The following is a 45838-nucleotide window of genomic DNA, read 5'->3' on the forward strand; positions in this document are numbered from 1 at the left end:
CCCCGGGGGGGCCCCCCGGGGGGGGGGGGGGGGGGGGGGGGGGGGGGGGGGGGGGGCCCCCCCCCCCGGGGGGGGGGGGGGGCCCCGGGGCCCCGGGGCACCCCGCCACTTCACGCACGAACCTTTCACCCGGAAGTGGTGGGTTGCGTGGACAACCTTTCCCTCAGGCCCCCGCCAGCGCCCGCCGGCTCTCCCGCCAGCGCCTCAGGCGCCCTCGGCGCACGCCAGCTCGGCCTTCCAGGTGCGGAAGCCCTCCTCGGTGCGGCCACGCCGCCAGTAGCCCGAGACCGACAGGTCGCGCTTCCCCACGCCGCGGCGGCGCAGCACCGGGCGGACGTGGTGCATGACCGCCTCGGCCTCGCCGTGCACGAACGCCTGCACGCGCCCCGTGGGCCAGGCGCCCGCGTCGAGCTCGGCGACCGCGACGGCGAGCGGGGACCCGGCGCCGGTGAGGTGCGGGGGGGCCTCGTGGGCCGTCGTACCGCGGTGGAGCCAGCGCAGCTCGACGCCCGCGGGGACGGCCAGCGGCAGCTCGTCGCCGGGGCCCGCCACCTCGACGAGCGCGAGGCCGCGCGCGTCGGCGGGCAGCGCCTCGACCGCGGCCGCCAGGGCCGGCAGCGCCGACTCGTCGGCGACGAGGAGGTGGAAGTCGGCCATCGGGTCGGGCGCGTACGCCCCGCCCGGGCCGTTCACCCACAGCGGCGTGCCCACCGCGACGCTCGCCGCCCACGGGCCCGCGACGCCCTCGTCGCCGTGCACCACGAAGTCGATGGCCAGCGTGCCGGCGGCGACGTCGAGCTCGCGCACCGTGTAGGTCCGCACGACCGGCTGGTCCTCCGGCGCGACCGCGGCCCGCACCTCCCGCAGGTCGAACGGCTCCGGGTAGGTCACCCCCGGCCGCGGGAAGACCAGCTTCACGTAGCGGTCGGTCGCGGTGCTGTCGGCGAACGCCGCCAGGTCCCCGGAGAAGCGGACACGGACGAGGTGCTCGGTCAGTGGCGCGGAGCCGGTGACGGTGAGCAGGGTGGCGCTGGGCAGGACGACTCCTCGGGTGGGGTACGGCGGCACGCACCGTCCGGCACGCACTTAGGCAAGCCTAACCCCGGGCTGTACGAGTGATCCCCGTGGTCTGCGACCCAGGCATCGCGCGTGGGTCACGGGTCTCCCCGCCTCAGCGGGGAGACCCGTGACCCGTCAGGCCTTGGCCAGCGCGATCGTCACGACGGCGCCGTCGCCGACGGTCGCCTCGGCGGTGGACGCGCCGGCCGGGGCGTCGCCGCCCACGGCGTACGACGTCGCGAGGGTCTCCCCCGCCACCAGGGCCTCCCACGTGCGCAGCGCCGCGGCCGCCTCGTCGGGGCCCGTGAGCACGAGCGCGATGCGGTCGGAGACGTCGAGCCCGGCGTCCTTGCGCGCCTGCTGCACCGCGCGCACGACGTCGCGGGCCAGGCCCTCGGCCGCCAGCTCGGGCGTCACCGTGGTGTCGAGCACGACGAACCCGCCGCCCGGCAGCACGCCGATGGCCTCGCCCTCGCCGGCCTGCGCGACCGTCTCGAGCGTGAACTCGCCGTCGACGAGCGCGAGCCCGCCGGCGGTGACGGTGCCGTCCTCGGCCACCGACCAGTCGCCCGACTTCGCGCCCTTGATCGCGCGCTGCACGTCCTTGCCCAGCCGCGGGCCAGCGGCGCGGGCGTTGACGGTCAGGCGCTGCGCGACGCCGTACGACGACGCCTCCTCCGCGTCGGCGGGCACGAGCCGCACCGCCTTGAGGTTCAGCTCGTCCGCGACGAGGGCGGCGAACCCGGGCAGCACGGCCTCGAGACCGGCGGGGTCCTCGACCACGACGGTCAGCGACGCCAGCGGCAGCCGGGTGCGCAGCTTCGCGCCCTTGCGCAGCGCGGAGCCGGCCGAGCAGACCTCGCGCACGAGGTCCATCGCGGCCACCAGCGCGTCGTCGCCGGGCAGCTCCTCGACGTCCGGCCAGTCGGCGAGGTGCACGGAGCGCCCGCCGGTCAGGCCGCGCCACACCTCCTCCGTCGTCAGCGGCAGCAGCGGCGCCGTCACCCGGCAGACCGTCTCGAGGACGGTGAACAGGGTGTCGAACGCCGCCGTCGACGCGTCGCCGTCGGTGGCCCAGAAGCGCTCACGGCTGCGCCGGATGTACCAGTTCGTCAGCACGTCGAGGAACCCGCGCGTCGTCTCGCACGCGTCGGCGATCGCGAGGTCGTCCAGCTGGGTCGTCATCGCCGCGACGTACTGGCGCAGCTTGGCGAGCACGTAACGGTCGAGCGGGTCGGTCGAGTCGGTGCGCCGCTGCGCCGTGTAGCCCTCGGCGTTGGCGTACAGGCTGAAGAAGTACCAGCTGTTCCACAGCGGGATCATCACCTGGCGCACCGAGTCGCGGATGCCCTGCTCGGTCACCACGAGGTTGCCGCCACGCAGGATCGGGCTGGCCATGAGGAACCAGCGCATCGCGTCGGCGCCGTCGCGGTCGAAGACCTCGGAGACGTCGGGGTAGTTGCGCAGCGACTTGCTCATCTTGTTGCCGTCGCTGCCCAGCACGATGCCGTGGCTGATGCAGGTCGAGAACGCGGGCTTGTCGAACAGCGCCGTGGCCAGGACGTGCAGCGTGTAGAACCAGCCGCGGGTCTGCCCGATGTACTCCACGATGAAGTCGGCCGGGAAGTGGCCCTGCAGGCCCGCCGCCCCGTCGAACCAGTCGGCGTTCTCGAACGGGTAGTGCACCTGCGCGAAGCTCATCGAGCCCGAGTCGAACCACACGTCGAGCACGTCGGTGACGCGCCGCATCGTGGAGCGCTCGCCCTCGGGGCGCGGGTCGTCGGGGTTCGGCCGGGTCAGGTCGTCGACGAACGGGCGGTGCAGGTCGGGCTCGCCGGCGGCGTTGCGCGGCAGGCGGCCGAAGTCCCGCTCGATCTCGGCGAAGGAGCCGTAGACGTCGAGGCGCGGGTAGGCCGGGTCGTCGCTCTTCCACACCGGCACCGGGGAGCCCCAGAAGCGGTTGCGGGTGATCGACCAGTCGCGGGCGTTCTCCAGCCACTTGCCGAACTGGCCGTCCTGGATGTGCTCGGGCACCCAGCGGATCTGCTGGTTGAGCTCGAGCATCCGGTCCTTGATCGCGGTGACCTCGACGAACCACGACGAGACGCCCTTGTAGATGAGCGGCTTCCGGCAGCGCCAGCAGTGCGGGTAGGAGTGGTCGTAGGTCTCGCGGCGCAGCAGCACCGTGCCGAACGTGACCGCCCCCAGGTCGGCGGCGTCGCGGCCCGCGACGTGGTCGAGGGCGTACGTCGCGTTCTTGAGGTGCTCGATGACGAGCGGGTTGGCGTCGAAGACCTGGACGCCGGCGTACTCGGTCACCGGCGCGGTGAAGCGGCCGTCCTTGCCGACCGGCATGACCGCCTCGATGCCCTCGCGGTCGGTGACGACCTTGTCGTCCTCGCCGAAGGCGCCGGCGGTGTGCACGAGGCCCGTGCCGTCGGTGGTGGTGACGAACTCCGCGGTGACGATGCGGAACGCGTTCTCGTGGCCCAGGTAGTAGGAGAACGGCGGCGTGTAGTGCCGCCCCGCGACCTCGGCGCCCGTGTACCGCGCGACCACCTGGTCCTCGATGGCGTCGCTCGCCTCGTCCTTCAGCTCCCGGGCGTACGACGCGAGCCGCGCCTCCGCGAGCAGGTAGCGCTCCGGCGTACCGGTCGAGGAGGACTCGACGACGACGTAGTCGATGTCCTCGCCCACCATCACCGCGAGGTTCGACGGCAGGGTCCACGGCGTCGTCGTCCACACCAGCGCGAGCACACCGGCCAGGGGGTCGTCGCCCCCGTCGGGGCCGTCGCCGTGGATGCGGACGCCGACCGTCACGGCCGGGTCCTGCCGCACCTGGTAGACGTCGTCGTCCATCCGCAGCTCGTGGTTGGAGAGCGGCGTCTCGTCGTTCCAGCAGTAGGGCAGGACGCGGAAGCCCTCGTAGACCAGGCCCTTGTCGTGGAGCGTCTTGAACGCCCAGATGACCGACTCCATGTAGTCGGGGTTGAGCGTGCGGTAGTCGTTCTCGAAGTCGACCCAGCGCGCTTGGCGCGTGACGTAGTCCTGCCACTCGCCGGTGTACTTCAGCACCGAGGCGCGGCAGGCGTCGTTGAACTGCTCGATGCCCAGCTCGAGGATCTCGTCGGTGGTCTTGATGCCGTTGAGCCGCATCGCCTCGAGCTCCGCGGGCAGGCCGTGGGTGTCCCAGCCGAAGCGGCGCTCGACGCGCTTGCCGCGCATCGTCTGGTAGCGCGGCACGATGTCCTTGACGTAGCCCGTCAGCAGGTGGCCGTAGTGCGGAAGCCCGTTGGCGAACGGCGGACCGTCGTAGAACACGTACTCGTTGCTGCCGTCGGCGCCCGCGTCGCGCGCCGCGATGCTGGCCGCGAACGTGCCGTCGCCCTCCCAGTAGGCGAGCACCTGCTTCTCGATGTCGGGGAAGCGGGGGGAGGTCGGGATGCGGTCGAGACCGCTCGTGGAGACCCGGGGGTAGGCCATCGCGCTGCTCTCCTGGTACGTCGCTCGGGCGCCGGCAGGGCTGCCGGAACTGTCTGGCCACGAGGACGACGGATGCCGCGGTACCACCTCGCTTGCCGCCCCACCCCGGTGTCCCGGGACGGCGCGACCGCTTCGTCGGGGGCTGTGACGGGCCCACCCGTCCGGTTCTACTGAGCGACCCAGGTCGCTGTTCTTCCGGAGGCTCGCCGCTGATGACGGCTCGGACGCCTCTGCGCGGGATGGTACGCCGCGGCGCGGGGCCCCGCGAATCCGATCCGGGGTCGGCCGGGGCCGGCCGGGGTCAGCCGGTCGGGGCCGGGGGCAGGACGCCCGCGGCGTCGAGCGCCGCCGCGGTCAGCCGGCGGCCGAGCTCGACCATCTCGGTCGCCCGGTGGAAGTCGAGGGTGCGGCAGGCGTCGACGGGCACGTCGACCGTCACGTCGGCGGGGAACGCCGCCTGGCGGTAGCGGTGCACGAGGCCCTGCATCGCCTCGAACGACTGCGCGGTGACGTCGGTGAGGCGCAGGTCCTTCGGCAGCGGGTCGGTGCCGCCCGTGACCGGTTCGGCGGCCGTGGCGGGCTGCAGGCCCCCGCCGCCGTCGCCCGCCAGCACGGGGGCCCGCTCGGCGGGCGTCGGGGCGTCGTGGTGCCGCCCGTGGCGCCCCTCGTGCAGCTCGTCGGCGTCCGGCTCGCGGCCGGTGACGCTGGCGATCGTGCGGCGCAGGCGGTCGCGCCACTCCTCCAACCGCTGCGGGGCCGCCGACTCCTGGGCGGGCGCCTGCCGGTCCGCGCGGGCGCGCCGGCCCAGCAGCGAGACCGCGACCGTGAGGTCGGCCGGCACCGCCGTCGTCGGGTCGACGGGCACGGGGTTGAGCAGGCCGCCGTCGACCAGGAGCCGCCCGTTGATCATCACCGGCGTGAACAGGCCCGGGATGGCGATCGACGCCCGGACCGCCGGCAGGAGCGGGCCGCGCTGGAACCAGACCTCGCGCCGCGAGCCGAGGTCGGTCGCCACCGCGGTGAAGGGCACCGGGAGGTCCTCGATGTCGGTGCCGTCGAAGAGCTCGCCGATCGCCCCCAGCAGCCGGTCGGCGGCCACCGCGCCGGGCGCGGACAGCTTGAAGTCCATGAGCCGCAGCACGTCGCGCTGGCGCAGCCCCGCGGCCCAGGCGAGGAAGTCGTCGTCGCGGCCGGCGGCGGCCAGGCCGCCCACGAGCGCCCCCATGGAGGTGCCGGCGATGGTGACGATCTCCCCGCCCCGGGCGCGGATCTCGTGGATGGCGCCGAGGTGGGCGTACCCCCGGGCGCCCCCGCTGCCGAGCGCGAGGGCGACGCGGACGGGCGACGGGGCGGACATGGCGCCGAGGCTACCGACGGCCGGCGCGGGTCGCGCGGGGGCGGCCGGCGCCTCAGCAGGTCGGGTCGGTCGCCGGCTCCCCGGCGAGGCGGGCACGCGTCCACGCCACCAGCTCGGCGGTCAGCGGGGAGGAGTCGGCGACGAGCGAGCCGTGGTCGAGCCCGTCGTACTCGACGTAGCGGGGCGTCTCCCCCGCCGCGCACCGCTCGGCGATCCACCGGCGCTGCAGGTCGGCGCGCACGACGACGTCCGCGGCGCCCTGGGCGACGAGGACCGGCACGTCGGGCACGGTCGGGGTGTTGGCCACGAGCCGGTCCGCGACGTCGGCGCGGTCCAGGTCGTCCTCGCCCAGGACGGGACCGCGCAGCTGGCTCGCCGCGGCCCACGCGGCGACGGCGTCGCGGCCCACGAGGCAGCGCGAGGCCACCCGGTCGGCGAGGTGGGCGGCGAGCCAGCCCTCGTCGTCGCGCAGCCCCAGGTCGTAGGTCTCGTCCCAGGTCACCGCGAGGTAGGCGTTGAGCACGCGGTCCCCGCCCGGGCCGGAGAGGTCCCGCACGAGCGCGGTCAGGTCGGTGGCCGGCGCGAGCGCCGCGACGCCGGCGACCCCGACCTCGGGGGCGTACGACGGGGCGAGCCGCCCCGCCCACAGCGCGGCGTGCCCGCCCTGGGAGTGCCCCCACACGACGGTGGTGGGCGCGAGCGCCCGCAGCTCGCCGGCGGCGCGCACGGAGTCGAGCACGTTCGCCCCGGCCGCCGGGCCGTCGAGGTAGGCGTGGCGGCCCGGCGCCCCCAGGCCCACGTAGTCGGTGGTGACGGCGACGGCACCCGCCGCGACCACCTCGGCCAGCGCGGCCTTCGCGCCGGCGAACGGGTCGCTCGACGCCGACGGCGCGCACGGCCGGGCCACGCCGGTCGTGCCGTGCCCGACCGCCACCGCCGGCAGGGCCTCGGGGCGCCCGGTCGGGGCGACCACGGTGGCGCTGGCCAGCGCCGGCTCCCCCGCCGCGTCGCGCGTCGTGTAGAGGATCCGCCACCCCTCGGCGCCGTCGGGCACGTCGGTGGTGAAGGGCTCCTGGCGCACCAGGCGGCCGGCCTCCGCGGGCACCTCGTCGTCGTCCGGGGCGGCGTAGAAGGCGTCGAGGGTGGGCCGGGAGCCGACGTGCACCACCACCGTGGCGACGAGGAGCAGCACCGGCACCGCGGCCGCCCCGACGAGCAACCAGGTGGGCACGCGGGGCCGGTCGCGCCCGGACCGGCGCGTGGGGCCGCGGCCGGTGTCCGCCTGGTCGCCGCGGACGCGTCGTACGACGTCGTGCACCCCGGTCCGCAGGGCGACGAACCCGCCGCCCACGACGAGCGCCACGGCGAGCAGCCACGGGAGCACGCGCAGGGTCGTGGTGGGCCACGCCAGGGCGAGGAGGACGAGGGCGGCGAGGCCGACGACGACGGCGGTCCGACGGATCACGGGGCCATCCTGCTCCCCGCGACGACCGGCTCGGCGCCCGGGCGTACCGTGACGCGTCGTGCAGCTCCGCGGTCTCCTCGCCGACACCCGCCCGCTGGCGGTGCCGGCCTTCCGGCGCCTGTGGCTGGCCAACATCGTCACCGTCGTCGGGGCCCAGCTCACCGTGGTGGCCGTGCCGGCGCAGATCTACGCGATGACGGGCTCCTCGGCGTACGTCGGGCTGACCGGCGTCTTCGGGCTCGTGCCGCTCGTCGCGTTCGGCCTGTGGGGCGGCGCCCTCGCCGACCACGTCGACCGCCGCCTCCTGCTCGTGGTCACCACCCTCGGGCTCGTCGCGACGAGCGTGCTCTTCTGGGTGCAGGCCGCGCTGGGGTCGCAGGACGTGTGGGTGCTGCTGGGGTTGTTCTCGGTGCAGCAGGCCTTCTTCGCGGTCAACCAGCCCACGCGGACCGCGATCCTGCCCGCGCTCGTCGACACCCCGCTGCTGGCCGCGGCGTCGGCGCTCAACACGACCGTGATGCAGGCCGGGGCGATCGCCGGGCCGCTGGTGGCCGGCGTGCTCATCCCGTTCACGGGCTTCGCGTGGCTCTACCTGGCCGACGCCGTGTGCCTGCTCGCGACGCTGTACGCCGTGCTGGCGCTGCCGCCGCTGCCCGTCGTCGGCGCCGTCGGCACGCCGGGCCTGCGCTCGGTGGTCGACGGCCTCGTCTACCTGCGGACGCAGCCGGTGCTGCTCATGAGCTTCGTCGTGGACGTCGTCGCGATGCTCTTCGGGATGCCCCGAGCGCTCTTCCCCGAGATCGCGCACCTCGACTTCGGCGGCCCGGACGGCGGCGGCATCGCGTTCGCGCTGCTCTTCGCCGCCATCCCGGCCGGCGCGGTGGTCGGCGGCGTGTTCTCGGGGTGGGTCTCGCGGGTGGAGCGCCAGGGCCTGGGCGTCGTCGTCTGCATCGTCGTCTGGGGCCTGGCCGTGACCGCGTTCGGCCTCGCCGCGGGGCTGGCGGACGGGTCGGCCGGGACCTGGCTGGTCGTGGCCGTGCTGGCGCTGTCGATCGGCGGCGGCGCCGACATGGCGAGCTCGGCACTGCGCCAGTCGATGCTGCTCACGGCCGGGACCGACGAGGTGCGCGGCCGCCTGCAGGGCGTCTTCCTCGTGATCGTCGCCGGCGGCCCCCGCCTGGCCGACGTCGCGCACGGCGGGGCGGCGGCGGTCGTCGGGGCCTCGGTCGCCGCGGCCGGCGGCGGGATCCTCACCGTGGTGGGCGTCGTCGTCGCCGCCCTCGCGGTGCCCGCGTTCGTGCGCTACCGCGTCGCGGTCAGTCCCCGCTGAGGCCGGCGCGCACCACGGGCTGGGGGCCGCGCATCGTGTCGATCCAGAACGTCACCTCGTCCGGCGAGGGCCAGCGCGGCAGCACCGGGCCGGCGAACGGGTCACCGGGCTCGACGGTGCGCACGCGGATGTAGGCCAGCCGGCCCTCGTCGACGCGCAGCCCCACCACCAGAGGCTCACCGTCGTCGCCCACGAAGCGGGCGTGGACGGGGAACTCGGCGTCGGCGGGCACGGCCAGCGGCACGTCCCCGGCCACCTCGAACGTCGCGAAGTCGACGGCCTCGTGCTCGCCGCGCTCCGCGTCGGTCGTGACGGCGCGCAGCAGCTGGGCCCGCAGCGCGAGCGCGCCGTAGTCCTCGGTCTGCGACAGCAGCGCGTCGGTCAGGGCGCGCACGTCGGCGTCGAGCGGGCGCTCCACCCACTCCAGCTCGCCGGGCTCGGGGGTCTCGTCCGCGGCGCCGCGGCCGAGGCGGTCGCGCACCCAGGCGCGCGGGTCGCCCACGAGGTCGACGGGCACCGCCGCCCGGGCGGCCTCCCACCCGGCCCAGGCGAGCCCTCCGACGAGGGACGCGGCCGCACCGCGTCGTACCAGCCGCAGCGCCTCGCGGCGCGCTCGGGATTCGGGGTGCATGCCCCCGACGGTAGCCGGACGGTCGGCGCGGTTCCGTAGCATGGGTCCACGTGACCGCAGCCAACGCCGCCGACGTGCCGACCTCGACCTCCGGGCCGACCCCGCCGACCTCCGCCTGGGGCGTGGGGCTCGCGACCACCGCCCCCGACGGCACGGTGCTCGACGTCTGGTTCCCGGCCCCCGCGCTGGGCGAGGCGCCCGCGGCCGACGCCCCCGACGCCGTGGCCGGCGCGGACCTCGACGCCCTGGCCGGCGTCGACGAGCTGCGGGGCGTGGTGCGGGAGGTGCGCCGCGTCGAGATCGCCGACCTGCAGGCGCCGCCGACCTCGACGGAGGACGTGTGGCTGCGGCTCCACCTGCTGTCGGCCCGCCTCGTCGTGCCGCACTCGATCTCGCTCGAGGGCCAGTTCGGCCTGCTGGCCAACGTGGTGTGGACCTCGGCCGGCCCCTGCGCCGTCGAGGGCTTCGAGCTCACCCGCGCGCGGCTGCGGGCCGCGGGCACCCACGTGAGCGTCTACGGGATCGACAAGTTCCCCCGCATGACGGACTACGTCGTGCCCTCCGGTGTGCGCATCGCCGACGCCGACCGCGTCCGCCTCGGCGCGCACCTCGCGTCCGGCACCACGGTGATGCACGAGGGCTTCGTCAACTTCAACGCCGGCACGCTCGGCGCCTCGATGGTCGAGGGCCGCATCTCGGCCGGGGTCGTCGTGGACGACGGGTCCGACGTGGGTGGCGGCGCCTCGATCATGGGCACGCTCTCGGGCGGCGGGAAGCAGGTCATCTCGATCGGCCGCCGCTGCCTGCTGGGGGCGAACTCCGGGCTCGGCATCTCGCTGGGCGACGACTGCGTCGTCGAGGCGGGCTGCTACGTCACCGCCGGCTCCAAGGTCGCCGTCATCGAGCCGGGCGCGGAGCCCCGCGTCGTCAAGGCCGCCGAGCTCTCGGGCGCCTCCAACGTGCTGTTCCGCCGCAACTCCGTCTCCGGCGCGCTCGAGGCCGTGCCGTGGCGCAGCGAGGGCGTGTCCCTCAACGCCGCGCTGCACGCCAACGACTGAGGGTGCGGGCATCGACGGCGCGGACGGGGCCGCTGGTGGCGCCGGCGGGACCGGGCGGGTGAGCCGCCGGCTGCTCGTCGGCGCCGTCGTCGTGGCCCTCGTCGTCGGCGTCGTCGCCCTCACCGGGCGCTGGGTCTACCGCAGCGTCGAGGGATTCCTGCCCGGCGCGCAGGGGTGCGTCGCGACCCTCGACGTCGACGGCACGACCGCCGAGGTCGAGCTCGACGTCGAGCAGGCGGAGCACGCGGCGCTCATCGTGGCCACCGCCGTGCGTCGCGGCCTGCCCGCGCGGGCCGCGACGATCGCGCTCGCCACGGCGTACCAGGAGTCGAAGATCCGCAACATCGACTACGGCGACCGCGACTCCGTCGGCCTGTTCCAGCAGCGGCCCTCCCAGGGCTGGGGCACCGAGGAGCAGCTGACGGACCCCTCCTACGCCACGAACGCGTTCTACGACGCACTCGTCGAGGTGCCGGGGTACGCCGACCTGCCCGTCACCGAGGCCGCCCAGGCCGTGCAGCGCTCGGGCTTCCCCGAGGCGTACGCCGACCACGAGGCCGACGCGCGGGTGCTCGCCTCCGCGCTCACCGGGTGGACCGGGGCGGCGCTGACCTGCCGCGTCGACACCGACGTGCGCACCGAGGCCGGCGAGGAGCTCGACGCGTCCGGCCTGACGGAGCGGGCGGCGACGGTGCGCACCGAGCTGGCGGCGGCGTACGGCGAGCTCTCCCTCGGCGGGTTCGCGCCCGGCGGGGTGAGCACCGGGCACTCGGAGGGCTCGGCGCACTACGACGGCCGGGCCATCGACGTCTTCACCCGGCCCGTGACCGAGGAGACGCAGCGGCTGGGCTGGTCGGTGGCGCAGTACCTCGTGGCGCACGCCGAGCGGCTCGACGTCGCCACCGTCATCTACGACGACATGATCTGGACGGCGCGGCGCTCCGGGCAGGGCTGGCGCCCCTACGACGTGGACACGTCCGGCGTCGACGAGGACACGGCGGCGATCCTGGAGCACCGCGACCACGTGCACGTGGACGTGTTCGCCAGCTGACCGCTCCCCCGGGCCGGCGGGGCGCAGGCAGGGACCGGCGGGGCGCTCAGGCCAGGCGCGCGGCGGCGGCGGCGATGCGCTCGTCGGTGGCGGTGAAGCCCACCCGCACGTGCTGGGCGCCCGCGGCGCCGTAGAACGAGCCGGGGGCCACGAGGATCCCGCGCTCGGCGAGCCACCCGACGGTGGCCCAGCAGTCCTCGCCGCGGGTCGCCCACAGGTAGAGCGACGCCTCGGAGTGGTCGATGCGGAACCCGGCGCGCTCCAGCGCCCCCCGCAGCTCGGCGCGGCGCGCGGCGTACCGGCTGTGCTGCTCCGCCACGTGCTGGTCGTCGTCGAGGGCGGCGGCCGTCGCGGCCTGCACGGGCGCGGGCACGATGAGGCCGAGGTTCTTGCGCACGGCGAGCAGCTCGGCCACGACGGCCGGGTCGCCGGCGACGAACGCGGAGCGGTAGCCGGCGAGGTTGGAGCGCTTCGACAGCGAGTGCACGCTCAGCAGACCCTCGTGGCTGCCGCCGCAGACGTCGGGGTGCAGCACCGAGGTGGGCGGGCGCTCGGCGTCCCAGGCGCACTCGAGGTAGCACTCGTCGGAGACCAGCAGCGTGCCGCGCTCGCGGCACCACTCCACGACCTTGCGCAGGTGCTCGGGCGGCAGCACGCGACCCGTGGGGTTCGACGGCGAGTTCAGCCACAGCAGCGCGGGTCGCTCGGGGCCGATGGCCGTGAGCGAGTCCGCCGCGAGCACCCGGGCGCCGGCGAGCGCCGCCCCCACCTCGTACGTCGGGTAGGCGAGCTCGGGGATGACGACGAGGTCGTCGGGGCCGAGCCCGAGGTGCACGGGCAGCGCACCGATGAGCTCCTTGGAGCCCACGCTGGGCAGGACGCCGTCGAGACCGAGGCCGGTCACGCCGAAGCGGCGGGCCAGCCAGTCGACGACCGCCTGGCGCAGCCGCGGCGTGCCGATGGTCGTCGGGTAGCCCGGCGCGTCGGAGGCGGCGGCCAGGGCGTCCCGCACCACGGCGGGCGTCGGGTCGACCGGCGTGCCGATCGAGAGGTCCACGACCCCGTCGGGGTGCGCGCGCGCCGTGGCGGCGTACGACGCCAGCCCGTCCCAGGGGAAGTCGGGCAGCCGGCTCGAGACCGGCCGCCGGCCCGTCGGGGTCACTCCTGGTTCTGGGGCGGCAGGGCGGCGACGAAGGGGTGGTCGGCGTCGATGGCGCCCATCTTCGCGGCACCGCCGGGCGAGCCGAGGTCGTCGAAGAAGTTGACGTTCGCCGCGTAGTAGTCCTTCCACTCCTCCGGCGTGTCGTCCTCGTAGTAGATCGCCTCGACGGGGCAGACCGGCTCGCACGCACCGCAGTCGACGCACTCGTCGGGGTGGATGTAGAGCATCCGCTTGCCCTCGTAGATGCAGTCGACCGGGCATTCGTCGACGCACGCGCGGTCCATGACGTCCACACACGGCTGGGCGACGACGTAGGTCATCTTGAGGTCCTCCTGAGACGGGCAGGGCGGGTCGTTCGCGATCGGGGGGTGCGCTCGCGCGCACCGGCCCACCCTAGTATCCGCACGGTGACGCCTCCCGACGAACCCCAGCATGCGGGCACCCCCGCGGCGCACGACCTCGGGGCGCACGGTCTGGGTCCGCACGTGGTCGGCACCCGCGTGGTCGTGCGACGCGTCGTCCCAGGTCAGGTGGGTCCCACCGGCGGCCCGAGCTTCACCGACGTGCTCGGCGTGGCCGAGCAGTGGTCTCCGTCACTCGTGGTGCGCCGCGCGGACGGCACGCGCGTCGAGGTGCCGCACGACCTCATCGTCTCCGGCAAGCCGGTGCCGCCCCGCCCGAGCCCGCGCCTGCGGGTGGACGCCGGGGCCGCCGAGGCGCGGATGCGGCTGCTGTGGCCCGGCACCGAGCGCGAGCGGCTCGAGGAATGGGTCCTCCAGGCCTCGTCGCCCACCGGCGGCCGGCTGCGGCGGCGCACCAACTCGGTGCTCGCGGCCGGGACGGTCGACCTCTCCCCCGCCGACGCACGGGCGCACGTCGCGGACTGGTACGCCGCGCGGGAGCGCCGACCGCTCGCCATGGTCGTCGTGGGCTCGGCGGAGGAGGAGCTGTTCCGCGACGGCGGCTGGCACGAGCCGGTCGACGTGGACGGGTGGCAGGTCGCGCTGCAGCTCGCCTCCCTCGCGCAGGTACGGCGCGCGCTCGCCCGCCGCGGGGCGTCGCCGTACGCGGACCTGACCGTCGTCGAGACCCACCGCGACGAGCACCTCGTCGTGCTGCACGCGGAGGCGGAGGTCGACGAGCCCGGCGCGGAGCGGGTCGTGGTCGCGCGGGGCGGCGCCGCGGTGCGCGGCGACTGGGCCGGCCTGCACGACCTCGCGGTGGAGCCGGCGTACCGGCGGGCGGGGCACGGCACCGCCGTGCTGGCGGCCCTCGTCGACGAGCTCGCCGCGCGGGGAGCGACGACGCTGGCCCTGCACGTGCTGACCACGAACGCGCCCGCCCTCGCGCTCTACGAGGGCCTGGGGTTCGTCACCCACCACACGGTGACGTACCTCGCCCCGCCGGGCTGAGGGCGGCCGGGGCCTGGGACCTCCGGCGCTCAGCCCGTCGGGGCCGCCGGGTCGGCGATGGTCTCCTCCGGCGCGGCCGGCGGCGTCGGCGCGGGGGCCGGGTCGGGCTGCGGGGCGCGGCACACGACCGTGTCCGACGGCGTGTAGGTCGTGCTGAAGACCTCCTCGCGCACGACCTCGCCGGAGCCCGGGCGCTTGAAGATGCGGGTCACGTCGACGTCGAAGCCGCGGTAGCCGGTGTGCGGCTCGCAGTCCGGGGTGGTCAGCGTGCGCGTGCTCGGCTGCGTGAAGTTGTGGCGCTCCGAGGTGGTCTCCTCGATGTCCCACACCTTGGTGGAGTACATCCGCACCGTGATCGAGCCCGGCGACCCCGGCGAGCTCGCGTCGAGCTGGGTGTCGATGAGCACGCCGTGCTCCGTGTCGTTCTTGAAGCGCAGGTCGAGCGCCCCCCAGACCACCGTGGCCTCGCGGCCCACCGGGTAGCGGTCGATGTAGAACGAGTGCGGCTTGTGCTCCACGTCCTCCAGCCCGGCGAAGAACATGGCGTTGAACAGGGTGGTCGCCATCTGCGAGACGCCGCCGCCCAGGTCCTGGCGCAGGATGCCGTCGCTGATGACGTAGCCCTCGGTGAAGCCGTTCTCGCGAGTGCGCTCGCCGACGGTGTCGTTCATCGAGAACGTCTCCCCCGGCAGCAGCAGGGTGCCGTCGATGAGCTCGGCGGCCCGCCCGATGTTGGTGTTGCGGTAGGACGCGTGGGGGTACGACGTCGTGAACTCGCTGACCAGCTCGGTGACGCCGAGCGCCTCGGCCTCCTCGGTGGTGAGCTCCGGCTCGGCGGCCGTCGCCTCGACGACGCCTTCGCGGCTGCCCGCCGGCGCGGTGACGAGGCCCTGGAAGACCGTCGCGAGCGTCTCGGGGAGGTAGTCGACGCCCGGCTGCGCGGGCACGACGGTGGGTCGGCCGTCCTGCAGCACGATCGAGGCGTCGACCGGGCGACCCGGGTCGCCGACGCGGTCGTCGACCACGTCCTTGAGCACGGCGCCGTCGACGACGCCGACGAGCCCGCCGTCGCGGGCCTCCATGCGCAGCGCGGGCGAGAACTCGGCCGGGGCGAGCTCGACGGGGGTGTCGCCGAAGGTGAGCGTGACGGGGGCGGAGACGGCCGGGTCGGCGAACGCGGCGCGCGCGGCCTCGACGTCGGCCGCGTCGACGGTCGGGGTGATGTCGGCCAGCTCGAGCTCCGTGGCGCCGCCCTCGGCGACGAACGCGTCCTCGATGCGCTGCGCGGCGGCCTCGCGGTCGAAGCCGCGGCCCGGGGTGGGCTCGGTGACGACGACCGCGCCGTCCTCGAACCCGACGGCGCCCTCCACCGCCGGCTGTCCCGCGGCCTGCTCCAGCTCGGCGAGCGCCTGCTCGACGGCGGCCGGGTCGGAGTCGACGACGGCGGGGAGGTCCTCGCCGCCGGTGAAGTAGGTCCAGAGCCGCTCGGGGCTCCAGCTGCGGCGCCCGCCTGCGTCGGCGACGGACGCCTCGTGGTCCACGGCGAGACCGAGGGCCGCCGGGTCGAGCTGCCGGGTCACGTCCGTGCCCGCCACGCTCACGTCGAGGGGCTGGGCGACGCGGTCCGAGAGGCCCGCCTCGAGCGTCGCTGCGGCCTCGTCCTGCGGCTGGCCGCCGATGTCGACGCCCGCGACCGTGGTGCCCCGGGCGACCTTGTCGCCCGCCACGACGTACGCCGCGACGTAGAGGCCGCCGAGCACGAGGAGGAGCCCGAGCAGCGCGTACGCCGCCACCCGCCGCCCGCGGCGCCGGCGCGGCGGCACCGGGTCGGTGTGACCGGTGTCGTGGCCGGTGTCGTCGGCCTCGTCGTGGGTGTCGGGGAAGCCGGGGACGAACGGTCGCTCGGCGGTGTCCGCGCGCTCCCGCTCCGGGTCGGGGCGGGTCGCGGCGTCGCGGCCGGTCCGGGGGCCGGCCGCACCACCCGGCGCGGACTCGTCAGCACTGCTCACCGCGCCATAGTAGGGAAGGCGGCTCGAAGTCGGTCGTCGCGGCGCCCGGCTCACCCGTGCGGGTGAGACCCCGGCGCATCGGCGGGCGGGGTGCGCCGTACCCGACCGCCCGCGGCGAGCACCACCACGCCGACGAGGGCGACGGCGAAGGTGAGGCCCAGCAGCGTGTAGCCGCGCCCGTTCCCCTGGATGAGGTAGTCCCCCTCCGGGCGCGTCCGCAGCGCGAGGAGGACGGGTGCGACCCAGCCGACGACGAACGGCACGACCGTGCCGCGCCGCGTGGGCACGGCCCAGAGCACGGCCGCGGTGGCGGCGGCCACGAGCGGGAGGCCCCAGTCGTGGCCGGTGACGACCACGGCCGCCGCCCCGGTCAGGGCGCCCACGAGCAGCAGGCCGGCGCCGAGCAGTCCGGCGCCGAGCACGTACGCGGGGCCGGTGCGGCTCACAGCCCCGCGAAGAGGTCGTCCTCGAGCCCGTCGGCGCCGACCGGCCCGCGGGGACCCTTGGCGAGGCGGTAGAACTCGATGCCCCACACGGCGTTGCCGAGGTTGTTCGAGAGCGCGAAGAAGGGGCCGTCGACGGTGATCTGGGTGGCGTGGGCGCGCATGGCGTCCATCTTGGCGTCGGCGTGGTCCCCGCCGTCGACGCGGCAGTCGAGGTCCTCGTCCGGCGAGCCCATCGGCATGGGGCCCTCGGGGTCGACGCCCTCGAAGGTGATGGTGTCGCCGGCCGCGCGCAGCTTGCGCAGGCCCTCGCGCAGCTGGGTCGCCGACATGGCGCCCCAGTAGACCTTCGCGACGTCGTGGGCCTCGCCCAGGTCGCGGCGGTAGGAGGGCACGGCGGCCAGCGCGACGGCGTACGTCGCCACGCGGTGCGCCTGGATGTGGTCGGGGTGGCCGTAGCCGCCGAACTGGTCGTAGGTGACGAGCACCTGCGGGCGGACCTCGCGGATGATCGCGACGAGGTGGTCGGCGGCCTCGGTGAGGTCGGCGTTGGCGAAGGCGCGCTCGTCGGTGTCGTCGGCGGCGATCGCGTGGCCGTCGGCGTGCCACTTCATGCCGGAGTCGCGGTAGCGGCCGAACCCGCCGAGGAACCGGTGGTCGGTGACGCCCAGCACGCGCATCGCGTCGGCCAGCTCGCCGCGGCGGTGCTCGCCCAGCGCGTCGTCGCGGTCGGCGGCGAGGTGCTCCAGCTCGGGGACGAGCACCTCGCCCATCTCGCCGGCCGTGCAGGTGACGAGGGTGACGCCGCGACCCTCCGCGACGTACCTGGCCATCGTGGCCCCCTGCCCGATCGTCTCGTCGTCGGGGTGGGCGTGCACCAGCATCAGGCGCTGCGCGGGTGCGGTGGTGTGCTCGGGCATGGGGACGAGCGTACGGCGAGCCGCCCACCCCCGGTCGCGGTAGGAGCGGTAGTCGTCGACTATCGCTCCCGCCGCGACCCGGAGTCGGCTGACGCCCCGGACCCGGTTGCGGTACGAGCGGTAGTGGATCGCTACCGCTCCTACCGCGACCCGGGCTGGGCGAGCGCTGCGGCTCGAGGCGCCGCGCGATGCAGCTCGGCCGGGGTGGGTCAGGTGGTGGTGGGGTCGGCCGGTGGGCGCTTGATCCGCTTCGGGGCGGCGGGGAGGTCGAGCGGCGGGAGCGCCGGGGCCGGGGCGTCCGGGCGCGCCTCGTCGAGCCAGCCGTCGAGGTCGTCGACCACCACCTCGAGCACGAACGCCGGCGCGTCGGTCAGCACCGCCCAGGGGTGGTCCTCGTCGTCGTCCTCGCCGGCGAGGCGCTCGCGGACGACCTCCGCGTCGTACCCGTCCCGGCGCAGCCGCGCCGCAGCCGCCTCGGCGTCGTCGTCGCTGAAGAAGATGGCCCGCACGGTGTCCATCATGCCGCAACCCTGTCCCGCCGGAGGTCGCGGTAGGAGCGGTAGTGGATCACTACCGCTGGCACCGCGACCCGTCCGTCAGGCCGCTGCCGCACCACCGCGGCGGGGTACGCCGAGCGCCACCAGGTCGGCGACCACCTCGCCGGGCTCGGTGCGCAGCTCGACGGCCGCGCAGCCGATGACCACGCGCCCCGGACCGCTCAGCCGACGGTGCCGGCGCTTGTCGGCCACCCAGTGGGCGACCTCGAGGTGGAAGGCACCGTCGACCTCGAGCACCACGACGGTGCCGTCGGCCAGGTCCCACTCCGCATCCGTGTAGCGGCGACGGCCCCCGGCGTCGAGGCGCACCCGCTGCCGGTGCGGCGCCACGAGCCCGGCGGCGGCGCACACGACACCCAGGTCCATCTCGGCGACCGAACCGGCGCCGCCCACCACCTCGACCAGCGCCTCGGCGAGCAGCCGGGCCCGGGGCAGGGGCGCGAGCCGGGGCAGCCAGTCGAGCAGCTGCTCGCCCGTCGTGACCCGTTGCTGGACGCAGGCGGCGATCAGCCCCGCGGCGGAGCGGGGGTGCCGCAGGCGCGAGGCGGCGAGGAGGGCCGCCGGCTCGGCGCGGAGCACCGGAAGACCACGGCGGTGCGTCGTCCAGCGCTCGAACGGGCGTCGCGTGCGGTGCACCTCGATCCCGTCGGCGGGCAGGTGCTGCCCCGTGCGCACCACGACCGACACCTCACGCGTCGACCAGCCGCTGAGCCCGTGCAGGGCGAGGGCGGTCCGACCGGCCAGCGCCGACGGCCCGGACGGGTGGAGGACGGCGATCCACAGGCGCTGCTCCTCGACCGGCGGACCGCTGGTGGTGCTCACGACGGTGGGCGTGCGGACGACCCACGTGCCGGCGGCGACGCGTCGGCGTACCTCCTCGCGGTGGAAGCCCAGCTCGCGCAGCTGGTCCCGCGAGACCACGCCGGCCTGCTGGTCGGCGACGGCCCGCAGGGCGGCGAGCTGCTCCGTCCTGCGGCGCCGCAGCGCGGCGGCGTGGCGGTCGGCGATCTCGTCGGGCACGCGTCGAGTCTCGACGCGCCGGGCCGTCCCCGCGACCGGCCGTCCACAGGGGAGAGGGGTCAGCGGTGGCGACGCCTGACCGGGCCGGGTCGCGGTACCAGCGGTAGTCGGCGACTATCGCTGCTACCGCGACCCCGAGGCCGCAACCGGCGCGGTCCGCGACCCAGGCGACCCCGGACCAGGCGTCAGGAGATGACGCGCAGGCGCACGGTGCCGCCGATGTCCCCCAGCTCGGACAGCGCGGCGTCGGGGATCGGCGAGTCGGTGTCGGTCACCGCGTAGCCGAGGTCCCCGCGCGTGGCGAGCGACTGGTAGCCGATGTTGATCGCGTGGCGGCCCAGCACGTCGTTGAGCGCGGCGAGCACGCCCGGCACGTTCTGGTGCAGGTGCGTGATGCGCTGCGTGTGCGGGGTGCGCTCGGGCATGAGCGTCGGCAGGTTGACCGACAGCGAGGTCGCGCCGCGGCGCACGTAGTCGCGCAGCTTGCCGCCGACGAAGCGCCCGATGTCCTCCTGCGCCTCCTCGGTGGAGCCGCCGACGTGCGGCGTCAGGATCACGTTCGGCAGGTTGCGCAGCGGCGAGTCGAACGCGTCGCCGCGCTTCTTCGGCTCCTTCGGGAACACGTCGACCGCGGCACCGGCGAGGTGGCCCGACACCAGGGCCGCCCGCAGCGCGTCGTAGTCCACGACGAAGCCGCGCGAGAGGTTGAGGAACAGCGAGCGCGGCCGCATCATCGCGAACTCGGCCGCCCCGAACACCCCGGCGTTGGCCTCGCGGCCGTCGACGTGCAGCGTCACGGTCTCGGCCACCTCGAGCAGCTCGGCCAGCGAGCTGCAGCGCGTCGCGTTGCCGAGCGACAGGCGGTCGTCGACGTCGTAGAAGTAGACGCGCATGCCCAGCGCCTCGGCCACGACGGAGAGCTGCGAGCCGATGTTGCCGTAGCCCACGATGCCCAGCGAGCGCCCGCGGATCTCGTGGCTGCCGTCGGCCGACTTGTCCCACACGCCCGCGTGCAGCGCCTTGTCGCGCTCGGTGAGGCGGCGCGCCATCGCGATGATGTTCGCGATCGCGAGCTCCACGACGGAGCGGGTGTTGGAGTACGGCGCGTTGAACGTCGCCACGCCGAGCGTCGCGGCGCGGGCGAGGTCGATCTGGTTGGTGCCGATGCAGAAGGCACCGATGGCCGTCAGGTCCGGGCGCGCGTCGAGGACGCGCTGCGTCACCTCGGTCTTGGAGCGGATGCCGAGCAGGTCGACGCCCTCGAGGGCCGCGATCAGCTCGTCCTCGTCGAGCGCACCGGAGTGCTCCTCGACGTCGAAGCCGGCCTCCGTGAGGATCTTGCCGGCGGTCGGGTGCAGGTTCTCCAGCAGCAGGGCTCTCACGTCCCCTACTTTCCCACTCCCCACCGGCCTGGGGCACATCCGCGCGGATGGTGGGACGCCGTCCTGGTCCGGGCCGGTTCGCCCGGGGTTCGTACCGTGGCGAGATGAGCACCCCCCTCCTCGTGCGCCGCAGCGCCTCCCGCCGTGCCCTCGTCGACGAGCTCGCGCAGCGGTACGGCGGACGCCCCGGCCTCGGCGCCCTCCTCTCCGACCTGCCCGGCCGCGCCCACCGGGCCCCCTGGGCGCGCCTGCTCGGCCACCGGGTGGAGCAGGCGTGGGGCTGGGAGGCCGCGGACCGCCGTACCGCCCAGTGGTGGCCCCAGGGCGTCACGACCTCCGGCGACGCCACCGCGCTGGGGAGCACCCCGGCCGGCCTGGAGGGACGCCGCGTGGCGGTGGTGAGCTGGTACGCCAAGCCCGTCCCCGGCCCGGCCGGGAAGGACGAGAAGCACGGGGTGCGCCTGACGTTCCTCGACCTCGACAGCCTGCGCTACCGGCACGTGCTGCTCGTGAGGCCGGTACGGCGCGAGGACGGGCAGGTGGGCCTCGAGCCGGTGACCGCCCACGCGGGCGGCATCGTCTGGGCCGGGTCGTGGATCCACGTCGCGGCCACCGGGAAGGGCTGCGTCTCGGCCCACCTCGACGACCTGCTGTGGCTGCCCGAGGGCGAGGAGGACACCGCGCACGGCTACCGCTGGGTGCTGCCGACCCGCGTCGACCACCGCGGCGGCGTGGAGGAGCCAGCACCCACGAGCGCGCAGCCCGGCGCGGAGGTCGAGAAGCTGCGCTGGTCGTTCCTCTCGCTGGCCGAGGGGACGCAGGGGCCGTCGCTGCTGGTGGGCGAGTACGGGCGGGGCGAGAAGTCGACGCGGGTGGCGCGCTTCCCGCTGGGCCCCGACGGGGTCCCGGCGGGCTCGCCGGGCGACCGCCGCACGACGTACGCGAGCGAGGTCGTCGAGACCGGCGTGAAGGGCATGCAGGGCGTCGCCGACGTCGCGGGCCGCCTCCACGTCACCACCTCCCACGGCCCGTGGGGCGCGGGGAGCCTCGTGACGGCGCAGCACGGGGCGGGCCTCGCCGGGGCGACCTGGCGGCGCACCGCGGCCGCGACGCCCATGGGTCCGGAGGACCTGTCGTGGTCGCTGGGCCGGCTGTGGGTGCCGACCGAGCACCCGCGGCGCCGGTGGCTGGTCGCGGTGCGACCGGTGGGCTGAGGGCACTGCGACCCGTGGGCTGAGGCCTTCAGCCGCGCGGCACGCGGGCCAGCTGGCGCGCCTGGGCGACGAGGCGGCCGGCGGAGTCCCAGACCTCGCAGTCCTCCTCGAAGAACCCGCCGGCGACGTTGCGGGTGGCCTGGCGCACGCGCAGCCACCCGGGGGCCGGTACGGCGCGCACGTGCGCCGTCAGCTGCACGGTCGGGGCCCAGCCCGGCCGGCCGAGGTCGAAGGTGACGGGCGGCATCGCGTCGAGCGTCATGAGCAGCGACAGCGGGTCGGGCTCGCGGTCGGCGAGGCGGAACCACGCCTGCAGCGCGCCCCGGCCCGACGGACGTCCGGCGATCCACCCGGCGCAGGCGGGGTCGAAGCGCATCTCGAACCGCTCGACGAGCGGGGCGAGGCGGCGGAACTCCTCGGGCGCCGACGACGAGGCCGGGCACTTCTCGACCGGGGGCAGGGCGGGCGGGGCGCCCGTCGTACCCACCTCGTCGGTCAGCGCCCCCAGGTCGCCGAAGGTGGCGAGGGCGGTGATGCGCGTCGTACCGCCCTGGGCCACCTCTGCCGCCACCGTGGTGAGCGTGCCGCGGCGCACGACCCGGGTCACCAGCTCGGCGGGGCCCTCGACGCAGGCGCCGACGTATGTCGCGGCCACCGCGACCGGGTCGGGCCGCTCGGGCACCGTCGCGCGGACCGCGGAGCCGATCAGGGCCAGCAGGAAGCCCCCGTTGATGCCGCCGCCGACGGACCAGCCGCCCGGCAGGTGCGCGGTGAAACGGCGCTCGTCGTCGCCCTCCTCCCCGGCGCCCGGGGTCAGGGTCAGGTCGCGGTCGAAGGCGGACTGCTCGCTCACGGCGCGGAGCCTACGTGCGCACGAATCGGCGCGGACGGCCCCCCGCCCCTAGACTCCTGGAGGCCCCTCGGGCCTTCCCACCCTTCGACGGAAGCGACGCATCCTCACCATGACCACCCTCCGTTCCGACCTGCGCAACGTCGCGATCGTCGCGCACGTCGACCACGGCAAGACGACCCTCGTCGACGCGATGCTCCGCCAGGCCGGCGCCTTCACCGCCCACCAGGCCGAGAGCGTCGCCGAGCGCGTCATGGACTCCGGGGACCTGGAGCGCGAGAAGGGCATCACGATCCTCGCGAAGAACACCGCAGTGCACTACGCGGGTCCCGCGGCCGACGGCAAGCCGATGACGATCAACATCATCGACACCCCGGGCCACGCGGACTTCGGCGGCGAGGTCGAGCGCGGCCTGTCGATGGTCGACGGCATCGTGCTGCTGGTCGACGCCTCCGAGGGCCCGCTCCCCCAGACCCGCTTCGTGCTGCGCAAGGCGCTCAACGCCGACATGCCGGTGATCCTGGTCGTCAACAAGACCGACCGCGGCGACGCCCGCATCGCCGAGGTCGTGGACGAGACCTACGAGCTGTTCATGGACCTGCTCGACGAGAGCCACAGCCAGGACGCGCTCGACTTCCCCGTCGTCTACGCCTCGGGCCGCGCCGGTGTCGCCGGTCTCGACCAGCCGGAGAACGGCGAGCTGCCCGACTCCCCCGACCTCGAGCCGCTGTTCAAGACGATCCTCGAGACCATCCCGGCCCCGACCTACACCGAGGGCGCGCCGCTGCAGGCGCACGTCACCAACCTCGACTCCTCGCCGTTCCTCGGTCGCCTCGCGCTGCTGCGCATCCACGAGGGCAACCTGAAGAAGGGCCAGACCGTCGCGTGGATGAAGCGCGACGGGGACGTCAAGAACGTCCGCATCACCGAGCTGCTCGTCACCGAGGGCCTCGAGCGCAAGCCCGGCGAGTCGGCCGGTCCCGGCGACATCGTCGCCGTCGCGGGCATCCCCGACATCACCATCGGCGAGACGCTGGCCGACCCGGAGAACCCGGTCGCGCTGCCGCTCATCCACGTCGACGAGCCGGCCATCTCGATGGTCATCGGCACCAACACCTCGCCCCTGGTCGGCCGGGTGAAGGGCTCGAAGGTCACCGCGCGCCTCGTGAAGGACCGCCTCGACTCCGAGCTCATCGGCAACGTGAGCCTGCGGGTGCTCCCGACCGAGCGTCCCGACGCCTGGGAGGTGCAGGGCCGCGGCGAGCTGGCGCTGGCCATCCTGGTGGAGCAGATGCGCCGCGAGGGCTTCGAGCTCACCGTCGGCAAGCCGCAGGTGGTCACGAAGGAGATCGACGGCAAGCTGCACGAGCCCGTCGAGCGCCTGACCATCGACGCGCCGGAGGAGTACCTCGGCACGATCACCGAGCTGCTCGCCACCCGCAAGGGCCGCATGGAGCAGATGACGAACCACGGCACCGGCTGGGTCCGGATGGAGTTCCTCGTCCCCGCGCGCGGCCTCATCGGCTTCCGCACCGAGTTCCTCACCGACACCCGCGGCACGGGCATCGCCCACCACATCTCCGAGGGCTACGAGCCGTGGGCCGGCGAGATCCGCTCGCGCAACAACGGCTCGCTCGTCGCCGACCGCAAGGGCGCCGCGACGGCGTACGCCATGACCTCGCTGCAGGAGCGCGGCGTCATGTTCGTCGAGCCCGCGACGGAGGTCTACGAGGGCATGATCGTCGGCGAGAACTCCCGCGCCGACGACATGGACGTCAACATCACCAAGGAGAAGCAGCAGACCAACATCCGGTCCGCCACCTCCGACAACTTCGAGAAGCTGATCCCGCCGAAGAAGCTGTCGCTGGAGCAGTGCCTGGAGTTCTGCCGCGACGACGAGTGCGTCGAGGTCACGCCGGAGATGGTCCGCATCCGCAAGGTCGTCCTCGACCAGAACGAGCGCGCCAAGATGGCGTCGCGGGCCCGCAAGTCGAAGTGACCCCGGGCGCCCCGCGCGCCTGAGCCACCCCAGCTCCACCACCGCCCCGTCCGGGTCTCCCGGGCGGGGCGGTGTCGTTCGTGGGTCCGTCAGGCGGGGCTCAGGCGGCGCGGAGCCGCACGACCCAGTACTGCACGCCGTACGGCGCGTCGTCGTGCAGCACCTGCGCGGTCCAGGTGAGCCCCGTCGCGGCGACGGCGGCCAGGTGGCGCCCGAGCGCCGCGAGCGGCGCGACGTCGGCCCACAGGGCGGCGGCCAGGGCGAGGTCGAGGCCCGCGAGGGCCTGCGCGTCGGCGGACGCGAGCGCGGCCCCGACAGCGGCGTCGAAACCCTCGGCGCGCTCGTCGAGGTGGCCCGGCGCCTTCTCGGTGCGGGTCGCGGACCCGTTGGCCACGACGAGCAGTCGTCCGGCGTCGGCCGGCACCTCGCCGGCCACCCGGGCGTCGACCTCGCGCACGTCCGTCGCGCCGGCCTCGGCGAGCAGGTGCCGCGCGACCCGCAGGCCGACCGCGGGGCCGGCGCTGCGGCGTACCTCCGCGGGGGTGGGCGGGCTCGCCAGCACGGTGACGGGCTGCGGGGGCTCCCCCACCAGCCCGGGTACGGCGGCGCGCACCGCTGCGCGCAGGTCCGCCACCGGGTCCACGAGACCCGCGTGCTCGGGCAGCAGCGCGGGCACGCCCGGGACGACGAGGACGTCGTGCGCGGGCACCTCAGCCGCCGTGGTGCGGCGGCACCTGGGCACGCAGCCACGCGTCGCCGGCGGCCTCGCCGGACCCGGGGCCCTCGCGGTCGTCCCGGTCGTCGCTCGTCTGCTCCGGCAGCGTCTCGCCGAAGACCGCGGCGAGGCGCCGGCGGCGCTGCTCGGGGGTCTCGGGGGTCCCCGGGGTGCTCCCGGCGCCCTCCGGTGCGGACGGACCCGGCATCAGGCGCAGAGGCCGTTCTGCTCGGCGATCTCCTCGGGCGTCAGCGCCTCGGCGGGGTCGCTGTCGGTCGGCTCCGAGGTGGCGGAGTCGGTGTCCGTCGGCTCGGAGGTGGCGGACGAGCTCGGCGGGGCGGTGGTGGACGGCGCGGCCGTCCCGCTGCCGCCCGGCGCGATCGTGCCGGTCGAGTCCGTCGCCGTGATCGCCTCGCCGAGGAACTCCCCGGTGAGGGGCTGGTCGGTGCGCACGAGCTCCCAGAGGTCGTCGGCCTCCTCGGTCCACACCAGGCGGTTCGGGTCGGGCGCGTACTCCTCGTTCGGCACGGTGATGAAGGTGATCTGGTCGAGCCCGATGCCGTTGAGCTGCAGCCCGAGGTTGCCCAGCTTGGCGAGGCTGCGGTACTCCGACGAGATCGTCATGGAGCCGGTCACGGCCTGGAGGAAGCCGCTGACGCGGTTCGGGTTCGTCAGGGTGTCGGCCGAGACCACCTTGTTCACCATCGACGCGAGGAACGCCTGCTGGCGCTTGATGCGCCCCAGGTCGCCGTTGGGCGAGCCCTGGTGCCGCTCGCGCACGTAGTCGAGCGCCTGCTCCCCCGTGGCGTTGTAGGTGCCCTCCGGGAGGCTGATGTTGTACTGCTCGTCCTCGATCTCGTTCGGCACGCAGATCTCGACGCCGTCGATGGCGTCGACCATCCGCTCGAAGCCCTCGAAGTCCATCTCGACGACGGCGTCGATCGGCACGTCCGTCAGCGTCTCGAGCGTCTTGACCGTGCAGATGGCGCCGCCGGCACTGTACGCCGTGTTGAACATGACCATCTCCTCGCCGGGGACGGTCTCGGAGTTGTCGTCCACGCAGTCGGGGCGGTCGACGAGCGCGTCGCGCGGCAGGCTGATGCCGTAGGCGAAGTCGCGGTCGGCCGAGACGTGCATGAGGATCGTGGTGTCGGAGCGACGGCCGCCCTCGTCCTCCTTGTCGGAGCCGACGAGGAGGATGTCGAGCGGCTCGCCGTCGGCGACCTGCTCGGGCCGCTCGTAGTCGAACTGCTCCTCCTCGTTCGCGAACTCACCCAGGTTGCTCTCGAGCTGGCGGTAGAGGAAGGTGACGCTCAGCGCCGTGACGAGGGCCAGGGTGAACGCCGTGCCGAGGACGGCGCGCAGCACCGTGTGCCGGCGCTTGCGCCGGGCACGCCGCTTGGGGGTGGACATCGGTCTGCTCCTGGATGCTCGTCGGGCCACGCGAAATCTACGCGGAACCGCCAAGTCGTCGCGTATCGGCGCATGGAGCGGCGACCGGTGGGTACCCACGCACCGCCTGCGAGCCCCCCGCCCGGCGGTGGCAAGATTGCCCGCGCGGCCCCAGTAGCTCAGCGGATAGAGCAGCCGCCTCCTAAGCGAAAGGTCGCAGGTTCGACTCCTGCCTGGGGCACCACGCCGTACCCGCCCCGCGGACGACACGCGGGCCCGCGTCGGAGCGCCACCGCCGGGTACCGGCCGGTCACGGCGCCCGGGTCCCCGCGCGCTGCCCCGAGAGCCATCGAGGAGCCCCATGTCGACCGACGCGATCGTCCTCCTGAGGGACGACCACCAGCAGATCCTCAAGACCTTCTCGGACTTCGAGGCCGCCGGCGAGAACGCGCTGAAGACCAAGCAGCGTCTCGTCGACCGGATGATCGAGCTGCTCACGGTGCACACCTACATCGAGAACGAGGTGATGTACCCCCGCGTCCGCGAGCTCGTGCCGGACCTCGAGGACGACGTGCTGGAGTCCTACGAGGAGCACCACGTGGCCGACCTGCTCGTCGTGGAGCTGGCCGGGCTGACGCCCGAGGCCGAGCGGTTCGACGCCAAGACCACCGTGCTCATCGAGAACGTGCGTCACCACATCGCCGAGGAGGAGGACGAGTGGTTCCCGAAGGTCCGCGAGGCCCTCGGCCGCTCCGTCCTGCAGGAGATCGGCGCCGACATGATCGAGGCGAAGAAGAAGGCGCCGCGCCGGCCCTCGGAGCCCAGCGCGCTCAAGAAGACGATCGACGCCGTCATCAAGTAGTCCCCGCCGCTGCCGGACCCACCGGATGACCGTCGGGGCGGGGCCCCCCCCCCCGGCGCCCCGCCCCGCCGCGCCCGACCCCGCGGGGGGGGGCCGCCCGGCGGCGGGCCGCGGGGCCACGACGGCCGCGGGCAGCGCGTGGCCCATCCCCGGTACGACGACGCGCCGCGCCAGCGGGACCCGCGACGCCAGGCGCTCGGCCGTGGGCGGCGGAGCGACGGGGTCCGCGGGCGCGTCGACGACGAGCACCGGCACGACGATCGCGCTCGTGTCGCGCTCGAGGCCCCGCTGGTCGGCGCGGGCGTGGGCGGTGGCCGCGGAGGGCGTGCCGCGGTGCTCGGCCACCCGGCGCTGACGCTCCTCGTGCTCGGCCGCGTCGAACGGCAGGTCGGGGCCGTGGAGCAGCCGGGCGTGCCGCAGCTGCCACTCCCGCTCGTCGACCGGAGAGCGGTCGCGGCCCATCTCGGCCCACACCTCGAGCAGCTCGGGGAGCGGCGCGGGGGCCTCGCGGTCGTCGAGTGCCGGCGTACCGAGGATCGTGGCACTGAGGAAGCGCTCGGGGTGGTCGACCAGCTGCACCTGCAGCAAGGTGCCGCCCAGCGACATCCCGACCGCGTGGGCCCGGTCGACACCCAGGGCGTCGAGCACCGCGAGCAGGTCGCGGGCGAGGTCCCGCAACGCGTAGGGCCGCTCGTCGAAGGCGTGGGTCGAGCGGCCGGTGTCCCGGTGGTCGTAACGGACCACCCGGTGCCGCTCGGCGAGCCGGTCGACGAGCGCGTCGGGCCACTCGGGACCCGAGGCGTTCGCCCCCATCACCAGCAGGAGCGGCGGGGCGGACGCGTCGCCCGTCGCCTCGACCCACAGCCGGTAGCCGTCGCCCACGTCGACGAACTGCTCGTCCCGGTGGGACCGGTCGGGTCCGTCGGGTCCGTCGGGTCGCCGTTCGCCGCTGTCCACCCGGCCACCGTACGCAGCCGCTCAGCGCGGCGTGCGGTCCACGAGGTCCAGCACGCGGCGGGCGACGCAGCCGTCCGCCGCCCGCACCTCGACGACGACCCCGCACGTGCGGGCGGCCCGGACGCCGTCGTCCAGCTCGCGGACCCCGACGGTGTGGAGCACCTCCACCTCGGTGAGGTCGACCACGAGCCGCCGCACGCCGGTCCGCAGGACCAGCTCGACGAACTCCCGCAGGTTGTGCGCGGCGGGGGCGTCCACCACCCCCCGCACGCCGACGGTGGCGTTGGCGCGGTCGAACGTGATCTCGAGCGATCGTTCCTGCTGGTCCACGGGGCACCTACGAGGCCGTACGACGGGTGCCCGCTGCTCGAGCACCGTCCGGTACCCATCGCCCTTCCCCCGAACCCGACCGGCAGGACGTGACCGACGGGACCCCGCCGGCGGGCCCCGGCGGGCGAGCCCCGGCTGGCGCGACCCTCCCCCGCCATGGGATCGTTGTTGCATGTTGTTCGCGATAAGCACGGAGGGGGCGGGGTGACCACCACGGACGCACCCCCCGTCGTCGCGACGGGACCGCCCGGGCGCGGGGGCCCGGGCGGTCCCCGCGGGGACGGTCCGCGCGCGGACGCCGAGGGCCGCGACCTGCTCGGGCTCGCGGCCCAGCGTCGCCGGGCCGCGCTGTGGACCACCGGCCTGGGCGTGGCGCTGCTGGTGACCGTCGTCATCGGCGTGGGCGCCGGCCCGGTCGGCGTCTCCCCCGGCGACTCCGCGCGGATCGTGCTCCACCACCTCGTCGGCCTCCCGGGCGACGTGACGTGGGAGAGGCGCCACGACGCGATCGTGTGGGAGATCCGCGCGCCGCGCGTCGTGCTGGGCGCGGCCGTGGGCGCCGGGCTCGCGCTGGCGGGGGTCGTGCTCCAGGCGATGGTGCGCAACATCCTGGCCGACCCCTACGTGCTGGGCATCTCCTCGGGCGCGAGCTGCGGCGCCGCGGGCGCCATCCTCTTCGGCGTCGGCGCCGGGTTCGGCGACTACGCGCTCCAGGGCAGCGCCTTCGTCGGCGCCCTGCTCGCCTCGCTCCTCGTCTTCCTCGTCGCCCGCAGCTCCGGGCGGATCACGTCCGTGCGGCTCCTCATGGCCGGCGTGGCCGTGGGCTACGCCCTGTCGGCGGCCACCAGCTTCCTCATCTTCGCCTCCGACTCCGCCGAGGGCTCGCGCTCGGTGATGTTCTGGCTGCTGGGTTCCCTGGGCCTGGCGGCGTGGAACGGGGCGCTGGCCGTGGTCGTCGTCGTGGTCGCCGCCACCGTCGCGGTCCTGGCCGTGGTGGGACGCCGCCTCGACGCGCTCGTCGTCGGCGACGAGACCGCACTGACGCTCGGCGTGCACCCCGAGCGGTTCCGCACCCTGCTCCTCGTGCTCGTCTCCCTCGTGGTCGGCGTCCTGGTCGCCATGGCCGGCAGCATCGGCTTCGTCGGTCTCGTCGTGCCCCACCTCGCCCGCCGCCTCGTCGGCGGGGCCCACCGCGCCGTCGTACCCGTCGCCGCCCTGCTGGGCGCCGTGCTGCTCGTGTGGGCCGACGTGCTCGCCCGCACGCTGCTGGCGCCGCAGGAGATCCCCATCGGCATCATCACCGCCCTCGTCGGCGCCCCCTTCCTGCTGCTCCTCGTCCGCCGCCTCCACGCGGTGCCGTCCTGACCCCGGAGGAACCCATGTCGTCGACCCGCCCCGCCGTCCGTCGCCGTGCCGCGACGGCGACGGCCGCCGCCCTGCTGCTGCCCCTCGTCGGGTGCGGCGGCGAGGCCGCCGGCGACGCGGCCATCTCGGTGGAGAACTGCGGCGCGACCGTCGAGCTCGACGCCGCGCCCGAGCGGGTCGTGATGCTCAAGAGCGCGGCCGTGCCGACGCTCCACGAGCTCGGCGTGCTCGACCGGGTGGTGGCGCGCGCGGGGCTCTACCCCGACGAGTACTACGACGCCGAGACCCTCGCCGCACTCGAGGAGGTGCCGCTGCTGACCGACCGCACCGACACCAGCGGCCACCTGCAGATCTCCCGCGAGGAGGTCGTCGCCGAGACGCCCGACCTCGTGCTCGGCGAGACCGAGAACCTCACGCGAGAGACCCTCGCCTCCTCCGGCATCGAGCTCGTCGAGGAGCCCGCGTTCTGCGGCTCGCTCGAGGGCGACGCGACCTTCGAGGACCTCTACGACCAGGTGCGCCTCTACGGCGAGGTGTTCGAGCGCGCCGACGAGGCCGACGCCTACGTGGGCGAGCTGCAGGACCGGGTGGCGGAGATCGAGGCCCGCGTCCCCGCCGGCGAGGACCGCACCGTCGCCGTGCTCTACCCGACCGTGGGCGGCGGCGTCACCTACGCGTACGGGCGGGGCTCGATGTCCGCCCCCCTCGTCGAGGCCGCGGGGCTGGAGAACGTGTTCGGCGACGTCGGCGAGCGCGTGTTCGAGGTCGGCGCCGAGGAGCTCGTCGAGCGCGACCCCGACGTGATCGTCGTGCTCCACAGCGACGGCGACCCCGCCGAGGTCGTCGACGCGGTCGCCGACCTGCCGGGCGCCGACGCCCTGCGCGCGCTCGAGTCCGGCGCCGTGCTGCCCCTGCTCCTCAACTTCGCCGAGCCCCCCACGCCGCTGGCCGTCGACGGCCTCGACCGGCTCGTGACGTTCCTGGCGCAGACGCCCGCCGGGCCCACCGCGTGATCGCCGGGCACCGGGTGCGGCACCGCTACGGCGACGCCGTCGTCGTCGACGGTGTCGACATCGCGGTGCCGGCCCGCCGGACCGTCGGACTCGTCGGCCCCAACGGCAGCGGCAAGACGACCCTGCTGCGCGCGCTCTACGGGTCCCTGCAGCCGACCGAGGGGCGCATCGAGCTCGACGGGCGCGACCTCGCCGACGTGCCGCGCCGCGACCTGGCGCGCGCCGTCGCCGTGGTCGTGCAGGAGCACAGCGTCGACCTGCCGATGCGGGTCGCCGACCTCGTCCTCCTCGGCCGCCTGCCCCACCAGGGGCTGTCGGGGCGGCCGTCGGTCCACGACCAGGAGGTCGCGACCGACGCCCTGCGGCAGGTCGGCGCCCTCCACCTCGCCACCCGTGAGTACGCCGGGCTGTCCGGCGGCGAGAAGCAGCGCGTGCTCATCGCCCGGGCCCTGGCGCAGGAGGCCGAGCACCTGCTGCTCGACGAGCCCACGAACCACCTCGACATCCGCTACCAGCACGAGGTGCTCGACCTCGTCGCGCGCCTGCCGGCCAGCGTCGTCGTGGTGCTCCACGACCTCAACCTGGCCGCCCGCTACTGCGACCACGTCGTCGTGCTCGGCGCCGGTCGGGTCGTCGCCCAGGGCCCGCCCGACGAGGTCCTCGTCCCCGAGGTCCTCGAACCCGTCTACGAGGTCCAGGTGCGCCGCGTCGACCACGACGGCGACATCAACCTCGTCTTCCGCAAGGCCACCACCACGAGGAGCAGCGCATGACCCTCCAGCAGACCGCCGTCGGGGCGCCCACCACCCCCGGGACGACCTCCGGGACCGGCGCCGGCGACGACGTCGACCTGCAGGCCCGGCTCGACCGCTACTGGAGCGGCCGCGCCGCGGCGTACCACCAGCGGCAGGTCGAGGGCGAGCGCGCCCCGCACGACCGGGCGCTGTGGCACCGGGTCTGGGGTGGCGCGCTGCCGCCCGCGCCGGCGCGCGTGCTCGACGTCGGGACGGGCACGGGGTACGTCGCGAGCGTGCTCGCCGAGCTCGGCCACGACGTCGTGGGGCTGGACAGCTCCCCCGGCATGCTCGCGGAGGCCGAGGACGACGCGGCCCGCCGCCGGGCCGCGGGCCTGCCGGCGGCCCGCTACGTGCTCGGCGACGCGGTCGCGCCCCGCGGCGTCGCCGTCGGCCTCGACGCGGTCACGAGCCGCTACCTGCTCTGGACGCTGCGCGACCCGGTGACCGCGATCCGCGCGTGGGCCCGCCTGCTGCGCCCCGGCGGCACCGTCGCGTGCGTCGACGCGAACTGGTACCCCGGCGGCATCGACCGCGGCGTCGCCGTCGAGTCCGCGGACGGCCCCGGCGCCTTCGGCGCGACGTACGACGCCCCCACCGAGGCCGGGCTGCCGCTCGCCAACGCGACCGGCGTCGAGGACCTGGTCGCCGTCATGGAGGCGGCCGGCCTCGTCGGCGTGCGGACCACCCGCCTCGACGAGGTCGCCGAGCTCGACCGCCGCTTCGGGATGTCGCCGGGGCACGAGTCCCGCCCCCAGTACCTCGTCACGGGCCGCACGCCGGCCTGACCCGCACCCCACCCGGTTCGTGGGGGGAGCGCCGCGAAAACACTGGCGCTGGTACCACGAACCGAGGATCAGGCCCCGGGCTCGGCGTCGGACCCCGGCTCCGCGCGGTGGCGCGGTCGGGGCTCGAGGCGGTAGCGCGTGGTGCGGCTGCTGTTGGCCACGACCGCGATGGACGAGGCGTTGTGCAGCACCGCCGCGGCGACCGGCGACAGCGCGCCGGCGGCGCTGACGGCGAGCCCGGCCGCGTTGACCGCGATCGACATGCCGTAGTTCTCCCGGATCGTCGCGACCGTGTGCCGCGAGAGGCCCCGCAGCTCGAGCAGCTTCGCGAGGTCGTCCCCCGCCAGCGCGATCTCGGCGGTCTCCAGCGCCACGTCGGTGCCGCCGATGCCCATCGCGATGCCCACGTCCGCCAGCGCGAGGGCCGGGGCGTCGTTGGTGCCGTCGCCGACCATCGCCACCGTGTAGCCCTCGGCCTGCAGCGCCCGCACCACGTCCTGCTTGTGCTCGGGCATGACCTCGGCGCGCCACTCGTCGATGCCGAGCTCGGCGGCGACGGCGGCGGCCACCTGCGGGTGGTCGCCGGTGAGCATGACGATGCGCTCCACGCCGTCGGCGCGCAGCGCCCGCACCACCTCGGCCGACTCGGGGCGCACGGTGTCGCGCAGGCTGACGAGCCCGGTGAGCACGCCGTCGACGGCGAGGAGCAGCGGCGTCTCGGCCTGCGCCTGCAGCTGGGCGATCCAGCGCTCGGCGGCCGCGTCGACCGCGATGCCCTCGCGCTGCAGCAGCGCGGTGCTGCCGAGCAGCAGGGTGCGCCCGTCCGCGATGGTGCGCATGCCGAGGCCGAGGAGCACCTCGCACTCCTCGTGCTCCGGGATCGCGATGTGCCGCTCCTCGGTGGAGCGGATGACGGCCTGGGCCAGGGGGTGCCGCGAGTGGATCTCGGAGCTGGCGGTCGCTGCGCACGGCGGTGACGGGGTGCCGGACGGCGCGGTCCGCCTCGCGGTGACGTCACTGCTCCACATGCTCGACGGCGAGGCCCTGCTGCAGGCCATCCTGCCGCGCCCCGACCTGGAGGAGGAGCGGCTCGTGGCCGCCGCCGGCCTGTACGCGGCCGTGCTCACCGGCCGGCTGGACATCACCGGCGACTGAGGCGGCGACCGAACGCCGTCACCGGCCGACGGCGTACCCCTGGGCCCCGCGCGGGTTGGCGGCGCCGAAGAGCAGACCGGTGGCGAGGTCGCGTCCGACGGTGGAGATGCGCCCCAGGGTCCACGGGCCCGAGAGCGTGACGTCGTGCCCGCGCTCGCGCAGCTCGGCGACGACGTCCGCGCCCAGGCGGTCCTCGACGACGACGCCGCCGGGCTCCCACGTGCGCGGCCAGAACGAGCTGACGATCGAGGTGGTGTGGAACGCGGGGGCGTCGATCGCCTCCTGCGGGGTGTAGCCGCCGACGAGCAGGCGCAGCAGGTAGAGCAGCTGCCACTGGTCCTGCTGGTCGCCGCCCGGCGTGCCGAGCGCCGCGAACGGCACGCCGTCGCGGCTCAGCACGGTCGGGCTCAGCGTCGTGCGCGGGCGGGTGCCCGGCCGCAGCGCCGACGGGCTGGCCTCGTCGAGCCACGTCATCTGCAGCCGGGTGCCGAGGCAGAAGCCGAGCCCGGGGATGGTCGGCGACGACTGCAGCCACCCGCCCGACGGCGTCAGCGCGACGAGGTTGCCGGCCGCGTCGACGACGTCGACGTGGCAGGTGTCGCCCCGGGTCTCGCCGTTGCGGGCCACGGTGGGCTCCCCGACGCCGACCGGGCGCGCCGGCCGCCCCGCCGGCTGGCCCGGCCCGGGCGGGCCCGCGACCTCGACGTCCTCGGGTCGACGCAGGGGCGGGACGAACGGCACGAGTCCCGCCACCTCGCCCGGCCGGAACTCCAGCGACGCCGTCTCGCCGACGAGCCGGGCGCGGGCTGCGGCGTACTCGGGCGAGAGCAGGGCCTCGAGCGTGGCGCGGTCCGCCGAGCCGCCGTAGTGCGCGTCGCGGTCGGCCATCGCCAGCTTGAGCGCCTCGACGATCGTGTGGACGCCGAGCGCCGTCGAGGGGTCGAGCCGCTCGTCGGGGAGGTGGTCGAGGATGGCCAGGGTCTGCAGCAGCACGGGGCCCTGGCTCCAGAAGCCGGCCTTGTGGATCGTCGTGCCGCGGAAGGACGCGGTGACCGGCTCCTCGAGGCGCACGGGGTCGTCGGCGAGGTCTGCGAGCGTCAGCACGCCGGCGTGGTCGGTGCCCGACGAGTGCCTGTTCGGGGTGCGGCCGTGGGCGACGACGGCCTCCGCGACGCCGCCCGCGCGCCACTCGGCCCGCGCGGCGCGCACGCGGTCCTCCCGGGTGCCGCCCGCGGCGTCGGCCAGGTCGGGCGCCTCGGCGGCGGCTACGAGGCGGCGCAGCGTGGCGGCGTACGCCGGGTTGCGGACGACCTCGCCCGGCTCCGGCGCGCGGCCCTCCGGCATCCACAGCGCGGCCGAGTCGGGCCAGTGCTCGGTGAAGTGGTCGCCCATGACGGCGACGGTGCGGCACAGCTGGGCACCCGCCGCGTGCCCCTCCTCGAGGTAGTGCACCGCCGGCGCGAGCACGTCGCCGAGCTCCCACGTGCCGTGCTGCTCGAGGAGCGCGAGGAGCGACTCGACGGCGGCCGGTACGGCGGCGGCCAGCGCCCCGCTGCCCGGCACCGTGGTCAGGCCCTCCGCGCGGAGGTGCTCGATGGTGGCGCCCGCCGGCGCCGGTCCCTGGCCGTTCACGACCACGGGGTCGCCGCCCGCGGGGGCCAGGATGCCGACGAGGTCGCCGCCGGGACCGTTGAGGTGAGGCTCGACCGCGTGCAGCACGAAGGCGGCGGCCACCGCCGCGTCGACCGCGTTGCCGCCGCGCTCCAGCACGGACTGGGCGCTGCCCGCAGCCAGCCAGTGCGTCGCGGCGGCCATGCCGAACGAGCCCGTCAGCGTGGGGCGCGTCAGGTCGGCCGGCGGCGGGGTGAAGGACCGGCCGGGCGCGGAGCCGGGCGTGGGGGCGGGCGAGGGCGTGGAGGTCGCGTCGGGCACGCGTCGAGCATGCCAGGCGCGGTGACCACCGCCGGTCCGTGGTGGCCCGGGATTCGTGGTAGCAGCGCCGCGGAAAGCCTGGCGCTGCTCCCACGAACGGGGACGGGCGGGCAGGCCGTGCGCCCCTGCGGCCTCCGGCTCAGCGCCCCGAGGTCTCCTCGGCCTCCTCGACGGCCTCCTCGGCGCTGTCGCCGGTGACGTCGTGGGCTGCCTCGTCGGAGAGGTGCGCGCCGCCGAAGGGCTCGCCCGACCAGCGCAGCAGGCGCCACCCGGCGTCGGGGTCGCCCTCGAGCACGGCGCCGCCGGTGTTGCCGAGGCGGGACCCGGCGAGCTGGTCGCGGTCGGCCTGCGCGACGCGGATGCCCACGTACGCGCGGATCGCGGCGCCGTGGCTCACCACGAGCGAGGCGGCGCCGTCGGTGGACCGCTCGGCCACCACGCGCAGCGCGGCGTCGTAGCGGGCGAGGAACGCGTGGCCGCTCTCGCCGTCGACGAGGGCCGCGTCGAGGTCGCCGTGCAGCCAGGCGGCGACGCACCCGACGTACGCCCGCACGGCCTCGACGCTCGTGCCCATCTCGTGCTCACCCGCACTGATCTCCCCGAGGCCGTCGACGACCTCGAGCGCCAGCCCGTGGGCGGCGACGAGCGGGGCCGCGGTCTCCTGGGTGCGCACCCGGTCGGACGCGTGCGCCCGCGCGAAGGTCTCGCCGGCGAAGGAACCCACGAGCGCGTCGGCCTGGCGACGTCCGAGGTCCGTCAGGGAGGCGCCGGGGGCGGCGGTGTCGAGGGCACCGGCGACGTTGGAGGAGGTCTGGCCGTGCCGCACGAGGATCAGGCGCACGGGACCACCCGCGCCGGCGGGGCCGCGGTCACGGCGGGGACGAGGGGGGCGAGGGGCACGCGTCGAGCCTAGCGACCGGGGCGGCGGCTCAGCCGGGCCGGACGGTGAGCAGCTGGTTGCTCGTGCCGACGGGTCCGGTGGCGTCGTGCAGCACGCTCGTCGTCACGCCCAGCCCCTGCGGCCCGAACGAGACGGTCGTGTCGAACCCCAGCCAGTCGCCCGTGGGGGCCCGCAGCAGGTGCGCCGTCAGGTCCACGTTGGGGAACGCGACGCGGCGCGGGTCGACCCGCACCGTCATCCCGTTGCTGATGTCGAGCAGCCCCGCAGCACGGGCGGTCGGGCTCACCGGCTCGTCGGCGACGAGCGGTACGGCGGGGCGCGCCCAGAACGAGGCCCGTCCCGGCTCGATCTGGCGGCGGCGCACGTCGACCGACGCGATGAACCCGCCCGGCCAGACGGTCGTCGGGTCCCACGCCGGGACGTCCTCGGGGCCGGCGATGCGGGGCAGCGCCGACGCGGCGACGGTGGCGGTGGTGCGCTCCTCGAGCAGCCAGGCGCGCAGCGTCACCGCTGCACGACCGCCGGCGCACATGGTGGCCTGCACCAGCTCGATCGTGCGCCCGGGGCGCAGCACCTCGACCTCCACCTCGACCTCGCCGAGCGGCATGGTGCCGAGGACGTCGGCCGAGATCCGGGCGGTCAGCAGCGCGTCGTCGCGCCGGGCGTCGCGGTCGAGCTCGATCGCGTGGACCAGGAGGCCGAGGGCGGGTGCGACGTGCTGGGCCGTGGTGTCCCAGGCGCCGCCCGTGTGCTCGGTGGCCCGGAACCGGCCGGGCCCCGTCCGCTCGTAGTACGCATCGCTCACGGCGGGTCCCCCTGGTCGTCGGCGGTCCCGTCCGGGGCCGCCCGGTGATCTTCCTCGCCCCCGGCCGTCGGCGCCACCTCCACGAGCACGGAGCCGAGCGCGACCTGGGCGCCGGTGCTCGCGCCCAGGACCGCGACGGTGCCCGCGAACGGCGCGCGCAGCGCGATCTCCATCTTCATCGCCTCGAGGACGACGAGCACCTGGCCCGCCGCGACCGCGTCGCCGACGGCGGTGCGCACGTCGAGCACGGTGCCCGGCATGGGCGCGGTGAGGGCGCCGTCCCCGACCGGTGCAGCGCGGTCGCCGGGCGGCAGCGGACGGGCGAGGACGTGGCGCTGGCCGCGGTGCGCGACCTCGACCGCGTGCCGCCGGACGGCGACCGTGACGTCCACCCGCTCGCCGTCGACGAGGAGCGACAGCTCGCGGACCTCGGCCCCTCCGGCCGCGTCCCCGGTGCCCGCGGGGAGGACCCGCTCGCCGAGCAGACGCACCTCTGCGGTCCCGCCCCCCTCCGGCGTCACCCCCGTCCCGTCGACCACGACGGCGGTGTCGCCCAGCACCGTGCGCCACGGCGCCCGCGCACCCGCGATCCGCCAGCCGTCCGCCCGGAAGGCGCCGCCACCCGCCCGCGATCGCCCGGCGCGCGCGTCGGCCCACGCGCCGACGACGAGGGGCACCGCCGGGTCGGGTGCGGGCACCTCGGCGTGGTCGAGCCACGCGGTGTGGATGCTGGCGTCGCGGAACTCGTCGGAGGCCACCAGCGTGCGCAGGAAGCCCGTGTTCGTCGTCAGCCCCAGCACGACGGTGCTGTCGAGCGCGGCCAGCAGCGCGCGCCGGGCGGCCTCGCGGTCGGGGCCCTCGGCGACGACCTTGCCGAGCATGGGGTCGTACGCCGTCGTCACCTCCTGGCCCGACTCGAGCGCGTGGTCGACGCGGGCCGCGGTGGGCCACCGCACGTACGACGCCGTGCCCGCCTGCGGGAGGAAACCGCCGTGGCTGTCCTCGGCGTACACCCGCGCCTCGATCGCGTGCCCGACCAGCACGAGGTCGTCCTGGCGCACCGGCAACGGCTCGCCCGCCGCGACCCGCAGCTGCCACTCGACGAGGTCGATGCGCGCCGGCTCACCGGCCGCGCCCGCGGGACCACCCGCCCAGCCGGCACCCCGCACCCGGCAGACGGCCTCGGTGACCGGGTGCTCGACCTGCAGCCGCGTGTTCATCTCCAGGAAGAAGAAGTCGCCGGAGTCGACATCGAGGAGGAACTCGACGGTGCCCGCCCCGACGTACCCCGCGTGCTCGGCGAGCCGCACCGCGGCGCTCGTCAGCCGCTCCCGCAGGGCGGCGTCGACCGTGGGTCCGGGGGCCTCCTCGAGCACCTTCTGGTGGCGCCGCTGCGTCGAGCAGTCCCGCTCGAAGAGGTGCAGCACGGTGCCGTGGGTGTCCCCCACGACCTGCACCTCGACGTGGCGGCCGCGCTCGACGTACCGCTCCACGAGGATCGTGTCGTCCCCGAACGCGCTCAGCGCCTCGCGGCGGGCGGCCGCGACGGCCTCGTCGAGGTCGCGCGGGTCGCGCACGACCCGCATGCCCTTGCCGCCCCCGCCGGCGGCGGCCTTGACGAGCACGGGGCCCGACCAGCCGCCCGCGTCATCCGCGTCACCCGCGTCGCCCCGGGGCACGACCGGTACGCCGGCGGCGACGGCGATCTCGCGGGCGGCGTCCTTGCGGCCCATCTGCTCCATCACGGCCGCGCTCGGCCCGACGAGGGTGACGCCCGCGGCCTCCAGGGCGGCGGCGAACGCGGCGCGCTCGGAGAGGAACCCGTAGCCGGGGTGCACGGCGTCGGCCCCCGCGGCGACCGCGGCGGCGACGACCTCGTCGACGTCGAGGTAGGACGCGACCCGCACCGCCCGGTCCGCCGCGCGCACGTGCGGGGCGCCGGCGTCGAGGTCGGTGTGGAGGGCGACGGTGCGCAGCCCCATCCGGGTCGCGGTGCGCAGCACCCGGAGCGCGATCTCGCCACGGTTGGCGACGAGCAGCGTGCGCAGGGGGCGCGCGGCCGGGGCGGTGGAGGTCGGGGTGGCGGTGCTCGGGGTGGTCATGGCCTCACATCCGGAAGACGCCGTAGGCGGGCGGGGGCACCGGTGCGCCCGCGGCGGCCGCGAGGCCGAGCGCGAGCACGCGACGGGTGTCGACGGGGTCGATGACGCCGTCGTCCCAGAGCCGGGCGGTGGAGTAGTACGGCGAGCCCTGCGCGTCGTACTGGGCCCGGATGGGCGCCCGGAACGCCTCCTCGTCCTCGGCCGACCACTCCTCGCCGCGGGCCTCGAGCCCGTCGCGGCGCACGGTGGCGAGCACCGCGGCGGCCTGCTCCCCGCCCATGACGGAGATGCGGGCGTTCGGCCACATCCACAGGAAGCGGGGGTCGTAGGCGCGTCCGCACATCCCGTAGTTGCCGGCGCCGTAGGAGCCGCCGACCACCACGGTCAGCTTGGGCACCACCGAGCACGACACGGCGGTGACGAGCTTCGCGCCGTCGCGGGCGATGCCGGCGTTCTCGTACTCCCGGCCGACCATGAACCCCGAGATGTTCTGCAGGAACACGAGCGGGATGCCGCGGGCGTTGCAGAGCTCGACGAAGTGGGCGCCCTTGAGCGCCGACTCGCTGAAGAGGATGCCGTTGTTGGCGACGATCCCGACCGGGTGGCCCTCGATGCTCGCGAACGCGCACACGAGCGTCTCGCCGTAGAGCGCCTTGAACTCGTGGAACCGGCTGCCGTCGACGATGCGGCGGATCAGCTCCCGCACGTCGTACGGCGTGCGCGGGTCGGCGGGCACCACGTCGTACAGGCTCTCGGCGGGGAACGCGGGCTCCTCGAAGTCGGGGTCGTACGGCGCGCCCCGCCCGCCGTCGAGCCCTCCCCCGAACACCCCACCGCTGCCCGGCACCGGGGTCGGCGGCAGCGTCGCGACGGCGTCGCGCAGGATCGCGAGCGCGTGGTCGTCGTCGTCGGCGAGGTGGTCGACGACGCCGGAACGCCGGGCGTGCACCTCCCCGCCACCGAGCTCCTCGGCGGTGACGACCTCGCCGGTCGCGGCCTTCACCAGCGGCGGGCCGCCGAGGAAGATCGTGCCCTGCTCGCGCACGATGACCGTCTCGTCGCTCATCGCCGGCACGTAGGCGCCACCCGCGGTGCACGAGCCCATGACGGCCGCGAGCTGCGGGATCCCCTGCGCCGACATCTGCGCCTGGTTGAAGAAGATCCGCCCGAAGTGCTCGCGGTCCGGGAAGACCTCGTCCTGCATCGGCAGGAACGCGCCGCCGGAGTCGACGAGGTAGAGGCAGGGCAGCCGGTTCTGCAGCGCGACGGTCTGGGCGCGCAGGTGCTTCTTCACGGTCAGCGGGTAGTAGGTGCCGCCCTTGACCGTCGCGTCGTTCGCGACAACGACGACGGTGCGCCCGCTGACCCGGCCCACGCCCGCGACGACCCCGGCCGACGGGACGGTGTCGGGACCGCCGGGCTCGGCGCCGTACATGCCGGTCGCGGCGAGCGGCGCGATCTCGAGGAAGGGGCTCCCCGGGTCGAGCAGCCGCTCCACGCGGTCACGCACCAGCAGCTTGCCGCGGTCGGTGTGCTTGCGGCGGGCGGCCTCGGAGCCACCGGCGCGGCCCTCGGTGAGCGCCGCCATCCGGGCCCGCAGGTCGGCGGCGAGCTCGCGCAGGTCAGCCATCGGACGTCGTCCCCTCTCGGTGGTCGCCGGACTCGCCGATCTCCACGGTCGCGCTGGTCTCGCCGGTCGCGCCGCGCTCGGCGAGGCGCAGCACGCGCCGCGCCTGGGCGTAGATGGGCCCGTCGACCATGCGGCCGCCGTGGGTGCCGACCCCGCCGGCGGCGTGGGCGGCGAGCAGGTCCCGCGCCCAGGCGACGCGCTCGGCGTCGGGTGCGAAGGCCTCCCGGATGACCGGCACCTGGCTCGGGTGGATCGCCACGCCGGCGTCGAAGCCGACCGCCACCGCGTCCTCGCAGGCGGCGCGCAGGCCGTCGGTGTCCGCGATGTCCATGTGCACGCCGTCGAGCGCGAGGCGCTCCGCGGCCTTGGCGGCGACGAGCACCCGGGAGCGGGCGTAGCGCACGACGTCGCGGTAGGAGGAGTCCGCGCGGCGGCTGGCCGTGCCGCCGAGCCCGGCGACCAGGTCGTCGGCGCCCCACATCATCGCGACCACGCCGGGCACCTCCGCGAGCACACCGGCGTGCTCGACCCCGCGTGGGGTCTCGACGAGGCAGAGCACGTCGTGGCCCGCGGCGACGACCGCGGCGACCTCCGCCGGGCGCTCCGCCTTGGGCAGCATCACGCGGCGCACACCCGTCGCGGCGGTGAGGGCGAGGTCGGCGGCGAGGTGCGCCGTACCGGCCGCGTTGACGCGCACGACGGTGCGGTCGGGATCGAGCACCCCGTCCGCCGCCAGCTGCCGTACGGCGGCCCGCGCCGCCTCCTTCGCCGGCTCGGCCACCGCGTCCTCGAGGTCGAGGATCACGACGTCGGAGCGCTCGAGCGCCTTGGCGTAGCGCTCCGGGCGGTCCGCGGGGCAGAAGAGGAAGCCCGGGCCCGGCTCCCAGGCGCTCACGCGGCGCCCCCGTCGGCGCCCCCGTCGGCGCCCGGCGTGCCGTCCGGGGCGGTGCGCACGAGGGTCTGGCGGGTGGCGGTGGCGACGACCACGCCGTCCTGGTTGCGCGCCGTGTGCTCGAGGGTGACGACGCCCTCCCCGGGCCGGCTGCGCGAGAGGCGCTTGTCGACCACGAGCGTCTCGGCGTAGAGCGTGTCCCCGTGCCGCACCGGCGCCGGGAACGCGATCGCGGAGAACCCGAGGTTGGCCACGATCGTGCCCTGCGTCAGCTGCGCCACGGACAGCCCGACGAGGGTGGAGAGGGTGAACATCGAGTTCACCAGCCGCTCGTGGAACGGGCCCTGCTCCGCGCTGGCCGCGGCGTCGAGGTGGAGCGGCTGCGTGTTCATCGTCAGCGTCGTGAAGAGCACGTTGTCGGTCTCCGTCACCGTGCGTCCGGGGCGGTGCTCGTAGACGGTGCCGACCTCGAGCTCCTCGAACCACAGGCCGCGCTGGGTGATGCGGCGCCGCTCGGCGCCGCTGCCCGTCGGGTCGCTCATCGGGCCGCTCACTCGACCGGGAGACCGAGGCCGCGGGCGATGAGCATGCGCTGCACCTCGGAGGTGCCCTCGCCGATCTCCAGCACCTTGGCGTCGCGGTAGAACCGGGCGACGGGGTACTCCTCCATGAAGCCGTAGCCCCCGAACACCTGTGTCGCGATGCGCGTCGCGGTCACCGCCGCCTCCGTCGTCTGCAGCTTCGCGATCGAGGCGGCGTGCTTGAACTTCTGGTACGGCGCGCCCGCGTCCTTCAGCGCCGCCGCCCGGTAGGTGAGCATCCGGCCCGCCTGGAGCATCACCTCGAGGTCGGCGACCTGGAACGCCACCCCCTGCTTGCGCCCGATCGGGCCGCCGAAGGTCTGGCGCTCGCCGGCGTACGCGACGCAGAGGTCGAGGCAGGCCTGCATGCAGCCGACGCTCAGCGCCGAGATGGCGACCCGGCCGTCATCGAGGGTGGCGAGGAACTGCGCGTAGCCGCGGCCCCGCTCGCCGAGCAGGTTCGCGGCCGGCACCCGGCAGTCCTCGAACGACAGCGGGTGGGTGTCCGAGGCGTGCCAGCCCAGCTTGTCGTAGGCCTTCTCGGCGGTGAAGCCGGGCGTGCCCGCGGGGATCATCAGCGTGCTGATCTCCGGTCGGCCGTCGGGGCGCGTGCCGGTGCGGGCCGTGATGTTGACGAGGCTCGTGATGGCCGAGCCCGAGTTGGTGATGAACTGCTTGGCGCCGTCGACCACCCACTCGTCGCCGTCGAGGCGCGCCTTGGTGGCGGTCGCGCCCGCGTCGGACCCGGCGCCGGGCTCGGTGAGCCCGAAGCCCGCGAGCGTGCGGCCCGCGACGAGGTCGGGCAGCCACGTCTCCTTCTGCTCCGCCGTCCCGTAGGTGAGCACCGGGTTGATCCCCAGCCCGACGCCGGCCTGCAGCGTGATGCCCATCGACTGGTCGACGCGCCCCAGCTCCTCGATCGCCAGGCAGAGCGACGTGAACCCGCCGTCCTCGCCGGAGAGCCCGGCCCCGCCGTACTCCTCCGGCGCGGTGAGCCCGAACAGGCCGAGGTCGCCCATCCGGTGCACGACGTCCGTCGGGAAGTGGTGCTCGCGGTCCCAGCGCGCGGCGTGCGGCGCGATCTCGGCCTCGGCGAACTCCCGCACCGAGCGGCGGAACTCCTCGTGCTCCCGTGACAGCTCGAACATGACGTCCTCTCGGATGGGGTGGCGCGACCGTCGGTTAATGCTCGCTAACCGCGGGCGGGGTGAGGTTATCGGTCGTTAACCCAGCGGGCAAGAGGTGGGAGGGTGGGCGCCTCACGCGCCGCCGAGGCCGAGCAGGTCGGTGCTGCGCTCGCGCATCTCGACCTTGCGGACCTTGCCGGTCACGGTCATCGGGAACTCGTCGACGACGAGCACGTGGCGCGGGATCTTGAAGTGGGCCAGCCGGCCCTCGCAGAAGGCGCGCACGGCGGCCGCGTCCAGCGGCTCGGCCCCCGCGCGCACCCGCACCCAGGCGCAGAGCTCCTCGCCGTACCGCTCGTCGGGCACCCCGACCACCTGCACGTCCTCGACGTCGGGGTGGGCGTGGAGGAACTCCTCGACCTCGCGCGGGTAGATGTTCTCGCCGCCGCGGATCACCATGTCCTTGATGCGGCCGACGATGGTGCAGTAGCCGTCCTCGCGCATGACGGCGAGGTCGCCGGTGTGCATCCAGCCGTCGGCGTCGACCGCCTCCGCGGTCTTCTCCGGGTCGTCCCAGTAGCCGAGCATGACGCTGTAGCCGCGCGTGCAGTACTCCCCCGGCTCGCCCCGCTCGACGGTCGCGCCGCTCACCGGGTCGACGACCTTGACCTCGAGGTGCGGGTGCACCCGCCCGATGGTGGCGGTACGGCGCTCCGCGTCGTCGTCGGCCAGGGTCTGGCACGACACGGGCGAGGTCTCGGTCATGCCGTAGGCGATGGACACCTCGGCCATGTGCATCTCCTCGACGCAGCGCTTCATCACCTCCACCGGGCACGGCGAGCCGGCCATGATCCCGGTCCGCAGGCCGGTGAGGTCGGTGGTCGCGAAGTCGGGGTGGTTCTGCAGCGCGATGAACATGGTGGGCACGCCGTAGAGGGCCGTGCAGCGCTCCTCGGCCACGACCCGCAGCACGGTCGCGGGGTCGAAGGCGGGGCCCGGGACCACCATCGTGGCGCCGTGCGTCACGCACCCCAGGTTCGCCATCACCATCCCGAAGCAGTGGTAGAAGGGCACGGGGATGCACAGGCCGTCGGCCGCGGTCAGGCGGATCGTCTCGGTGACGAGGTGGCCGTTGTTCAGGATGTTGCGGTGGCTGAGCGTGGCGCCCTTGGGGAAGCCCGTCGTGCCGCTCGTGTACTGGATGTTGATCGCGTCGTCCGGAGCCAGCGTCGCGGCGACCTGCGCGGTGGCGTCGTCGGGCAGGTCGGCGCCCGCGGCGGCGAGGGCGGCCCAGTCGTCGGTGTCGAGCAGCACGACCTCGCGCAGCGCCGGGCACTGGTCGCGCACGCCGTCGAGCATCGCCCGGTAGTCGCTGCCACGGAACCCGCTGGACGCCACCACCAGCGAGACCCCGCTGCGGTGCAGGGCGTAGGCGAGCTCGTGGCTGCGGTACGCCGGGTTGATCGTCACCAGCACCGCCCCGATCCGCGCCGTGGCGAGCTGGGTGATCGTCCACTCCGCGCAGTTGGGCGCCCAGATCCCGACCCGGTCCCCCGGCTGCACCTCGCGGGCCAGCAGGCCTCGGGCGGTGCGCTCGACGTCGTCGGCCAGCTCCCGCCACGTCCACCGGCGCCCGCTCGCCACCTCGACGAGCGCCTCGCCGTCGGGGTGCGCGGCCACGGTGCGGGCGAACGCCTCGCCGATCGTCTCCTCGAGCAGCGGCGGCTCGGTCGGGCCGGAGTCGTAGGACAGCATGCGGGTCTCCCTCGTCGTGGCGGACCCCGCCAGCCAACCCGCCTGTGACCCGCGACACAACCCTCCGGGGAGGGGTACGGCGCGCTCGCCCCGGCGTCGCGGTAGGAGCGGTAGTCGGTGGCTATCGCTGGTACCGCGACCCTCCGCCGGTGGTTGAGGTGCTCGCGCTAGCTGTGATGTCCAGGGACGTTGGTCAGCCTGGTGATGGGTGGGTGGCCGCCGATGGCGGTGTGGGGCCGGTGGTGATTGTAGAAGTGCAGCCAGGTCTCGAGGGTGTCGTCGCGTTGCTGGGTTGAGGGGTAGTGGCGGGCGTAGGCCCAGCCGTCGGCGAGGGTGCGGT

At 75.2% G+C, this 45838-nt stretch carries 41 protein-coding genes, 1 tRNA gene and 1 pseudogene; 13 read left to right on the forward strand and 30 right to left on the reverse strand.

Annotated elements, in window-relative coordinates; all coding sequences use genetic code 11:
* Positions 1-204 precede the first annotated feature (204 nt).
* The 4 genes from INN71_RS15620 to INN71_RS15635 form a co-directional block, all read right to left on the reverse strand.
* The gene (locus INN71_RS15620; RefSeq protein ID WP_301801112.1) at positions 205-1086 is read right to left on the reverse strand and encodes a siderophore-interacting protein; all 882 of its coding nucleotides are present in this window, start codon (positions 1084-1086) and stop codon (positions 205-207) included.
* A 108-nt stretch (positions 1087-1194) separates the two neighbouring features.
* The gene (gene ileS, locus INN71_RS15625) at positions 1195-4542 is read right to left on the reverse strand and encodes an isoleucine--tRNA ligase (RefSeq protein WP_301801115.1); all 3348 of its coding nucleotides are present in this window, start codon (positions 4540-4542) and stop codon (positions 1195-1197) included.
* Between the two features lie 301 nt (positions 4543-4843).
* Positions 4844-5899: a patatin-like phospholipase family protein gene (locus INN71_RS15630; RefSeq protein WP_301801117.1), complete on the reverse strand. Its 1056-nt coding sequence runs from the start codon at positions 5897-5899 to the stop codon at positions 4844-4846.
* Between the two features lie 52 nt (positions 5900-5951).
* Positions 5952-7364: a lipase family protein gene (locus INN71_RS15635; RefSeq protein ID WP_301801118.1), complete on the reverse strand. Its 1413-nt coding sequence runs from the start codon at positions 7362-7364 to the stop codon at positions 5952-5954.
* Between the two features lie 58 nt (positions 7365-7422).
* Between INN71_RS15635 and INN71_RS15640 the strand changes: the two genes are divergently transcribed.
* A complete protein-coding gene (locus INN71_RS15640) occupies positions 7423-8694 on the forward strand; it encodes an MFS transporter (RefSeq protein WP_277499779.1) in 1272 nt (423 codons plus the stop codon).
* On the opposite strand, the gene INN71_RS15645 is transcribed toward INN71_RS15640, so the two are convergent.
* Positions 8681-9325 (reverse strand): hypothetical protein, encoded by a 645-nt coding sequence (locus tag INN71_RS15645; RefSeq protein ID WP_277499780.1) that lies wholly within the window; start codon positions 9323-9325, stop codon positions 8681-8683. The two genes, INN71_RS15640 and INN71_RS15645, sit on opposite strands and share 14 nt — an antisense overlap.
* A 74-nt stretch (positions 9326-9399) precedes the next feature.
* Between INN71_RS15645 and dapD the strand changes: the two genes are divergently transcribed.
* Together dapD and INN71_RS15655 are read left to right on the forward strand one after the other, a co-directional pair.
* Positions 9400-10383, forward strand: coding sequence for a 2,3,4,5-tetrahydropyridine-2,6-dicarboxylate N-succinyltransferase (gene dapD / locus INN71_RS15650; RefSeq protein ID WP_301801172.1), 984 nt, complete (start codon positions 9400-9402; stop codon positions 10381-10383).
* Between the two features lie 157 nt (positions 10384-10540).
* Positions 10541-11434: a hypothetical protein gene (locus tag INN71_RS15655; RefSeq protein WP_301801174.1), complete on the forward strand. Its 894-nt coding sequence runs from the start codon at positions 10541-10543 to the stop codon at positions 11432-11434.
* 46 nt (positions 11435-11480) lie between these two features.
* On the opposite strand, the gene dapC is transcribed toward INN71_RS15655, so the two are convergent.
* The gene (dapC, locus tag INN71_RS15660) at positions 11481-12596 is read right to left on the reverse strand and encodes a succinyldiaminopimelate transaminase (RefSeq protein WP_277499782.1); all 1116 of its coding nucleotides are present in this window, start codon (positions 12594-12596) and stop codon (positions 11481-11483) included.
* Positions 12593-12916 (reverse strand): ferredoxin, encoded by a 324-nt coding sequence (gene fdxA, locus INN71_RS15665; RefSeq protein ID WP_277499783.1) that lies wholly within the window; start codon positions 12914-12916, stop codon positions 12593-12595. Before fdxA ends, dapC begins: the two co-directional genes overlap by 4 nt.
* Before the next feature lie 87 nt (positions 12917-13003).
* Here fdxA and INN71_RS15670 point away from each other — a divergent pair, with 87 nt between their 5' ends.
* The gene (locus INN71_RS15670; RefSeq protein ID WP_301801124.1) at positions 13004-14008 is read left to right on the forward strand and encodes an N-acetyltransferase; all 1005 of its coding nucleotides are present in this window, start codon (positions 13004-13006) and stop codon (positions 14006-14008) included.
* Between the two features lie 29 nt (positions 14009-14037).
* On the opposite strand, the gene INN71_RS15675 is transcribed toward INN71_RS15670, so the two are convergent.
* From INN71_RS15675 to serA, 6 genes are all read right to left on the reverse strand, one after another.
* Positions 14038-16017, reverse strand: a complete 1980-nt coding sequence (locus INN71_RS15675; RefSeq protein ID WP_301801125.1) for a VanW family protein — start codon at positions 16015-16017, stop codon at positions 14038-14040.
* 50 nt (positions 16018-16067) lie between these two features.
* Positions 16068-16463, reverse strand: coding sequence for a hypothetical protein (locus INN71_RS15680; protein ID WP_301801127.1), 396 nt, complete (start codon positions 16461-16463; stop codon positions 16068-16070).
* Entirely contained in the window at positions 16460-17380 is a 921-nt protein-coding gene (mshB, locus tag INN71_RS15685) for an N-acetyl-1-D-myo-inositol-2-amino-2-deoxy-alpha-D-glucopyranoside deacetylase (RefSeq protein WP_301801129.1), read from the reverse strand. The genes INN71_RS15680 and mshB overlap by 4 nt, the downstream gene beginning before the upstream one ends.
* Positions 17381-17589: 209 nt before the next feature.
* Positions 17590-17901 (reverse strand): hypothetical protein, encoded by a 312-nt coding sequence (locus INN71_RS15690; RefSeq protein WP_277499788.1) that lies wholly within the window; start codon positions 17899-17901, stop codon positions 17590-17592.
* Positions 17902-17976: 75 nt separating this feature from the next.
* Positions 17977-18957, reverse strand: a complete 981-nt coding sequence (locus INN71_RS15695; RefSeq protein ID WP_277499789.1) for a hypothetical protein — start codon at positions 18955-18957, stop codon at positions 17977-17979.
* Between the two features lie 185 nt (positions 18958-19142).
* Positions 19143-20339: a phosphoglycerate dehydrogenase gene (serA, locus tag INN71_RS15700; protein ID WP_277499790.1), complete on the reverse strand. Its 1197-nt coding sequence runs from the start codon at positions 20337-20339 to the stop codon at positions 19143-19145.
* Positions 20340-20443: 104 nt separating this feature from the next.
* Here serA and INN71_RS15705 point away from each other — a divergent pair, with 104 nt between their 5' ends.
* The gene (locus tag INN71_RS15705) at positions 20444-21553 is read left to right on the forward strand and encodes a hypothetical protein (protein WP_301801132.1); all 1110 of its coding nucleotides are present in this window, start codon (positions 20444-20446) and stop codon (positions 21551-21553) included.
* Positions 21554-21581: 28 nt separating this feature from the next.
* On the opposite strand, the gene INN71_RS15710 is transcribed toward INN71_RS15705, so the two are convergent.
* Positions 21582-22406 carry a thioesterase family protein gene (locus INN71_RS15710; protein WP_301801134.1) on the reverse strand — a complete coding sequence of 275 codons (825 nt, stop codon included), beginning with the start codon at positions 22404-22406 and terminating at the stop codon, positions 21582-21584.
* A gap of 109 nt (positions 22407-22515) precedes the next feature.
* Here INN71_RS15710 and typA point away from each other — a divergent pair, with 109 nt between their 5' ends.
* Complete coding sequence (gene typA, locus INN71_RS15715) at positions 22516-24402, forward strand: translational GTPase TypA (RefSeq protein WP_301801136.1); 1887 nt, start codon at positions 22516-22518, stop codon at positions 24400-24402.
* Positions 24403-24502: 100 nt separating this feature from the next.
* Here the strand turns inward: typA and INN71_RS15720 are convergent, their stop codons facing one another.
* Genes INN71_RS15720 through INN71_RS15730 form a run of 3 tightly spaced genes read right to left on the reverse strand, consistent with a single transcriptional unit; the run spans position 24503 to position 26530 of the window.
* A complete protein-coding gene (locus INN71_RS15720) occupies positions 24503-25111 on the reverse strand; it encodes a hypothetical protein (RefSeq protein ID WP_301801138.1) in 609 nt (202 codons plus the stop codon).
* Position 25112: 1 nt separating this feature from the next.
* On the reverse strand, positions 25113-25325 hold the full coding sequence (locus INN71_RS15725; RefSeq protein WP_301801140.1) for a hypothetical protein: 213 nt from the start codon (positions 25323-25325) through the stop codon (positions 25113-25115).
* Positions 25325-26530, reverse strand: coding sequence for an LCP family protein (locus INN71_RS15730; protein WP_301801143.1), 1206 nt, complete (start codon positions 26528-26530; stop codon positions 25325-25327). The genes INN71_RS15725 and INN71_RS15730 overlap by 1 nt, the downstream gene beginning before the upstream one ends.
* Before the next feature lie 147 nt (positions 26531-26677).
* On the opposite strand from INN71_RS15730, the gene INN71_RS15735 reads away from it, so the two are divergent.
* Positions 26678-26753 (forward strand) — tRNA-Arg (locus tag INN71_RS15735).
* A gap of 117 nt (positions 26754-26870) precedes the next feature.
* Positions 26871-27371, forward strand: a complete 501-nt coding sequence (locus INN71_RS15740) for a hemerythrin domain-containing protein (RefSeq protein WP_301801144.1) — start codon at positions 26871-26873, stop codon at positions 27369-27371.
* Positions 27372-27515: 144 nt separating this feature from the next.
* Here the strand turns inward: INN71_RS15740 and INN71_RS18130 are convergent.
* Both INN71_RS18130 and INN71_RS15745 read right to left on the reverse strand, forming a co-directional pair.
* Positions 27516-28328 (reverse strand): annotated as a pseudogene (locus INN71_RS18130) (alpha/beta fold hydrolase); the annotation flags it as partial.
* A 21-nt stretch (positions 28329-28349) separates the two neighbouring features.
* Positions 28350-28658: an STAS domain-containing protein gene (locus INN71_RS15745; RefSeq protein ID WP_301801146.1), complete on the reverse strand. Its 309-nt coding sequence runs from the start codon at positions 28656-28658 to the stop codon at positions 28350-28352.
* A 204-nt stretch (positions 28659-28862) separates the two neighbouring features.
* Here INN71_RS15745 and INN71_RS15750 point away from each other — a divergent pair, with 204 nt between their 5' ends.
* Genes INN71_RS15750 through INN71_RS15765 form a run of 4 tightly spaced genes read left to right on the forward strand, consistent with a single transcriptional unit; the run spans position 28863 to position 32618 of the window.
* Entirely contained in the window at positions 28863-30023 is a 1161-nt protein-coding gene (locus INN71_RS15750) for an iron ABC transporter permease (RefSeq protein ID WP_301801147.1), read from the forward strand.
* Positions 30024-30037: 14 nt separating this feature from the next.
* Complete coding sequence (locus INN71_RS15755) at positions 30038-31036, forward strand: ABC transporter substrate-binding protein (RefSeq protein WP_301801149.1); 999 nt, start codon at positions 30038-30040, stop codon at positions 31034-31036.
* On the forward strand, positions 31033-31809 hold the full coding sequence (locus INN71_RS15760; protein WP_301801150.1) for an ABC transporter ATP-binding protein: 777 nt from the start codon (positions 31033-31035) through the stop codon (positions 31807-31809). Before INN71_RS15755 ends, INN71_RS15760 begins: the two co-directional genes overlap by 4 nt.
* The gene (locus INN71_RS15765) at positions 31806-32618 is read left to right on the forward strand and encodes a class I SAM-dependent methyltransferase (protein ID WP_301801152.1); all 813 of its coding nucleotides are present in this window, start codon (positions 31806-31808) and stop codon (positions 32616-32618) included. Before INN71_RS15760 ends, INN71_RS15765 begins: the two co-directional genes overlap by 4 nt.
* A gap of 68 nt (positions 32619-32686) precedes the next feature.
* Here the strand turns inward: INN71_RS15765 and INN71_RS15770 are convergent, their stop codons facing one another.
* A complete protein-coding gene (locus INN71_RS15770; protein WP_301801175.1) occupies positions 32687-33562 on the reverse strand; it encodes a cation-translocating P-type ATPase in 876 nt (291 codons plus the stop codon).
* On the opposite strand from INN71_RS15770, the gene INN71_RS15775 reads away from it, so the two are divergent.
* Positions 33456-33773: a hypothetical protein gene (locus tag INN71_RS15775; RefSeq protein WP_277499820.1), complete on the forward strand. Its 318-nt coding sequence runs from the start codon at positions 33456-33458 to the stop codon at positions 33771-33773. The two genes, INN71_RS15770 and INN71_RS15775, sit on opposite strands and share 107 nt — an antisense overlap.
* 18 nt (positions 33774-33791) lie before the next feature.
* On the opposite strand, the gene INN71_RS15780 is transcribed toward INN71_RS15775, so the two are convergent.
* The 10 genes from INN71_RS15780 to INN71_RS15825 all read right to left on the reverse strand — a co-directional run.
* Positions 33792-35705 (reverse strand): gamma-glutamyltransferase, encoded by a 1914-nt coding sequence (locus INN71_RS15780; protein WP_346812957.1) that lies wholly within the window; start codon positions 35703-35705, stop codon positions 33792-33794.
* A gap of 139 nt (positions 35706-35844) precedes the next feature.
* On the reverse strand, positions 35845-36546 hold the full coding sequence (locus tag INN71_RS15785) for a histidine phosphatase family protein (RefSeq protein ID WP_277499805.1): 702 nt from the start codon (positions 36544-36546) through the stop codon (positions 35845-35847).
* A gap of 88 nt (positions 36547-36634) precedes the next feature.
* On the reverse strand, positions 36635-37411 hold the full coding sequence (locus INN71_RS15790) for a thioesterase family protein (protein WP_277499806.1): 777 nt from the start codon (positions 37409-37411) through the stop codon (positions 36635-36637).
* Positions 37408-39513 carry a biotin carboxylase N-terminal domain-containing protein gene (locus INN71_RS15795; protein ID WP_301801157.1) on the reverse strand — a complete coding sequence of 702 codons (2106 nt, stop codon included), beginning with the start codon at positions 39511-39513 and terminating at the stop codon, positions 37408-37410. Before INN71_RS15795 ends, INN71_RS15790 begins: the two co-directional genes overlap by 4 nt.
* Positions 39514-39517: 4 nt before the next feature.
* Positions 39518-41143 carry a carboxyl transferase domain-containing protein gene (locus INN71_RS15800; RefSeq protein WP_301801159.1) on the reverse strand — a complete coding sequence of 542 codons (1626 nt, stop codon included), beginning with the start codon at positions 41141-41143 and terminating at the stop codon, positions 39518-39520.
* Entirely contained in the window at positions 41136-42038 is a 903-nt protein-coding gene (locus tag INN71_RS15805; RefSeq protein WP_301801161.1) for a CoA ester lyase, read from the reverse strand. The genes INN71_RS15800 and INN71_RS15805 overlap by 8 nt, the downstream gene beginning before the upstream one ends.
* On the reverse strand, positions 42035-42577 hold the full coding sequence (locus INN71_RS15810) for a MaoC family dehydratase (protein WP_277499810.1): 543 nt from the start codon (positions 42575-42577) through the stop codon (positions 42035-42037). Before INN71_RS15810 ends, INN71_RS15805 begins: the two co-directional genes overlap by 4 nt.
* Before the next feature lie 8 nt (positions 42578-42585).
* Positions 42586-43764 carry an acyl-CoA dehydrogenase family protein gene (locus INN71_RS15815; RefSeq protein ID WP_277499811.1) on the reverse strand — a complete coding sequence of 393 codons (1179 nt, stop codon included), beginning with the start codon at positions 43762-43764 and terminating at the stop codon, positions 42586-42588.
* A 111-nt stretch (positions 43765-43875) separates the two neighbouring features.
* The gene (locus INN71_RS15820; RefSeq protein ID WP_277499812.1) at positions 43876-45498 is read right to left on the reverse strand and encodes an AMP-binding protein; all 1623 of its coding nucleotides are present in this window, start codon (positions 45496-45498) and stop codon (positions 43876-43878) included.
* Between the two features lie 167 nt (positions 45499-45665).
* Positions 45666-45838, reverse strand: a 173-nt coding sequence (locus INN71_RS15825; RefSeq protein WP_277501228.1) for an integrase core domain-containing protein, incomplete at its 5' end; no start/stop codon positions are given.

Source organism: Nocardioides sp. ChNu-153, from assembly GCF_030466625.1.
Classification (GTDB): domain Bacteria; phylum Actinomycetota; class Actinomycetes; order Propionibacteriales; family Nocardioidaceae; genus Nocardioides.

Coding starts and splice junctions, on each gene's coding strand:
- mshB (WP_301801129.1), bottom strand. CDS start 17,380: ATGCCCGAGCACACCACCGCACCCGCGCAGCGCCTGATGCTGGTGCAC.
- INN71_RS15725 (WP_301801140.1), bottom strand. CDS start 25,325: ATGCCGGGTCCGTCCGCACCGGAGGGCGCCGGGAGCACCCCGGGGACC.
- INN71_RS15630 (WP_301801117.1), bottom strand. CDS start 5,899: ATGTCCGCCCCGTCGCCCGTCCGCGTCGCCCTCGCGCTCGGCAGCGGG.
- INN71_RS15705 (WP_301801132.1), top strand. CDS start 20,444: ATGAGCACCCCCCTCCTCGTGCGCCGCAGCGCCTCCCGCCGTGCCCTC.
- INN71_RS15800 (WP_301801159.1), bottom strand. CDS start 41,143: ATGGCTGACCTGCGCGAGCTCGCCGCCGACCTGCGGGCCCGGATGGCG.
- INN71_RS15795 (WP_301801157.1), bottom strand. CDS start 39,513: ATGACCACCCCGAGCACCGCCACCCCGACCTCCACCGCCCCGGCCGCG.
- INN71_RS15775 (WP_277499820.1), top strand. CDS start 33,456: ATGCCGAGGCCGAGGAGCACCTCGCACTCCTCGTGCTCCGGGATCGCG.
- INN71_RS15810 (WP_277499810.1), bottom strand. CDS start 42,577: ATGAGCGACCCGACGGGCAGCGGCGCCGAGCGGCGCCGCATCACCCAG.
- INN71_RS15815 (WP_277499811.1), bottom strand. CDS start 43,764: ATGTTCGAGCTGTCACGGGAGCACGAGGAGTTCCGCCGCTCGGTGCGG.
- INN71_RS15820 (WP_277499812.1), bottom strand. CDS start 45,498: ATGCTGTCCTACGACTCCGGCCCGACCGAGCCGCCGCTGCTCGAGGAG.
- ileS (WP_301801115.1), bottom strand. CDS start 4,542: ATGGCCTACCCCCGGGTCTCCACGAGCGGTCTCGACCGCATCCCGACC.
- INN71_RS15755 (WP_301801149.1), top strand. CDS start 30,038: ATGTCGTCGACCCGCCCCGCCGTCCGTCGCCGTGCCGCGACGGCGACG.
- INN71_RS15765 (WP_301801152.1), top strand. CDS start 31,806: ATGACCCTCCAGCAGACCGCCGTCGGGGCGCCCACCACCCCCGGGACG.
- fdxA (WP_277499783.1), bottom strand. CDS start 12,916: ATGACCTACGTCGTCGCCCAGCCGTGTGTGGACGTCATGGACCGCGCG.
- INN71_RS15730 (WP_301801143.1), bottom strand. CDS start 26,530: ATGTCCACCCCCAAGCGGCGTGCCCGGCGCAAGCGCCGGCACACGGTG.
- INN71_RS15690 (WP_277499788.1), bottom strand. CDS start 17,901: ATGATGGACACCGTGCGGGCCATCTTCTTCAGCGACGACGACGCCGAG.
- INN71_RS15645 (WP_277499780.1), bottom strand. CDS start 9,325: ATGCACCCCGAATCCCGAGCGCGCCGCGAGGCGCTGCGGCTGGTACGA.
- INN71_RS15740 (WP_301801144.1), top strand. CDS start 26,871: ATGTCGACCGACGCGATCGTCCTCCTGAGGGACGACCACCAGCAGATC.
- typA (WP_301801136.1), top strand. CDS start 22,516: ATGACCACCCTCCGTTCCGACCTGCGCAACGTCGCGATCGTCGCGCAC.